We start from the raw sequence: 54,759 nt of genomic DNA on the forward strand, positions 1-54,759 counted from the left end.
TCCCACTCGTCCTTGCTCAGATCTCCCCGCCCCATGACCAGTACAACGAGCCGATCATGCGACGGTCACAAGATCCGCCGTACAGAACCTAGGCCCGCTCGTCACCCGCTCTCTCGACGGCCCGGCGGCCGGTGCGCCACACTCTCCCCGAACGGCCCACGCGCTCCCACCGCATCAGCCAGGACGTACCGATCCACGCCCTTACGGAGAGCCACACGGTGACCACTCGTCAACTGCCGGAGATCGCCTTCTCGTCCGGCCGGTCCGGTTCCGGGCCGGCCACCTGGGGCCAGCAGGCCATCTGGGACGCCGTCCGGCGCCTCGCCCCCGGCGACGCGCCGCGCTACACCATCACCACCGCCGCCCCGCTCGACCCCGGCCTGCCGCTGCCCGTCCTGCTCACCGCCCTCGACCGGCTGCTCCACCTCTACGACGCGCTGCACACCAGGCTCGTCCCGGACGAGGAGGGGCGGCTGCGCCAGCTCGTCGACCCCGACGGCCGACTCGCCGTGCACACCGAACACTGCCCCGACCCGGGCCGACTCGCCGCCACCGGTGCCAGGTTGCACGACGAGCTGGCGGCCCGCCCGTTCGACTGCGCCGGCGAGTGGCCGATCCGCGTCGGCGTGGTCGAGCACGGCGGCCTGGCCCGCCACGTCAGCCTGGTGCTCGCCCACACCGCCGTCGACGGCAACGGCATGACCCGCCTCGTCGCGGACCTCACCGCACTCTGCCTCGGCACCGCGCCCGCCGAGCTGGCCGCGCTCCGCGAGCCCGCCCAACAACCGCTGGAGGAAGCCGAGTTCCAGGCCTCCGAACGCGGCAGGCGGCGGGACGCGGGCGCCCGCAAGCAGTTCCTGCGCAAGCTGCGACTCGGCCCGGCCCGCCTGTTCCCCCAGCCGAACGGACCCGCCGCGACCCGCTTCCCCAACGCCGTGCTGCGCTCCCCCGCCCTGCCCGCCGCCGTCGAACTCGTCGCCGCCGCACACCGGGTGAGCTCCTCCTCCGTCCTCCTCGCCGCCACGGCCGCGATGACCGCCAAGCTCTCCGGCTCCTCCGAGGCCGTCCTGCACGTCGTCGTCAACAACCGCTTCCTGCCCGAACTGGCGAACGCCGTCAGCACCGTCGCCGGCGAGGGCCTGTTCCACCTCCCGGACGCCACCGGCGAGTTCGGCGGGATCGTGCGCCGCACGCACGCCGCCGCGATCGGCACCTACCGCCACGCCTACTACGACAAACTGCGCCTGGACGAGGAGATCGCCGCCCTCGCCGCCGGAGGCGTCCCGCTCGCCGACCGGTCCTGCGTCTTCAACGACACCCGTGAGCTGGCCCCGCCCGTCCCCGCCGAGGCAGTGGGCGGCGACGACCGCACCACTCTCACCTGGCCCGTCGACTTCGAGCCGCGCCCCGGCCTGACCTACGCCCTGGACGCCGTCCGGACGGCCGACGCGCTGAGCCTCGTCATGACCGCCGATCCCGCTGTGCTGCCACGCTCGGCCATGGAGGAATTCCTCTACGGGATCGAGGAGTTGGTCCTGGATGAGGCCGCGGCACCGGCCACCGCCTGAACCTGACACCGCTTGAACTTGACACCGGTGTCAGGTTCTACCGTGCGGGCATGACCACCACCGCCCTCACCGGCCCGCTCCTCACCCCCTACCGCCTCGGCGCGCTCGACCTGCCGAACCGCGTCGTCATGGCCCCCATGACGCGCTACCGGGCGACCGAGGACGGCACACCATTGCCCGTCGTCGCCGAGTACTACGCCCAGCGCGCGAGCGCCGGCCTGATCATCACCGAGGGCATCTGGCCCAGCCGGGCCGGCCAGTCCGGCTGGCGCCTGCCCGGCCTGGAGACGCCGGAGCACACCGCCGGCTGGCGGGCCGTCACCGAGGCCGTGCACGCGGCCGGCGGCCGGATCGTCGCCCAGCTGATGCACGGCGGCCGCCAGGGCCACCCGCTCAACCGCCTGCTCGGCGACGTCCCGGCCGGCCCGTCCGCCGTCCCGGCCCCGGGCCCGGTGCACGTCCGCGACGGCGCCAAGGCCGACGCCGTCACCCCGCGCGCGATGACCCGCGACGAGATCCGCCGGGCGGTCACCGACCACGTCGACGCCGCCCGCAACGCCCTCACGGCCGGCTTCGACCTCGTCGAGCTGCACGGCGCCAACTCCTACCTGATCCACCAGTTCCTCGCCGACAACACCAACCTCCGCACCGACGAGTACGGCCCGCGCACCCTCGCCGACCGCCTCCGCTTCCCGGTCGAGCTGGTCACCGCCGTCGCCGCGGCGATCGGTCCGGACCGGCTCGGCCTGCGGCTGTCCCCCGGAAACCCGCAGTTCGGCATGGCCGAGGCCGACCCGGCACCCGTCTACCGGGCGCTGCTCGACGAACTCGACAGCCTCGGCCTGGCCTACCTCCACCTCACCGACAACGACGACTACCCCGCCCTCGCCGACCTCCGCCCCCGCTGGCACGGCCCGCTGATCGCCAACGTCGGCGAGAACCGCGCCGCCACCGACCGCGCCCGCGGCGAGGCCGTCCTCGACTCCGGCCTCGCCGAACTGGTCTCCTACGGCCGCGCCTTCATCGCCAACCCCGACCTGCCCGCACGCCTCGCCGTCGACGCCCCGCTCACCGCCTTCGACCCGGCCCACCTCTACACCCACGGCGCCGCCGGCTTCACCGACTACCCGCGCCTGGCCGGCGCGCGCTGAAAACCGCTTGAACCGCCGAAGTAGGCTCGGCCGCATGCGAATTCTCCTCCTCGGCGGCACCTCCTTCATCGGCCGCACCATCGCCGACGAAGCCCTGCGCAGCGGGGCCGACGTCACCCTCTTCAACCGCGGCCGGACGAACCCCGGCCTGTTCCCCGCCGCGACCCGCCTCACCGGCGACCGCGACACCGGCGACTACTCGGCCCTCCGGCACGGCGGTTGGGACGCGGTGGTGGACCTGAGCGGCTTCTTCCCCCGCCAGGTCACCGGGGCGATGGACGTGCTCGGCGACACCGTCGGCCGCTACCTGTTCATCTCCAGCCACGCGGTCTACGAGCGCGCCGGGCTCGCCCCCGGCTCGGACGAGTCCACCCCGCGCCGGGCACCGCTGCGGGAGGCCGAGCAGCTGGACGAGGAGACGTACGGCCGGCTCAAGGTCGCCTGCGAGGACGAGGTCGTCGCCCGCTACGGCGAGCGGGCCACGATCGTGCGGCCCGGCAAGGTGGCCGGGCCGCACGACGACCAGCGCGGGCTCACCTACTGGGCGCGTCGGGCGGCGCGCGGCGGCCGGATCGCGCTCCCCGGGCGGCCCGAGCAGCCCGTCCAGCTGGTCGACTCGCGCGACCTCGCCCGCTTCGTGCTGCGGCTCGTCCAGGACGAGCGGCCGGGCGCGTTCCACGCCGTCGGCCCGGCCGAACCGGTCACGCTGGGCGGGGTGATCGCCACCTGCGCCGCGGTCGCCGGCACCGAGGTCGAGGTCGTCCCAGTGCCGCCGGAGACGGCGCCGCCACCGTTCTTCCCGCTGGTCCGCGAGGAGGGGCTCTGGCCCGGCCAGCAGCGCGACGCCTCCCGCGCCCGCGCGGCCGGCCTGCCCACCACCCCGCTCGCGGTCACCGCGGCCAACGTCCTCACCTGGGACCGCGACCGCGGCGCACCGCCCCTGGGCCACGGCTTCACCGCCGAGGACGAGGCCCGCGTCCTCTCCGCGCTCGACCAGGACGCCCGGTGAACATCACCGCGATGACCCCCGACCACGCCGAGGCCGTCCTCGCCGTCTACCAGGCAGGCATCGACACCGGCGACGCGACCTTCGAGACCGCCGCCCCCGACTGGCCCGCCTTCGACGCCTCCCGCCTGCCCGAGCACCGCCTGGTCGCCCTCGACGACGACGGCACCCTCCTCGGCTGGGCCGCCGTGTCCCGCGTCTCCGCCCGCAGCGCCTACGCGGGCGTCGTCGAGCACTCCGTCTACGTCGCCCCCGCCGCCCACGGGCGCGGCGTCGGGCGCGCTCTCCTGTCGGCCCTGCTCGCCTCCACCGACGCCGCCGGCATCTGGACCGTCCAGGCCGGGATCTTCCCGGAGAACGGCGCGAGCCTCGCCCTCCACCACCGCGCCGGCTTCCGCACCGTCGGCACCCGCGAACGCGTCGGCCGCCTGAACGGCCGCTGGCGCGACGTCGTCCTCGTCGAACGCCGGAGCCCCGCCGTGAACTGATCGATTGTCAGACCCCCGGGCTAGGGTCGGCCCCGAACGACCAGACGAACGGGGGCACCATGACCGCACACGACTCCACGCCGCGCACCACACCGCTCAACAAGCCGCTCACCGAGCCGCTCACCGCCGCCGGGCTCACCGAGGCCTGGCGCTCGATGGGCGTGCGCGAGGGCATGGCGCTCATGGTGCACTCGTCGCTCTCCAGCCTCGGCCGGGTCGAGGGCGGCGCCGACGCCGTCGTCGCGAGCCTGCGCGCGGCCGTCGGGCCCACCGGGACGGTCGTGGTGCCGGCCTTCACCGGGTCCGTCGTCCTCGATCCGCACCCGGAGCACACCGGCGTCCCGACGCCCGAGATCGCCGAACGCCGGGCCGCGGTCCCGCTGTTCCACCCCGCCATGCCGTCGCCGATGGGCGCCATAGCGGAGGCGCTGCGCGCGCTCCCGGAGAGCCTGCGCAGCCCGCACCCGCAGGCGTCGGTCGCGGCCGTCGGAGCCGAGGCCGCGCGGATCACCGCCCGGCAGTCACTCGGCGACGCGGTCGGCCGCGAGTCCCCGTTCGGTGCGCTGCACGACCTGGACGCGCACGTGCTGCTGCTCGGCGTCGGCCACAACCGGAACACCTTCCTGCACTACGCCGAGTCGCTGGCTCCTGCCCCGCGCCGCAAGCTGCGCCGCTTCCCGATGGCCGTCGCGGGCGAGCGCGTCTGGATCGAGACGATCGACGTGGGCAACGACAACGACACCCACTTCCCGGTCGTGGGCCGGGAGTTCGAGGAGCAGGCGGGCATCCGCCCGGCCCTGGTCGGCACCGCACCCTGCCGCCTGCTCCCGGTCCGGCGCCTCATACCCTTCGCCGTCCGCCGCCTCGGTGAACTGCTGGCGGCGGACGGCGCGGGGTCGGTTCGGCAGTGAGGTCAGCGCTCGCCGCCGCGTGCGTGGCTGTCCTGGATCTTCTGCCAGGACTTCGGCTCGACGACGGCCTGCGGCTCGTCGGCGGTGCCCACCGCGTCCGAGCGCGCGGCGAGCGAGGCCTGCGAGTCGACGCCGGCCTTCGGCGCCGGGCCGACGGCCGGCTTCGACGGGGTGAACAGCCAGGTGGTGAAGAGCTCCCCGAGGTCCTGCCCGGAGATCGTCTCCGCGTACGCCTGGAAGTCCTTGACGCTCGCGTTGCCGTAGCGGTGCTCGGTGGGCCAGCCCTTCAGGATCCGGAAGAAGGCGTCGTCCCCGACGGTGTTGCGCAGCGCCTGGATCGCCACCGCGCCCCGGTCGTAGACGGCGGAGTCGAACTGGTTGTCCGCGCCCGGGTCGCCCGGCTTGATGGTCCAGAACTTGTCGCCGGCCGGGTGCGAGGCGTAGACGTAGTCGGCGAGCTCCTGCGCGGTGCCCTCGCCCTCGTGCTCGGACCACAGGTACTGCGCGTACGACGCGAAGCCCTCGTTGAGCCAGATGTCGCTCCAGTGCGCGACGGAGACGCTGTCGCCGTACCACTGGTGGGCCAGCTCGTGCACGACCACCGAGGTGTTGGAGCCGCGGGCGAACTGCTTGGCGCCGTAGAACACCCGGGTCTGGTTCTCCAGCGCGTAGCCGGCCTTGGAGTTGGGCACGTAGCCGCCGACGGAGCTGAACGGGTACTCGCCGAAGTAGCCGCTGAGCCAGTCGACGAGCTCGCCGGTGCGCTCGACGCTGGCGCGCGCGGCGTCGCCGTTCTCGCCGAGGTCCTTGCTGTACGCGTTGTAGACGGGGATGCCGCTCGCCGTGGTGTCCTGGGTGACGTCGAACTTGCCGACCGCCAGGGTGGCCAGATATGTCGCCTGGGGCTTGTTCTCGCGCCAGGAGAAGCGGGTCCAGCCCGCCTGGGACCTCTTGCTCACGAGGACGCCGTTGCTGATCACCTCGTTGCCGTCGGGCACCTGGACGGAGACGTCGAAGGTGGCCTTGTCGCTGGGGTGGTCGTTGCTCGGGAACCACCACCACGCCGCCTCGGGCTCGCCGGCCGCGACCCCGCCGTCCGGGGTGCGCTGCCACGCGGTGAAGCCGTAGCGCTTCACGGTGGACGGCACGCCCTTGTAGCGCACGACCACGGTGACCTGGCTGTCCTTGGCGAGCGGCCGGGCGGGCGTGATCTCCAGCTCCTGCTCCCCGCTGGTGGCGAAGGTGGCCGCCCGCCCGTTGACCCGGACCTCCTGGACGTTCAGCGCGAAGTCCAGGTTGAACCGCGAGAGGTCCTGGGTGGTGGTGGCGAGGATGGTGGTGGTGCCCTCCAGCTCGTCGGTGGCGGGCTGGTACTTCAGCCGGATGTCGTAGTGGGAGACGTGATAGCCGCCGTTGCCGTAAGTCGGGTAGTAGGAGTCGCCGATGCCGGGGGCGCCCGGCTGGAAGTCGGCGGCCGACGCCGGGACGGCGAGGAACAGGGCCATGGCACTCGCGGCGGAGACGATCAGCCTCTTGCGCAACGGGTCCTCCAGGATCGCTGGGACGAAGGGTCGGATCGATCCTTGTCCCGGCAGCCCCGGATCCACTCCCGGATTATGAGATGTTCATGCAAAGAAACAAGCCGAAATGATGCAACCGGCCGAACGCCGGATTTCGGCGCCCTCACGCCCCGAGCGCCACCGGCGCCCGCACCAGCGAGCCGTACTCCGTCCAGGAGCCGTCGTAGTTCTTGACGTGCGGGTACCCCAGCAGTTCGGTCAGGGCGAACCACGTGTGCGCCGAGCGCTCACCGATCCGGCAGTAGGCGATCACCTCGCGCTCCGGCCCCACGCCCCGGCCCCCGTACAGCGCCCGCAGCTCCTCCGCCGAGCGGAACGACCCGTCGTCGTTGGCCGCCTGCGACCAGGGGATGTTCAGCGCGCCGGGGATGTGACCGGGCACCTGCGCCTGCTCCTGCGGCAGGTGCGGCGGCGCGATCAGCTCGCCCCGGAACTCGGCCGGCGAGCGGACGTCCACCAGCACCGCGTCCGTGCCCGGCTTCGCGAACACCTCGGCCTTGCCCAGCACTTCGTCCCGCAGCGCACGCAGCTCCGGCCGCTCGGGCCCGGTCAGCCGGTACGAGGTGTGCTGGTAGTCCATGACCTCGTGGGTGAGCTCGCGCCCCTCCAGCTCCCATTTCTTCCGCCCGCCGTCCAGCAGCCGCACCGGCCCGAACCCGCGCAGCCGCAGCAGCCAGTACGCGTACGCGGCGAACCAGTTGTTGTTGCCGCCGTACAGCACGACGGTCGTGTCGTCCTCCACCCCGGCCGCGCGCAGCAGGTACTGGACGCCCGCCCGGTCGACGTAGTCGCGGCCGACGCTGCTGTGCAGGTCGGTGGCCCAGTTCCAGCCGACCGCGCCGGGGATGTGGTCCCGCTCGTACGCGCTGGTGTCCTCGTCCACCTCGACGACCCTGACGGTGCCGTCGTCCAGGTGGTGGGCCAGCCAGTCGGTGCGGACCAGTGCCTCGGGGTGGGCGTAGCCGTTGCCGGTCATCCCAGGCCTCCTTCGTTCTGCCCAGGCTGCGGCGCCCGACCACGGGGCACGACGAGGCGCCGGCGACCGGGCCGGACAGTTCGACGCTACGCCGACCGCCCGGCCCCGGCCACCTCACCGTCGCCGCCGGTCAGGAGAAGACGACCGAGCGCAGCTTGAGGCGGTCGCCGAGCTTCTTGCCCGGGGTCATGACGTAGAAGACGTCCCCGTCGCAGTGGGCGTCGAGGAACACCGTGGCCGTCGAGCTCGTGAGGTTCTCCGGCGCGAAGGCCGGGCCGTTCCCGAGTTCCGGAAGGTCGATGCACACGCGGCTCTCCGGATCGGCCAGGCCGGTCAGCACCCCGGGGCCGACCTTGTAGAGGAAATCGCCGGTGGCGGCGCCGGCGGAGGTCGGAACGGCGAGAACGAGGGCGATGGCGCTGGCGGAGGCCAGTACGGCATTGCGGAGACGCATGATTGAGGGCCTTTCAGGTGGTACCCGGCGGTACCTGGTGAATTGGTGCGAGATCACCCTATGGGCCCAAAAAGCGCAGAAACGGTTCTTCCAATCCACCTTTTCGAGTGGTTTAAGCAAGCAAACCGCTACCCGCCGCACCGGCCACCGCCACCACCGCCCTCAGTTCGGCGGGGCCGTGAAGAAGTACCCCGAGTCGACCAGCACCGGCAGGTACGCCTTGATCGCCGCCACCGTCTGCGACCGGTCCCCGCCGCCGTCGTGGTTGAGCACGATCGAGCCGGGCCGGACGCCCTTGAGGATGGTGTCGATGATCGCCGACGTCCCCGGCCTGGCCCAGTCCCGCGGGTCCACCGACCAGGCCATGTTCCGCAGCCCCAGGTCGGCGGCGATCCGCAGCGAGGCGTCCGACCAGTCCCCGCCGGGCGCGCGGAACCAGGTCGGCTGCCGGCCGGTGGTCCGCAGGAGCAGGTCCGAGGTGCGCTCCAGCTCGTCCTTGACCTTCGAATCGGACATGTGCCGCAGGTCCGGGTGGGTCCAGGTGTGGTTGGCGATGTGGTGGCCGCGGTCCGCGATCTCCCGCACCAGGGCCGGGTGTTCGACGGCGTTCTCCCCGATCAGGAAGAACGTCGCCCGGATCCCGTACTTCTGGAGCAGGTCGAGGACGGCCGGCGTGTACCGCGGGTCCGGGCCGTCGTCGATGGTGAGCGCCACGACCTTCCGTGACGGGTCCAGCTCGTACACCGGCTTGCTCTCCGCCTGGGTGAGCACCTTGTGCACGGGCTGGACGGGCTGCGCGGCCTGCGCGGCCTGCGTGGCCTGCGCACTCGGCGAGCCCGTCGCAGTGGGCGAGGGAGCCCTCGACGGGGTCGCGGACGGCGGCGCGGTGGGCGAGGCGGTGGGCGAGGCCCACTGCGAGGGGGACCCGACCGGCGCCGCCCCGACCGCGCCCGCCTCGGCGGCGTCCGGCACAGGTGGCGCCGGGGGCGGATCCGCACCGTCGAAGGGGTTCTGACAGCCCGCCGCCCCGAGCAGCGACATTCCGGCCGCGACGAGCAGCAGCCGGCGGGACGGGCGGCCCGATCCGGACCCGGGGCCAGGGTTCGTAGTAATCCGAGAGGTAATCAGACGATCTGACAGCATGGTGGATGCTTCCCCCGCCCGGAACCCCGGCTCCCGGTCGGCACCCCCGACGGACCTGATCACCACTCCGACGGCCCAAGGGCACCGGCCTTCCCCCACCGGACGCACAGGTTCCACACAGGCCCGCTACGCTGGCCCCCTCCAGTGTGATGATCTGCCATCAGAGGACGTGGCCATGACGACAAGTCAGGACTTCCCGGACCGGGAGCAGCACGAGGACGAGCCCGCCGAGCTGAGCCAGTGGGAACGTTTCGGCGTCGACACCACCACTCCCCACTCGGCCCGCGTCTACGACCACTGGCTGGGCGGCAAGACCAACTTCCCGCCCGACCGCGCCATGGCCGAGGCCATCGAGCAGGCCGTGCCCAGCATCAAGGAGATGGCCAGGGCCAACCGCGCCTTCCAGGGCCGGGCCGTGCGCCACCTCGCCCGCGAGCACGGCATCCGCCAGTTCCTCGACCTCGGCACCGGCATCCCGACCTCGCCCAACACCCACGAGATCGCCGAGGAGGTCAGCCCCGGCACCCGCGTGGTGTACGTCGACAACGACCCGATCGTGCTCGCCCACGCCCGCGCCCTGATGGTCTCCACCCCGGCCAGCCGCACCACCTACATCCACGCCGACCTGCGCAAGCCCGGGGAACTGCTCTCCGACCCGGCGCTCACCGCGACCCTCGACCTGGACCGGCCGGTCGGCCTGCTGATGATCGCCGTGCTGATGCTGATCGCCGACGAGGACGACCCGTGGGGCCGGGTCGCCGCGCTGCGCGACGCCCTGCCCTCCGGCAGCTGCCTCGCGCTCACCACCCCCACCCAGGACTTCGACCCGGTGGCCGTCGGCCAGGTCACCGAGGCCGCCCGGGCCGGCGGGATGACCCTCGTGCCGCGCACCCGCGACGACGTCGTGCGCTTCTTCGACGGCTGGGACCTCGTCGAGCCGGGCGTCACCCCCGTCCTCGCCTGGCGCCCGGACGGCCCGCCGCCGGCCAACCCGTGGGCCGCGTACTACTGGGGCGGCGTCGCGATCAAGCGCTGAGCGAGCGCACCCGCCACCGCACCCGCGACCGCACCCGCATCCGCACCGACCCGCGTCCCGGCTGCCGCACCACTCACGTCAGCTCACTTCAGCAGCCGGGACAGCCGCCGGTCCGCCAGCGGCTTCCCGCCGGTCTGGCAGGTCGGGCAGTACTGCAGCGAGGAGTCCGCGAACGACACCTCGCGCACGGTGTCCCCGCACACCGGGCAGGGCTGCCCGGTGCGGCCGTGCACCCGCATCCCCAGCTTCTTCTCCGCCTTCAGCTCCCCCGCCGCGAGCCCGCGCGAGCGCTCCACCGCGTCGCGCAGCGTGTCGCCGAGCGCCGCGTACAGCCGCGCCGTCTCCTCGTCGGTCAGGCGCGACGCCAGCTTGAACGGCGACATCCGGGCCGCGTGCAGCACCTCGTCCGAATAGGCGTTGCCCACGCCCGCCAGCACGGTCTGGTCCCGCAGGACGCCCTTGAGCTGCCGCCGCTCGCCGCTCAGCAGCGCGGCGAAGGACTCCGGGGTGAAGCCCGGGTCCAGCGGGTCCGGGCCGAGCCGGGCCACCCCGGGCACCTCGGCCGGGTCGCGGACGACGTGGACGGCGAGCCCCTTCTTCGTCCCGGCCTCGGTGAGGTCGAAACCGTCCCCGGCCTCGCCGGCCAGGCGCACCCGCAGCGCGAGCGGGTTCTTCGGGCTCGGGTGCGGCGGTTCGGCGGGCAGGCCGTCCTTCCAGCGCAGCCACCCGGCGCGGGCCAGGTGGATGACGAGGTGCAGGCCGCCGGCCTCGATGTCCAGGAACTTCCCGTGCCGCGCGACCGACCCGACCGTCAGCCCCTCCAGGGCGGTGACCGGCGGGTCGTACGTCTTCAGCGCGCTGATCGCCACCGGCTGCACCCGGGCGACGACCCGCCCGGTCAGCCGTTCGCGCAGGAAGGCGCACAGCGCCTCGACCTCGGGCAGCTCCGGCATGCGCCCAGTCTCCCGCACGGCCCCGCACCCCGCGCCCCGGCGGGTGCGCCCCCGTGCGCCCTTTGCCCGCGGCCGCTCCGGAGCGCAGGCTGGAAACACTCCACGATCAACCGGCGGAGCGACCAACCGCAGGAGGTCCGGTCCAGTCATGACCATGCTGGAGGAGCAGATCGACATAGCCGCCCCCGTCCTCGCCGCCTGGGAGCAGCTGCACCGGGTGCACGACTACCCGCAGTTCGTCGACGGGGTGCGCAGCGCCTACCCGCACGGACGGAACCTCGCCCACCTCGGGGTGGCGATCGGGGGCTCCGAGCGGGACGTCGAGACCGAGATCACCGACCGCGGCCGGGGCCGGGTGATGGCCTGGCGGACGCTCGACGGGGTCCGGCTGCGCGGCGCGTTCGCCCTGCTGCCCATCGACGCGGGGCACACCCGCCTGCAGATCCGGGTGGAGTACGACCCGGACGCCGTCCACGAGGCCTTCGGCGGGCCGCGCGGCTTCGCCCAGGCCGGGGCGATCGAGCGGGCCGTGCGGGGCGACCTCGAACACTTCCGGGACCTGGTCGAGGCGCGGGTCGCCGCCGCCCGGTGATCGCCGCGAAGCGTCCCCCGCGATCGCGTAAGGACGGTATAAGCCCAGCTCAGCGGCCATGGTGAGGCTCCCCACAGGGGGCCGTCGGCCGGACCGTTCGGGTTTCAACCTGTGGCAGACTCGGGTGCGATGCACTACTCCGGCCCGGTCACCAGGACACTCCGCGCGGCGGTCTTCGCCGCGCTGGTCGTGCTGCTCGCCGGGCTCGGCCAGGTGCTCGTCACCGGCCGCCCGCTGCCCGCCGGCACGCTGGCCGTCGCCTCCGCCGCCGTCTTCGCGGTGGCCTTCGCGCTCGCCGGCCGCGAGCGCGGCTACCCGGCGGTCGCCGCGGTGTTCCTGCCGCTGGAGCTGGGCGTGAGCGCGCTGTTCGGCTACGCCCAGGCGAGCTGTCCGTCCCTGCCGCCCGGCGCCACCCGCGGCTTCGAGCCGCTGCTGTGCGGCGGCGGGTCCCTGGGCGGCCTCCTGCTCGGGCACGAAGTCTCCCCGCACACCGGGCTGGCGCTGCTCCTGCTGCTGCACACGGCGATCGGGCTGGCCGGCGCGTTCTGGCTGCGCCGCGCGGACGCCGCGCTGGCCGGCCTGGCCCACTCGGCGCGGATGACGGCCGAGTTCCTGCACCGCCACCTGCCGGCCGCCGCCCGTCTGCTGCCGCTGCTCTCGGCGCCCGTCCCGGCCCGTCCGGTGGTCCGGGTGCCCTTCCCGCGGGCCAGCCGGGTCCGCGTCCCGGCCGAGGACGTCGTGCTCGGCCCCGCCGTGCGGCGCGGTCCGCCGGTGTTCGCCCCGGCCGGCTGACCGACCCCTCCCACGGTCGCGGCCGGCCCTCTCACCGCGCGCCGGATCCCCGCGCGCCCGCCCTTCCGCACGCCCGCGCGCCCTCTTCCGCTGGCCCGCGAGCACCCGAGAGCACAGGACGACACCCCATGAGCAACTCCCGCAAGAGCAGCACCAGGACCTCCGCCACCGACCGCATGCGCGCCGCCCGCGAGCAGGCCGAGCGCGCGGACCGGGTCCGCCGCCGCGTCGTGGTCGGCGCCGCCTCCGTCGCCCTGCTCGCGATCGTGGGCGGCGTGGCCTTCGCCGTGAACGGCTCCTCCGGCTCCTCCGGCGGCTCCGCGAGCGGCCCGCTGGTCGTCCCGGCCAACGCCGGCGGCACCAACGGCACCGTGATCACCTACGGCAAGGCCGACGCCCCGCACACCCTGGAGATCTACGAGGACTTCCGCTGCCCGTTCTGCGAGCAGCTGGAGACCACCACCGGAACGGCGATCCAGCAGCTCGCCGACGCCGGCACGTACAAGATCGAGTACCACCTGGCGACGTTCCTGGACGACAACCTCGGTGGCAAGGGCTCGCGCACCGCGCTGGCCGCCGCCGGCGCCGCGCTCAACGAGGGCGTGGACAAGTTCAAGGCCTTCCACGACGTGCTCTACAAGAACCAGCCCGACGAGCGCACCGACGGCTTCGGCGACACCAACAAGATCCTCGACCTGGCCGGCCAGGTGCCGGGCCTGAAGACCGACGCCTTCGTCAAGGCCGTCCAGGACGGCACCTACGCGCCGTGGGCGGCCAAGGTGAACGAGGAGTTCAACAAGAGCGACGTCACCGGCACCCCGACCGTCAAGCTGGACGGCAAGAAGCTGGACGTCCTCACCGGCGGGAAGGCCGTCAGCCCCGAGCAGTTCACCGCCATGGTCAAGCAGGTGACCGGGTGACGGCCGCCCCCGCCGGGCGGACGTACGGCGCGGGCCGGCCGTTCGCCTGGCTGCTGCTGATCGGCGGCGCGGTCGGCCTGTTCGCCTCGGCGGTCCTCACGCTGGACAAGCTCCGGCTGCTGAAGGACCCGTCGTACGTCCCCAGTTGCAACATCAACCCGATCATCAGCTGCGGCTCGATCATGCGCAGCGAGCAGGCCGAGGCCTTCGGCTTCCCCAACTCGCTGCTCGGCCTGGCCGGTTTCGCCGTCGTGGCGGCGATCGGCGCGGGCCTGCTCGCGGGGGCGGCGTACCGGCGCTGGTTCTGGCTCGGCCTCCAGGCCGGGACGCTGTTCGGGATCGGCTTCGTGACCTGGCTGATGTACCAGGCGCTCTACCGGATCGGCGCGCTCTGCCCGTACTGCATGGTGGTGTGGGCCACGATGATCCCCCTGTTCTGGTACACGACGCTGCACAACCTGCGCTCGGGGATCATCCCGGTCGGGCGCGGGCTGCGGCCGGTGGTGCGGGAGGCGGCGCGCTACCACTGGGTGGTGCCGGTGCTCTGGTACGCGGTGATCGCGCTGCTGGTGCTCAACCGGTTCTGGTACTACTGGAGCACCCTGCTCTGACCTGCCGCGCCTCCGCCCCCTCGAACCCAAGCACTGCCCGGAGGGGGCGCAGGCGCGACCGGCCGTCAGAACTCGACCGGCGGGAAGGTGAACGCGGCCACCTCGGCCAGGAGTTCGGCCTTCCGGTCGTCGTCGATGAAGGACGCGCGGAAGGAGTTCGCGGCGAGCAGCCGCAGGGTCTCCGGCTCCAGCGCCAGGGCCTGCTGGACGGCCCGGAAGTTGTCGTCGACGTAGCCGCCGAAGTAGGCCGGGTCGTCGGAGTTGACGGTGACCAGCAGCCCGGCGTCCAGCATCTCCCGCAGCGGGTGGTCGGCGAGCGTGTCCACGCACCGCAGGCGGACGTTGGACAGCGGGCACAGGGTCAGCGGCACCTGCTCGCGGACCAGGCGGGCCACCAGCTCGCCGTCCTCCAGGCAGCGCAGCCCGTGGTCGATCCGCTCGACGCCCAGCACGTCCAGCGCCTCCGTGACGTACCCGGCCGGCCCCTCCTCCCCGGCGTGGGCGACGCGGCGCAGCCCGGCCTCGGCCGCGCGCCGGTACACCTCGCGGAACTTGGCCGGCGGGTTGCCGACCTCGGCCGAGTCGAGGCCGATCCCCGCGATCCGGTCGAAGCACGGGCGCGCGGCCTCGAAGGTCTCCAGCGCCGAGTCGGCGGACTCGTCCCGCAGGAAGCACATGATCAGCTGGGTGCTGATGCCGTACCGCTCCGCACTGCGTCCGAGCGCGCGGGTGAGCCCGTCCACGACGACGCCGATCGGCACGCCGCGCGCGGTGTGCGCCTGCGGGTCGAAGAAGATCTCCGCGTGCCGGACCCCCTGCTCCGCGGCGCGGGCGAGGTAGGCGTCGGCGAGGTCCGCGAAGTCCTCCTCCGTGCGCAGCACGGCCATCAGCGCGTAGTACAGGTCCAGGAAGGACTGCAGATCGCTGAACGAGTAGGCCTCGCGGAGCTCCTCGGTGTCGGCGTACGGCAGTGCGACGCCGTTGCGGTCCGCGAGGGCGAACGCGAGCTCGGGCTCCAGCGTGCCTTCGATGTGCAGGTGGAGTTCGGCCTTGGGAAGGGGCATGAGCGATCCGTCCGCGCGGTTTCTGTGGAAACGAAGGATTCATCCTACGTCTCATGTCGAGGCTCGATGATCACAGCCTGCCCGGACCCGCGGCGCGGCGCCCACCCCGAGATGCCGCCCGTCACCCGAACGCGTGTACTGGAGCGGGTAGCCGGGCACCGGGTACAAGGGGGGCATTCGCCGAGGAGGTACGGACATGCGGCACGCCACCGCCCCGCAGCTCAGGCCCGAGGGCGTCTCCCCGCACGCGCTGGGCAACGACATCCTGCTGCACGAGCTGGAACAGCTGCACCGCACACGCCACGAGACGTTCCTGTACGGCTCCGAGGAGGCGCTCAAGCGCCACACCCTGCGTACCGGCCAGTTGGAGGCCGAGTACCTGCACCGCTTCCCGAACCGCCTGGTGACGGCCGGCCGCACCCGGGCCGGGGCCCGTGCGCGCGAGGCCGCCGCCCGGGTCGAGTCGCTGCCCGAGTAGCCCGCGCCGGCCGTCCCCACGCACCGCCCGGCCGTCCCCGCCCACCGCCCGGCAGGACACGCCGGGCGGCGGTGGCGTGTCCGGGGACGGTCGGTCGGGCAGGTTTGGGCACAGGCCCTTCCCCGACACCCTGGGAGCCCCCCGCATGCCCATCGCAAGCGTCAACCCCGCGACCGGCGAGATCCTGCAGACCTTCGAACCCCTCGACGCGGCCGGCCTCGACCGGCGCCTGGCCCTCGCCGAGGCCGCCTTCCACAGCTACCGGACCACCGGTTTCGCCTCCCGCGCCGCGCTGCTGCGCCGGGCCGCCGACCTGCTCGACCAGGACCGGGAGGCGATCGCCCGCACGATGACCGAGGAGATGGGCAAGCCGCTCACCGCGGCCAGGGCCGAGGCCGCCAAGTGCGCGAAGGCGATGCGCTGGTACGCCGACAACGCCGAGGCGCTGCTCGCCGACGAGCACCCGGCCCCGGCCGACGTCGCCGACTCGGGCGCCGCCCGCGCCTACGTCCGCTACCGCCCGATCGGCGCCGTGCTGGCCGTCATGCCGTGGAACTTCCCGTTCTGGCAGGTGATCCGGTTCGCCGCGCCCGCGCTGATGGCCGGCAACGTCGGCCTGCTCAAGCACGCCTCCAACGTGCCCCGCACGGCCGTCGCGCTGGAGGAGCTGTTCCGCCGGGCCGGCTTCCCCGAGGGCTGCTTCCAGACCCTGCTGATCGGTTCCGGCGCGGTCGAGGGCGTGATCCGGGACCGCCGGGTGGCCGCGGTGACCCTCACCGGCAGCGAGCCGGCCGGGCGGGCGGTTGCCGCCACCGCGGCCGACGAGGTCAAGAAGGCCGTGCTGGAACTCGGCGGCAGCGACCCGTACGTGGTGATGCCGTCCGCCGACCTCGACGCGGCCGTCCGCACCGCCGTCCGGGCCCGGGCGCAGAACAACGGCCAGTCCTGCATCGCCGCGAAGCGCTTCATCGTCCACACCGACGTCTACGACGCCTTCACCGCCGGCTTCAGCGAGGCGATGCGCGCCCTGCGGGTCGGCGACCCGATGGACGAGGCCACCGACGTCGGCCCGCTCGCCAGCCGCCAGGGCCGGGACGACCTGGAGGAACTCGTCGAGGACGCGCGCTCCCACGGCGCCCGGGTCGAGTGCGGCGGCGGGCGCCCCGAGGGCTGGGACACCGGGTACTTCTACGAGCCGACGGTGCTCACCGGCATCACCCCGGCCATGCGGATCCACCTGGAGGAGACCTTCGGGCCGGTCGCCACCGTCTACCGCGTCGCCGACCTCGACGAGGCCGTCGCACTCGCCAACGACACGCCGTTCGGCCTGAGTTCCAACGTCTGGACGACGGACGCGGCGGAGCAGGAGCGCTTCGTGCGCGACATCCAGGCGGGCGGGGTGTTCTTCAACGGCATGACCGCCTCCCACCCGGCGCTGCCGTTCGGCGGCGTCAAGCGCTCCGGGTTCGGGCGGGAGCTGTCGGGGCACGGGATCCGGGAGTTCTGCAACGTCACCACGGTGTGGATCGGCTGAGCCCGCCCGGATCCCGCGCCTGCGCGGCCGGGGTCAGGCGGCCATCCGGTGCCTGCCCCGGCCGGGCGTCGTCATCCAGCGGGCGACCACGCCCACCAGCGCGATGAAGGTCAGGCCCCAGAAGATGGCCAGCACGGCGAGCACGACCTCCTGGGACACCTGCACCGCGACCATGCAGAAGCCGATCGAGAGCGCGACCATGATCGTCACGGCGGTCGGGCTGAGGCTCAGCAGCCAGTGCCAGGCCCGGTGGCCCCAGCTCGGGTCCGCCGGGGCGTCGGGGCCGGTGTCGAGTTCCTTGTAGGTCAGCAGGTCCATGGGGATCGCCTCCCGTCGTCGGTCGGGAAAGTCGGAAAGGGGGAAGTCGGGAAAGGGGGACTGCCTGGTCCGCGGACCTCCCCGCACGGCCTATGAGGCCTTGCGGGGGGCCGCGGTCTTGCGGGTGGCCGTCTTGCCGGTCGTCGTCTCGCCTGTCGTCGTCTTGCCGGTCGTCGTCTTGCGGGCGGTGGTCTTGCGGGCGGTGGTCTTCGTCGCGGCGGCCTCGGGTTGCGCGGACGCCGTCTTCTTCGCCGGGGCGGCCCGCTTGCGCGGCGGCGCGGGCCCCTCCCCCGCGGGCCCGTCGCCGCCGTGCGCGACCTTGGCCTGCTTGAGGCTGCTGCGCAGCGCCTCCATCAGGTCGATCACGTTGTCGGGCGCCTCGCCGGGCTCCTCCTCGTGCGGGATCTCGACGCCCTCCAGGCGGGCCTGGACGACCTGCTGCAGGGCCAGCTGGTAGTCGTCGTGGAGCTGGGAGAGGTCGAAGTCCTCGGAGAGCGTCTCCATCAGCGACCGGGCCATCTTCAGCTCCTGCGGCCGTACCTTGACGTCCTCCTCCGGCGCGATCCCGGCCGCCGGGCGCACCTCGTCGGGCCAGATGCAGGTCTGCAGCACGAGGGTGCCGTCGTGCACGCGCAGCACCGCGGGCGACTCCCGGGTGCGCAGCGCGATCTTGGTGACGGCGATCTGGCCGGACTCGACGAGCGCGTCGCGCAGCAGGGCGTACGGCTTGGCCGCGCCCTTGTCGGCGACGCCGACGTAGTAGGCCTTGGAGAACATCAGCGGGTCGATCTCGGTGGCGTCGACGAAGGCCAGCACGTCGATGATCTTCTTGCTGGGCAGCGGGAGGTCGGCCAGGTCCTCGTCGGTGAGGGTGACGGTCCGGCCGTCGGGCGACTCGTAGCCCTTGGCGATCTCCGCGTACGGGACCTCCTTCTCCTCCCGCTCGCAGTACCGCTTCATCCGCACCCGTCCGCCGTCCTTGGCGTGCACCTGGTGCAGTGCGACGTCGTGCTCCTGCGTCGCCGAGTACAGGTGAACGGGGATGCTGACCAGCCCGAAGCTGATCGTCCCCTTCCAGGTGGTCTGCATGGGCATGAGGGCCACCCCTTCCGGAGAATCCCACTCTGCCCGGATTTGCCCCGTTCGGCCACACCGGGTCGACAATGGCCCGGAGGAGGCGGGTGCCGATGACTGTCGACGGGCGGGAGCAGTGCACGCCACCGCCGGAGCGGACGACGTACCGGGTGGCGTACGCCGTCCACGGGGAGCCCGGGGTGCGACGGGCGGAGGTGGCCCTGCTCCCCGGCCACGCGCAGGAGAGCGACATCCCCCGGATCCTTGCGGCCCGCCTCACCGGACGGCCGGCGGACGCGCGCCGGATCGTCGTCCTGGACCTGCGAGAGGCATAGACCTCCCATCCCGGAACGCTCTCACGCGATCTGACGCTGCGTCAGATTTGAGGCTTCCACGTCACCTTTGCACCCCCTCTGACCTGCGCTTTCTCGTCCGCTTACCGAACAGTTATCGAGGCCTTGTTCCGATACTCGGGCGTAGAAGTTAGGTTGCACCGCAATGCGCGGGTCTGTCCCCACAAACCCTCCGGCGAGACGAGCCGAGGGTCACACCGCGCGGGAAAGGCAAAAGGGCACCCTTGATGAGTGCGGACACCACCAAGCCGGCGACGACGGCGAAGGTCCCCCACCAGGCGGGACCGGACGGGCACGGCGGGCACGGCGGCGACGGCCACCTGAAGGCCGGGCTCAAGAACCGCCACCTGTCGATGATCGCCATCGGCGGCGTGATCGGCGCCGGCCTGTTCGTCGGCTCCGGCGCGGGCATCGCGGCCACCGGCCCCGGCATCCTGCTCTCCTACGCGCTGGCCGGCCTGCTGGTCGTGCTGGTGATGCGGATGCTCGGCGAGATGGCCGCGGCCGACCCGCAGAGCGGCTCGTTCTCGGCGTACGCGGACCGCGCGCTCGGCCGCTGGGCCGGGTTCAGCATCGGCTGGCTGTACTGGTTCTTCTGGGTCGTGGTGCTCGCGGTCGAGGCGACCGCCGGCGCGAAGATCCTCAACCACTGGATGCCCGGCGTGCCGCAGTGGGCGTTCGCGCTGATCGTGATGGCGGTGCTCACCGCCACCAACCTCGCCTCGGTGTCGTCCTACGGCGAGTTCGAGTTCTGGTTCGCCGGGATCAAGGTCGTCGCGATCGCCGCGTTCCTGGTGATCGGCATCCTCGCCGTGTTCGGCCTGCTGCCCGGCACCCACTCGGTCGGCACCAGCAACCTCACCGGCCACGGCGGCTTCCTGCCGCACGGCGTCGGCGCGGTGTTCACCGGCATGCTCACCGTCGTGTTCGCGTTCATGGGCAGCGAGATCGTCACGCTCGCCGCCGGCGAGTCCGAGGACCCGGAGAAGGCCGTCACCAAGGCCACCAACAGCGTGATCTGGCGCATCGGCGTCTTCTACCTGGGCTCGATCCTGCTCGTCGTCACCCTGCTGCCGTGGGACTCCGCCGAGGTCAAGGCCAGCCCGTACGTCGCGGTGCTGAACCACGTGGGCATCCCGCACGCCGGCCAGGTGATGGACGTGATCGTGCTGACGGCCGTCCTGTCCTGCCTCAACTCCGGGATGTACACGGCCTCCCGGATGGCCTTCTCGCTCGGCCAGCGCGGCGACGCGCCCAAGGCGTTCGCGACCGTCACCAAGCGCGGCGTGCCGCGGGTCGCGATCCTGGCCTCGGTGGTGTTCGGCTTCATCGCCGTCTTCTTCAACTACACCTCCCCCGACACGGTGTTCGCGTTCCTGCTGAACTCCTCCGGCGCGGTCGCGCTCTTCGTGTGGCTGGTGATCTGCGGCACCCAGCTGCGGATGCGCAAGATCATCGAGCGCGAGATGCCCGAGCGGCTGACCGTGCGGATGTGGCTGTACCCGTACCTGACCTGGACCGCGATCGGCATGATCGGGTTCGTGATGGCATACATGTTCACCGACTCCGACGGGCGCAAGCAGATGTACCTGTCGCTGGTCGCCGCGGCGATCGTGCTCGCGGCCTCGGCCGTGGTGGGCCGTCGGCGGCGGGCCGCGGTGGCGGCGGATTCCTGAGCCGTCCGCCCCGCGCGTGAGGAACGCCGGGCCCGGGAGCCGTTGCGGAGGCTCCCGGGCCCGGTCCGCGTTCCAGGGGCTCCGCCCCGCGCTTGAGCGGCGGCTTGAGCGGCGGCCTTGAACGGCAGCTTGAACGGCGGCTTGAGCGACGGCTTGAACGGCGGCTTGAGCGACGGCTTGAACGGCGGCTTGAGCGACGGCTTGAACGGCGGCTTGAGCGGCGACTCGTTTGACGGGTCTACGTCAATGGGGATACCCCGGCATGGCGCTTCCCCCTCGGAGCGCACCCCCACCGTCACCGGGAGGCCCCGTGCCGCTCCCCCGCGTTCCCTCGCCCGCTCCCTCCCCCTCCCCTGTCCCCATCCCGGTCCCCATCCCCGCCCCCATCCCCGTCTCCGCCCGGCTGCACTTCGGCCACCGGCTGCGGCACTGGCGCGAGGTCCACCGCCTCAGCCAGGCCGAACTCGGCCGCCGGCTCGGCTACGACGACTCCCTCATCAGCCGGATCGAGAACGCCCGCCGCTGGCCGCCGCCCGGACTCGCCGTCCGCGCCGACGCACTGCTCGGCACCGGCGGCGAACTCACCGAGCTCTGGCAGCCCGTGCGGCAGGAACGCGAACACCTCGGCGCACTCGGCCCGCTCGGCGCGCCCGGGGCCGCCGGCGCCGTCCGGCCCGACGCGGCCGCCCTCGACGTCCAGAGCGGCCTGCTGGCCGTCTACCGCGCCGCCCTCGGCCACATCGGCGGCGAGGACCTCACCGCCGTCCTCGAACACCACGCCCGCATCCTGGCCGGCTGGCGACCGGACGCCCGCGTCCTCGCCCTCGCCGCCCGCTACGCCGAGCTCGCCGGCTGGGCCCACTTCGACGGCGACCGCCCCACCCGCGCCCTCGCCTGGTACGGCCGCGGGCTCGCCTGGGCCCGCGCCGCCGACGACCGGGCCGCCGTCGCCGACCTGCTCGCCCGGCAGAGCTCGGTGCACTGGTGGAACGGCGACCCCACGACCGCCCTGGCCCTCGCCGGCGCCGCCCGCTCCGCCGCACTCCTCCTGCCCGCCCGGCCCGGCGTCCAGGCCTGGGCCGCCCTCGCCGAGGCCCACGCGTACGGCCGCGCCGGTGCCGCCCCCGACGCCCTGCGCGCCCTCGCCGACGCCGAGCGGCTGACCGCGGCGGCCCTGCGCGCGGGCGAACCGAGCCCGTGGCTCGCGCGCGCCCACCTCGTCCTGACCGTCGCCCACGGCACGTGCCACCGCGACCTCGCCGCGAGCCTCGGCCGCCCGTCCCACGCCCGCAGCGCCGCGGCCCACCTGAGCACCGCGCTCACCCAGCTGCCGCCCTCCACCCACCCCCACGACCACGCCCTCGTCACGGCCCGCCTGGCCACCGCCCACGCCCACGCGGGCGAGCCGGAGGCCGCGACCGCCCTCCTCGCCCACCTGCCGCCCACCCCGACGGGCCGCACCGCCCACGAGGCCCGACAGGCCCGCAGCCTGCTGTCGCGCGTCCCGACCCCCTGAACCGGGGTGCCCGCCCTCGCCCCGCCCGGGGACCACCCACGCCAACGGGCCGCACCACACCAGACCCACGCCCTCACCGCCCCGGCAGACCGCCGGGCCCGCACCCCCTCTTGGCCCACTCCCTCCCCTTCTTCCGCGCGCGCCGGCGCCCGGGGGCCGAGGACCGGCTCCCGGGCGCCTCTCCGCATCCCCGGTCAGAGGGTGGCCGCGGCCGCCGCGATGTCGGCGGCGTAGGTGCTCACCTTGGTGTAGACGCCGGGGTAGCCCGGTCGGGCGCAGCCGTTGCCCCAGCTGACGATGCCGACCTGGACGGGCCGCCCGGCCGAGTCGGCCCGGAACATCGGGCCGCCGGAGTCGCCCTGGCAGGTGTCGACGCCGCCCTGGTCGACGTAGCCCGCGCACAGCGAGGCCGAGGTGACGAGGTTCGGGTAGGCGGTCGTGCAGGCCGCGTCGTCCACGTGCGGCACGGTGGCCTTCAGGAGGTACTGCTGCTGGTCGCCGCCCTCGGTGGCCGCGCCCCAGCCCACGATGGTGAAGGTGCCGTCGTCGTACGCGGTGGAGTCGGTGACCGGCAGCGTGGCGACCTGTGCGCCGCCGACCGGCGCGCTCAGCTTGATGAGTGCCCAGTCGTTGCCGTTCTCCGCGCCGCTGAAGGCGGGCGACTGGTACACGTACGCGGACTGCGCGGTGATGGCGTCGGGGCTGTTGAGGTCGACGACGCCGAGTGTGGCCGTGATGGTCGTGTCGGCGCCGGTGCCGTTCACGCAGTGCGCGGCGGTGAGGACGATCTGCGGGCTGTAGAGCGCGCCGCCGCAGCCCATCGAGAGCCGCACCATGAACGGGAACTCGCCCTGCACGGCCTGCGTGCCGCCGACGACCGTCTGGGACGGCGTCGGGGCGGCCGCGGCGGGCAGGGCCGTCATGCCCGCCGCGAACACGAATCCGGCCAACAGACCGACGATCCTTCCGAATTGACGCTTCATCGATACCTCCTGGACAGGTCGGGAGGATCGAGCGTGGCGCGCCGCGGCGGCGCGGCAGGAGGGGTCGGGCCCTGCCAGCCCGGCTTGGCAGGAACACAGCGAGGCGGGATTCCACCACATTCCGGTGACGATCCGACCACTCTCCGCCGAACTCCGCCCGCCAAACATGTGAGGCCGCCCACAGGGGTTTCCCCATCTACGACTCTCCGTAGCAGAAGCCCCGCACCGGGCGCCCGACCCGCTTGATCCCGGGCCCGCCCGGCGCCTCACCCCACCTGAAGAACGCAGGCCACCATGCCGTTCCCCCTCTGGATCACCGTCCGCAACCGGCCCGCAACCTCCAGCCGAACAACTCGGGCAATCCACTCAAAACGGGCGACCACCCCCCGCCGCACCCACTACCCGGCGTAGTAGCGAGCGCCTTTGCCACCCGTCCCCGGCCCTGCCAAGAATGGCTCGTCGCCAGGCAGCGCCGACGGTCCCACCGCCGCGCCGCCCGGCCCGCCCCGCCGGTTCCGCCGGGGCGCCGCGGCCGTCCGAGGACGGTCGTGTGATGCCACCCGACGGAAAAGGACCTTCCGCAGTCATGCCGCTCAGCCATGCCCGCCGCAATTCCCTGATCACCGGTGTCGCCACCCTCGTCGTGGCGAGTGCCGCCACCGCCGCGCTGGCGATCCCGCAGGCCGGCGACACGGCCGAGGCCGCCACCCCGGTCGCCGCCGTCTCGGTCGTCGACCAGGCCGCCCAGGCGCCGCAGACCCCGCAGGCCGACCCCGCCGCGCAGGCCCAGGCCGACGCCGCCGCGGCCGCCCAGGCGCAGGCCGAGGCCGACGCGAAGGCCCAGGCGGACGCCAAGGCGAAGGCCGACGCCGACGCCGCCGCGTCCCGCTCCCAGCAGCGCCAGACCCTCAGCGCCGCCCCCGCGGCCCCCACCGGCACCCCGCAGCAGATCGCCGCCCAGCTCGTGCCCGCCGGCCAGCTCCAGTGCTTCAGCAACATCGTCTCCCGCGAGAGCACCTGGAACCCCCTCGCCGTCAACGCCTCCTCCGGCGCCTACGGCCTCGTCCAGGCCCTCCCCGGCTCCAAGATGGCCTCCGCCGGCTCCGACTGGCGCACCAACCCCGCGACCCAGATCAAGTGGGGCCTGGACTACATGAACTCCCGCTACGGCAGCCCCTGCGGCGCGTGGTCCTTCTGGCAGACCCACCACTGGTACTGATCCGGCCGCCGACACCGAGCCGGCCCCTCCGGCACCCCCACGGGCCCGCGGCGCGCAGCGCGTCGCGGGCCCGTGCCGTTCGGATACGGCCAGGTTTCTGGCGTGGACGCGTCCGGAAGGCGGCGTGAAGATATCGCGCACGGTCGTGCGGTTTGCCAGGGATTGCCCGGAATTACGGGGCGTCAGGGCTTTGCCACGGTTCGCGCGCCCTCTTACGCTCCGGCGTCATGCCCTCACCCCTGATCAGTGTCGTGCTCCCCGCTTACGACCAGCACGAACAGCTGGCGGACTGTTTGGACTCGCTGCTCGGCCAGTCCTTCCGGGACGTCGAGGTGATCGTGGTCGCCGACCGCTCCGCCGAGACCCCGCGCGACCTCGTGGACGCGTTCGCGGCGAAGCACCCGCAGGTGTCGGTGCTGCACCTGGACGCCGCGGTCGGGGTGGGCGTGGCGCGCAACGCCGGAGCGGCGCGGGCGGCCGGCGAGTACCTGCTGTTCCTGGACGCCGACCACGTGCTGCCGCCGGACGGGCTCCAGGCGCTCGCGGACCGGCTGGCGGAGACCGGCCCGGTGGACGTCCTGCAGTTCGGGCACACCCGGCTGCACAACGGCCGCGAGTGGGCCGGCGGCGCGGCGCAGCGGCTGGCCGCGGCCGGGAGCGAGGTCGCCGGGCCGTTCGAGCGCCCGGAGCTGCTGGGCGCGCCGCCGCTGATCTGGGACCGCCTGGTGCGCCGCGGCCACTGGGCCGAGCTCAAGCTGGCCTTCCCCGACGGCCGGTACGAGGAGATCCCGGTCGTGTACGAGGCGATGCTCGGCGCGCAGCGGGTGGCCGTCCTGCCGCGCGAGTGCGTGCAGCTGCGGCGCCGGGAGACCGTCCACCCGACCGGTTCGCCCGGCGGCAGCGTCTTCGACCTCTTCGAGCAGTACGAGCGCGCCTTCGCGCTGCTGGAGGACCAGCCGCACCTGTACGCCGTCCGCGACGCGGTGTTCGTCCGGATGATCCGGCACTACCTGTTCGTGTTCGACCTCGCCGGGTGCGTGACGCGCGCCGAGCGGCCGCAGTTCTTCCACCGGGCCGCCGAGCACCACCGCCGTTTCCTGCCGCCCGGGCACAAGAAGCCGGGCGGGCGCGAGGGCGTCAAGTTCACGCTCCTGGCGGGCGGGGCGTACCCGGCGTTCGAGGTGGCGAAGCTGTCCCACATCGCGCGCGGCACGATCACGGGGGCCAACCGGCGCAAGCCCTGATCCCGGGATCGCGGGGCAGCGGCTACGGCGGCCACTCCGTCGGAGGAACGGGCGGGGTGGCCCACTGCCGCGCGGCACGTCGAGCTGTCATGATCGGCCGGAGCCGTCGCCGCACCGCCCCGGAGGTCCCCGGTGAGCCGTCCGTCCGCCGTCCCCGGAGCCGAGCTGGCCCGTGAGCTGGCCGCCGAGCTGCGCGGCGAGGTCCGCTTCGGCGCCGCCGAGCGCACGGTCTACGGCCACGACGCCTCCAACTACCGCCACCTGCCGCTCGGCGTGGTCAAGCCGGCCGACCGGGACGACGTGCGCACCGCGCTCGCGCTGTGCCGCCGGTACGCGGTGCCGGTGGTGGCCCGCGGGGCGGGCACGAGCATCAGCGGGCAGGCGATCGGGCCGGGCGCGGTGGTGCTGGACTTCCACCGCCACCTGGGCGCGGTGCTCGACGTCGACCCCGAGGCCCGCACGGCCCGGATCGAGCCCGGCGTCGTCCTGGACGACCTCCAGCGCGCCGCCCGCCCCCACGGGCTGCGGTTCGGCCCGGACCCGTCCACGCACAGCCGCTGCACGGTCGGCGGCATGATCGGCAACGACGCGTGCGGCTCGCACTCGCTCGCCTGGGGGCGCACCTCCGACAGCGTCGAGCGGCTGGAACTGCTCCTCGCGGACGGCACCGAGCTGACCGTCGGCGGCCCGCTGACCCCCGCCGAACGCGACACGCTGCGCGCCCTGCCCGGACGGGCCGGGCAACTCCACACGCTGCTCCAGGAGTTCACCGACCACAACCTCGCGACCATCCGCCAGGGCCTGCCCCGCCTGCCCCGCCGCGGCTCCGGCTACCCGCTGGACGCACTGCTCCCCGAGCACGGCCACGACCTGGCCCGCGCCCTCACCGGCACCGAGGGCACCTGCGCGCTGCTGCTCGGCGCCACCGTCCGGCTCGTCGAGGACCCGCCCGCCCGCGCACTCGTCGTGGCCGGCTACCCGGACGAGGGCGCCGCCGCCGACGCGGTCCCCGCCCTGCTGCCGCTGGGCCCGCTGACCGCCGAGGGCATGGCGGCCGACCTGATCGAGGCCCTCCTCGCCGCCGGCCCTCGCCCGCCCGCGCTCGACCGGCTGCCCGCCGGCGCCTGCTGGCTGTTCCTGGAGGTCGGCGGCGCCACCCGCACCGAGGCCTACCAGGCCGCCCGCCGGCTCGCCGACGCGGTGCGGCGCGAGCCGTCGGCCGCCGTCGCCCTCGTCACCGACCCGGTCGAGCAGCGGCAGCTGTGGGCCGTCCGGGAGGCGGGCGCCGGGACCGTCACCCGGCTGCCGGGAGGCGGTGAGGCCTGGCCGGGCTGGGAGGACTCCGCCGTCCCGCCCGAGCGGCTCGGCGACTACCTGCGCGACCTGCGCGCGCTGCTGCGCCGGCACAGCCTGCGCGGCGTGCCGTACGGGCACTTCGGCGAGGGCTGCGTGCACCTGCGAATCGACTTCCCGCTCGGCGAGCCCCAAGGGGTGCTGGTCTTCCGGGAGTTCCTGGAGCAGGCGGCCGATCTGGCCGTCTCGTACGGCGGTTCGCTTTCCGGCGAGCACGGCGACGGACAGGCCCGCGCCGAGCTGCTGCCGCGCATGTACCGGCCCGAAGTCCTGGCGCTCTTCCGCGAGTTCAAGCACATCTGGGATCCGGAGAACCTGCTCAACCCGGGCGCCCTCGTCGACCCGCGCCCGCTCGACGCCGACCTGCGCTTCGTCACCGCCCCGCGCCGCGCCCTGCCCCTCGCCCTCCCGTACGAGCAGGACGGCGGCAGCCTCACGAAGGCCGTGCACCGCTGCGTCGGCGTCGCCAAGTGCGTCGACACCAGCACCGGGGTGATGTGCCCGAGCTACATGGCCACGAGCGAGGAGCGGCACTCCACCCGGGGCCGGGCCAGGCTGCTCGCCGAGATGCTGCGCGGCGCGGGGACACCCTCCGGCCACCGCTCCGAGGCCGCGATCACCGACGGCTGGCGCTCGGAGGAGGTCCGGGAGGCGCTGGACCTCTGCCTGGGCTGCAAGGGCTGCGCGAGCGACTGCCCGGTGCACGTCGACATGGCGACGTACCGGACGGAGTTCCTGTACCAGCACTACCGGCGCCGCCTCCGCCCGCGCTCCCACTACTCGATGGGCCGGCTGCCGCTCTGGCTGCGCGCCGCCGCCCTCGCCCCCGGGGCCGCCAACACCCTCGCCCGCTCCCCGGCCGGCGCCCTGCTGAAGCGGCTCGGCGGGATCGACCGGCGGCGCGTCCTGCCCGTCCTCCCGCCGGAGACCTTCACCCGCTGGTACCGCCGGCACCGCGCCGCGCACCCGGCCCCGGAGGGCGCACCGCCCGTCCTGCTCTGGCCGGACACGTTCTCCGAGCACCTCCAGCCGAACGTGGCGCGCGCGGCCGTCGAGGTGCTGGAGCACCTGGGCTTCGACGTCCGCCTGCCCGCCGGCCCGGTCTGCTGCGGCCTCACGTGGTACTCCACCGGCCAACTCGACTCCGCCCGGCGGGTGTTGCGCCGCAGCCTGCGCGCGATCGACGCGGCCGGCCTGCCCACCGACACCCCCGTGGTGGGACTCGATCCGAGCTGCACCGCCAGCCTGCGCGAGGACCTCCCCCGCCTGCTCGGCCCGGACGGCCGCCCGCTCGCCCGACGCACGCTCACCTTCGCCGAGTTCCTCGACGAACACGCCCCCGACGCCCCGCTCCCCCGCATCCCGCGCGACGCCGTCACCCAGACCCACTGCCACCAGCACGCCGTCCTCGGCACCGCCGCCGACCGCCGCGTCGAAGCCCGACTGGGCCTGCACAACCGGGTCCTGGACTCCGGCTGCTGCGGCCTGGCCGGCAACTTCGGCTTCGAGCGGGGCCACTTCGAGATCTCCGAGGCGATCGCCGAACGCGTCCTCCTCCCCGAACTGCGCGCCACCACCCCCGGCACGGTGATCCTGGCCGACGGCTTCAGCTGCCGCACCCAGATCACCCAACTCACCGAAGGCCGCCGGGCGTTGCACCTCGCCGAGCTGATCGCCGGGGGATTGCGGGAGGAGGACTAGACCCGCCGCTCCGGGGCGAACGGCGTGCCGCTGGACAGGGCGCGGTGGCCGACGGCCAGGGCCTCGCCCAGGAAGCCGGTGCCGATGGAGAGCTGGACCGGTCGGGCGTCCGCGGCGAGGCCGAAGTGGGCGGCCAGCGCGGCGAATCCGGCCATGACGGCGAGGGAGATCCCGGCCACCAGGAACGTCCGCCAGGTGTAGCGCTGCCACAGCACGCCGTCGCGCTCGTAGACGCGGACGGTCACGCCGCGGGCCGCTCCGAGTGCGGTGCCGAGGACGGCGCCCGCGGTGATCCAGGCGTAGTCCGCCGCGTGCAGGCCCGCGTGCCGGGAGACCGTCCAGAGGCCGATCCCGGTCAGCACCACGGGCGGCGCGAACAGGTCCCGGGCGTTGAGCGGTTCGCCGTTCAGGCGCCGGACGACCACCACCGCCACCACGGCGGCGATCAGCCCCGCGTGCAGCCAGACGTTCATGTCGGTTCCCCCCACGTTTTTAGCTCGACTGTGCTAAATCAGCAATTTAGCCCACCCGTGCTATAACGACAACATGCCGAAGATCGTGGACCCCGCGGAACGCCGCCAGGCCGTCGCCGACGCCGTACTGCGGGTCGCCGCCCGGGACGGACTGGAACACGCCTCACTGCGCAACGTCGCCGAGGAGGCCGGGCTCGCCGTCGGGTCGGTCCGGCACTACTTCGCGGGCGGCCCGGAGCTGATGATCTTCGCGATGCAGGAGCTGGCCCGCCGCATCGACGCCCGGATCCGCGCCCACGCCGGCGCCCTGCTCGACCCGGCGACGGCCGCCGGCGACCGGCCCGCCCGCACCGAGGCGCTGCTCGCCGAGGTCCTCCCGCTGGACGCCCGGCGGCGCGAGGAGTCCGCGCTCTGGCTCGCCTTCGTCACCGCCGCCCGCACCCGCCCCGAACTCCGGCCCCGCGCCGCCGAGATGCAGGCGGGCCTGGACGACCTCGTCCGCCGCGTCCTCGAAGAGACCGCCCGCTCCGGCGCCCTCGCCCCCGGCCTCGACCTCGCCGTCGAGACCCGCCGCCTCTCCGCCCTCCTCGACGGCCTCACCCTCCAGGCCGTCCAGCACCCCGACCTGGTCGGCCCGGACGAGCTGCGCACGGTGCTGCGCCGTCACCTCGACAGCCTCACCGCACCCCGCTGACACGGGGCCACCAGCGGCGCCACAATGGCCGGATGACCCTCACCACCGCCGAGGCGGACAAGATCCTGGCCGACAACTTCGCCCCCTGGGTGCAGGCGCTCGGCCTGTCGGTGACCGAGACCGGCGAGCGGCACGCCGTGCTGCGCCTGCCGTGGTCCGGGCAACTGGCCCGGGAGGGCGGCGGGCTGTCGGGGCAGGCCCTGATGGCCGCCGCCGACACCGCGAGCGTGATCGCCGTGTCGGCGGCCCGCGGCGGCTTCGGTCCGATGACCACCGTCCAGCAGTCGACGACCTTCCAGCGCGCCGTCGCCGAGCGGGACGTCCTGGTGCACGCCCGGGTGACCAAGCTCGGCCGGCGGATCGCCTTCCTCGACATCACGCTCACCGCCGAGGGCGACGAGGAGCCGGCCGCGCACGCCACCACGGTCTACGCGCTCGCCTGACCGGACGCTCCCCCCGAAGGGCGGACGCGCGTCACGCGTCCGCCTTCGGCGCCTCCTCCGCGCACACCGCCGACACGAACTCCGCCACCCGCGCCTGCGGCATCCCGCGCGCGATGTCCGCTTCGCTGATCATCCCGACCAGCTTGTGCTCGGGGTGGTTGATCACCGGCAGCCGGCGCACCCGGTACTGCTCCATCACGCGCAGCACCTGCTCGGTGTCCTCGTCCGCCTCCACCGTCATCGGCCGGCCCTCGGCCAGCTCGCCCGCCGTCACCGCGGACGGGTCCCGGCCCTCCGCGATGCACTTGAGCACGATGTCACGGTCGGTGACGATGCCCAGCAGCTTCTCGTTCTCGCCGCAGATGGGCAGCGCCCCGACGTCCCGGTCCCGCATGATCCGGGCGGCGGTGGCGAGCGTCTCGTGCTCGCGGATGCACTCCGCGCCCGGGTGCATGATGTCGCTGGCTCTGGTCATGGTCCGCCTCCCTGACGTGCCTGCCGTCCCCGTTGTCCATCGTGGTCCGGGCGGCCGACGGTCGCCACCGGGGCAGCCCCGGGGAGCCTCACGGCCGCCTCCGGACCGCCCTCAGGCCGCCTTGCCGTGCTCGGCGCGCCGGTCCTCCGCCTCCGCGCCCTCCAGCGGCGGCGATGGCTTCAACAGCTCCTCCAGCGGCGGGAGTTCCAGCTGCTGCGCGCCGTCCTCGACGGCCGGCTGCGCGGTGTCGACGGCCGGCTGCGCGGTCTCGGCGACCGCGTTCCGCGCCGACCGCAGCTGGGCGTCCGTCGCCGAGTCCAGGAAGCGCAGCAGCTCCACCGGGAACGGCAGCACGAGCGTCGAGTTCTTCTCCGCCGCCACCTCCACCACGGTCTGCAGCAGCCGCAGTTGGAGCGCCGCCGGGGTCGCGCTCATCACCGCGGCGGCCTCCGACAGGCGGGCCGAGGCCTGGTACTCGCCGTCCGCCGTGATGATCCGCGCCCGGCGCTCGCGCTCGGCCTCCGCCTGCCGGGCGATCGAGCGCTTCATCGACTCCGGCAGGGCGACGTCCTTGATCTCCACCCGGTCGATCTGGATGCCCCAGCCCAGCGCCGGACTGTCGATCATCAACTCCAGGCCCTGGTTGATCGGTTCGCGGTTGGCCAGCAGGTCGTCCAGCTCGCTCTTGCCGATGATCGACCGCAGCGAGGTCTGCGCGACCTGGGAGATCGCGAAGTTGTAGTCCTGCACGTTGACGGTCGCCTTGACCGGGTCCTCCACCCGGAAGTAGACCACCGCGTCCACCCGCACGGTCACGTTGTCCCGGGTGATGCCCTCCTGCGCCGGGATCGGCATCGTCACGATCTGCACGTTGACCTTGCGCAGCTTGTCCGCGATCGGCATCAGCGCGACCAGCCCGGGCTCGCGCACCTCGTCCCGCACCCGCCCGAAGCGGAACACCACGCCCTTCTGGAACTGCTGGACCACCCTGATGCTCAGGCCCGCCCAGACCGCCCCCAGCCCCACCAGACCCCCGATCGCCCCCAGCACCGCATCGACGATCATCGCGGCCTCCTCGCGCGCGCCCACCCGTCCCGGCCGTGGCCGACCCGGGCCGACCGGGGGCCGCCGGAGCAGCTGGTTCCACGCTACGCCTGCCCGGGTGCGAGCCGGGAGAACGGAGCCCGGCCCTAGGATCGTCGCCATGCCGCTGTCCCCCGCCGACGACCCCGGCCACCCGCGCCACCCCGCCGAGGCCGCCGCCCGCGCCGCCGCAATGGCCGCCCTGGACCGCGTCGTCACCGGCTGCCGCGCCTGCCCGCGCCTGGTCGAGTGGCGCGAGGAGACCGCCCGCACCAAGCGCCGCGCCTACCAGGACTGGGACTACTGGGCCCGCCCGATCCCCGGCTTCGGCCCGCCCGACGCCCCGCTCGTCCTCGTCGGCCTCGCCCCCGCCGCCCACGGCGCCAACCGCACCGGCCGCATCTTCACCGGCGACCCCTCCGGCGACATCCTGTACGCGGCCCTGTACGAGCTCGGGCTCGCCAACCGCCCGGAGTCCGTCCGCCACGGCGACGGCCTGGAGCTGCGCGGCGTCCGCGTCACCGACCCGGTGCGCTGCGCCCCGCCCGACAACAAGCCGACCACCGCCGAGCGCGACACCTGCCGCCCCTGGATCACCCGGGAACTGGAGCTCCTGCGCCCCACCGTGCGGACGGTCGTCGCCCTCGGCGGGTTCGCCTGGCAGGCCCTGCTCCCGGCCGTGGCCGCCGCCGGCTGGGAGGTCCCGCGGCCACGCCCCGCGTTCGGCCACGCCGCCCACGCCACCCTGCCCGCCACCGACGGCGGCCCGCCGCTCCACCTCTACGGCTGCTACCACGTGAGCCCGCGCAACACGAACACCGGCCGCCTCACGACCGAGATGCTCCACGACCTCCTCCGCACCGCCGCCCGCACCGCCGGCCTCGACCCGAAGTAGCGGGGCGGGGTGCTCGGCCGAAGCGCCGCGCCGCCATGATCCCGCGGTCGACCGGGCACCCCCCTGAGGCCCCCGGCGCCGGTGCCGTGGCCCTGGTGCCGTGGCCGGATAGGTCCACCGCGTTGCGACGCCCGGCACGGCCCTACCCGAAGCGCACCAGCTTGTGCCGCGACGCCCGGGCCCACACCGCCGGGAGGCGGTCCCGGGCCGCCTCCGCCGCCGCCAGCTGTCCGCCGTACAGCACCCCGTACGCGAACGCCTCGCCGCTCGTCGCGGCCTGGCCGGCCAGGGCGGCGGCGGCCACGGCGGCGTCCTGGTGCTCGCCCAGCACCTCCTGCACGGCCTTCATCCGCTCGACGTACCGGTCCGCAGCCCCGCCCACCGCCGGCGCGGCGGTCTCACCGGCGTAGCGGGCGCGCTTGGCGGCCTTGCGGGCCTCGTGCAGGGCGCGGTCCCGGTCCTCGGGCCCGGCGGCCAGGGCGGCCCGCACCCGGCGGCCGGTGCGCCGCTGCTCCCTGGCGGCGATGCGCGACAGCTCGGGCACCGCCGGGCGCCGGGCCCGGCGGCGCAGCGGCGGGGCGGCCAGCAGCCCGGCCAGCCCGGCGGCGAGGGCACGGCGGCGGGAGCTGTCGAGGGCGGCCACCACTTCGGGCCGGATCCGGCGGTACTCGGCCCCGCCCCACCGTTCCAGTTCCGCGGCCACCCGTTCCGGGCCGCACTCGGCGGGCAGCGCCCGGGCGCGGGCCGCGAGCCGCTCGGCCAGGACCTCGCGGTCGCGCGCGCGGCCGAGGGCGGCGGCCAGCCACCTCAGCTCGGCCACGAGCTCGTCCGTGGCGCCGGCCGCGAAGAGGCGCCGGTACGTCCGCAGCGCGCTGCGCAGGCGCCGGCAGGCGACCCGCATCCGGTGGACCGCGTCCGGCTCGTCCGCGCGGACGGCGTCGTCGAGTCCGGCGAGCACGGCGGCCTGGGCCTCGATGCGGGCGAGCAGCACCTGTCCGACCGTGGCGTCGGGCCGGGCCATGGGCATTCACCCCCTCGTCGGGGTCGCCGCCCCATCCCGGGAGCGGCGAAACGCCTTCCAGGCTAGTCCTCCGACCCTCCTTGTCTACTGGGCGTCCATCTTCCGTCCACCACGGGCGACCGCGCGGCACGACCCGCCACCCCCTCCCGAGGGGCACCGTTCAGGCCCGCACCCTCGTGCCGGGTGTAAGGGTCGTGACATACTCCCGGACGTGATGACGTCCACCCGTGCGACCAGGGCCCTGCGGGCCGCGGTGTTCACCGCGCTCGCCGTGCCGCTGTCCGCGCTGGGCCAGGTGGTCATCACGGGTCGCCCGCTGCCGCTCACACTGGTGGCCGCCGCGACCGCCGTCGTCTTCCTGGTGTCGGCCGCGCTGGCCGGCGGGGAGCGGCGGCTGCTGCACATCTCCGCCGTGATGGTGCCGGTGGAGCTGCTGCTCAACACGACGTTCAACCTCGGCCAGACCGGCTGTGGCCCGATCCTGAGCGAGCACGTGCCTGCGCGCGGCATGAACCTGCTGGTGTGCGGCGGCGGTTCGGTGGACGGCTCGCTGCTGTCCGGGCCGCTCGGGCACGACGGACCGTTCGCGCCCGCCGCGACCCAGCTCCTCGTCCTGCTGGTGCACCTGATGATCGCGGTGGCCGCGTCCGCCTGGCTGCGGCTGGGCGATGCCGCCCTGACCGGGCTGGCCCGGGCGCTGCGCGCCCTGAGCCAGTCGGTGGCCGCGCCGCTGCGGGCACTGCTCCTGCTGCTGGTCCCGGCCCCGGTGCGCCCGGTGCTGCGGGTGCCGCTGCCGGTGTCCGACCACGAGCGTCCCCGCCGCGAGGACGTCGTCCTCAGCCCCGCGCCCCGGCGCGGCCCGCCGGCCTTCGCGCCGGCCTGCTGACACCGTTCCCACGGCCACGGGCCCGGCGCACGACTCCCGCGTTCACCCACCCCGCCCCTCGGCACGCCCCAGTGAGGCACGGCCCGACGAGGCACAGCCCAACGAGGCACGCCCCTCCGAGGCACGCCCGAGCGAGGCATCCCGCGCGCACCCGCGCGCCGCGTACAGGAGTTGACCCCCATGGCTCAGGCCAACAGCAAGCAGTCCCAGCGCATCAGCGCCCGCGAGCGGATCCAGGAGGCGCAGCGCCGTGAGCAGGCGGCCGCCAAGCGCCGCCAGCGCATCGTCATCGCCGTCGCGTCCGTCGTGGTCCTCGCCATCGCGGGCGCCGGGGCGATCGCCGTGAACTCGGCCAAGAAGGACAAGGAGACGGCCGCCGGGTCGGGCTCCTCGGCACCGCTGGTCGTGCCCGCGAACGCCTCCGGCCAGGACGGCACCGTGATCACCTACGGCAAGGCCGACGCCCCGCACACGATGGAGGTCTACGAGGACTTCCGCTGCCCGGTGTGCAAGCACTTCGAGGCGGCCAACGGCGAGACGGTCAAGCAGCTCACCGCGGACGGCCAGATCAAGGTCGAGTTCCACCTGGCCGCGTTCCTGGACAAGGCCCTCGGCGGCAAGGGCTCGCGCACCGCGCTGGCCGCCGCCGGCGCCGCGCTCAACGAGGGCGTGGACAAGTTCAAGGCCTTCCACGACGTGCTCTACAAGAACCAGCCCGACGAGCGCACCGACAGCTTCGGCGACACCAACAAGATCCTGGAACTGGCCGACCAGGTGCCGGGCCTGAAGACCGACGCCTTCGTCAAGGCCGTCCAGGACGGCACCTACGCGCCGTGGGCGGCGAAGGTCGCGAACGCGTTCAACGACAGCGGGGTGCAGGGCACGCCGACGGTGAAGGTCGACGGCAAGCCGGTCACACTGTTCTCGGGCCAGAACCCGGCCACTCCGGACCAGTTCACGGCGCAGGTCAAGCAGGCCGCCGGCCTGTAGCGAGCTCCACCGGCCCGGCCGAACCCCGGCCGGGCCGGCACCCTTCCCAGCCACCGGAGTGTGCTGCCATGACCGCCTCTACCTCCGTGCACGTGCCCCGCCCCGCCGCCGGCCCCGCCCCGGGGGGCGCCCCGATCGGCGCCGGCCGGGCGCTCTCGCTGCTCCTGCTCCTCGCCGGGCTGATCGGGCTGGCGGCCTCCGCCGTCCTGACCTTCGACAAGCTCCGCATCCTGGAGAACCCGTCGTACGTCCCGACCTGCAACATCAACCCGGTGATCAGCTGCGGTTCGGTGATGCGCACCGAGCAGGCGGGGGTGTTCGGCTTCCCCAACCCGCTGATCGGGCTGGCCGCCTTCGGCGCACTGGCGGCGATCGGCGCGGGACTGCTGGCCGGCGCCGCGTACCGCCGCTGGTTCTGGCTGGGCCTCCAGGCGGGGACGTTCCTGGGCGTGGTCTTCGTGCACTGGCTGATCGACCAGGCGCTGTACGAGATCGGCGCGTTGTGCCCGTACTGCATGGTGGTGTGGGCGACGGTCGTGGCGCTGTTCTGGTACACGACGCTGCACAACCTGCGCTCGGGCGTGATCCCGGCGGGCCCGCGGCTGCGGACGGTCGTGCGGGAGGCGGCGCGCTACCACTGGGCGCTGCCGGTGCTGTGGGCGGCGGTGATCGCGCTGCTGATCCTCAACCGGTTCTGGTACTACTGGAGCACTCTCGTCTGACGGTCGGCCGGGCGGAGTTCAGCCGAGGTAGCCCGTCGAGTGGAGCAGCGCGGTGAGCCCGGCGCGCCTGGCGTCCAGGGCCCGGGTGAGCCGCCGTGCCGCGTTCGGGTGGAGCAGCGCGGCCGCCCGGGCCGGGGTGAAGAAGCCGTACTCGGCGATCTCCTCGGCCTGGCAGCGGATTTCGGCGGCGGCGTCGAGCACCCCGCCGTCGAACATGAACTGGACGGCGGGGTGGGCGTGTTCGCGCTGTTTGGGGATCGGGTCGCGCCACTCGACGACGACCAGCCGTGGTTCGTCGTCGAGCACGAGCCCCGTCTCCTCGCGCAGTTCGCGAGCGGCGCACTCGGCCGGGCCCTCGCCGGGGTCCATGCCGCCGCCGGGGAAGAGCCAGTGGGCGCGGTAGATCGGCTTCAGGAGGAGAACGTTGCCCATGGCGTCGGTGAGCAGGACGCTGCAGCCGACGTACGCGCGCACCATGCGCGCCAGCCACTCCCCCTCCGAGAGCTGCCAGGTCTCCGTCATCGCGACTCCTCCGCCACCACCCGTCCGTCGTGGCCCACTCTGCCCCAGGTTCCGCACCGGGAGCGGTGGTTCGTGCGAGATCCACCCGATCGGGTGGCGCGGGGGCCCAACAGCACGGCGCTAGCCGAAGACGGCCCGCCGGAAGGCGTTGCGCAGGTCGGTGAGCGGCTGGACCTCGCGGTCGTAGTGGACCTTGTTGGTGAGCAGCAGCGCCCAGCGGCCGAGCCGGCGGGAGATCCAGATCCCGGTGCCGGTGAACCCGTAGTGGACGAAGGTGCCGTCGGCCGGGTCGGTGCCGGGGGCGACGAGCCAGGAGAGGCCGCGGGCGGGGGCGAGCCCGCCGGTCTGTTCGCGCAGGGACTCGGCGATCCACGGCTCGCCCCAGGAGAGTCCGGGCGGCGGGTCGAGCAGGGCGGCGAGGAAGCGGCCGAGGTCGCGGGCGGTCGAGAAGGCGCCCGCGTTGCCGGAGACACCGCCGAGGAGGCGGGCGGACGGGTCGTGGACGACGCCGCGCAGGTGGGCGCCGAGGGTCTCGTCGTACTCGGTGGGCGCGGCGTGGGCGGTGTCGCCGGGGCCGAGCGGCCCGTAGCGGGTGTCGGACATGCCCAGCGGCCGCCAGGCCCGGCGGGCGGCGAGCTCGTCGAGCGGGGCGCCGCCGAGGTGTTCGACGAGGTGGCCGAGGAGCACGGCGGCGCGGTCGGTGTACTCGACGGCGGTGCCGGGCGCGCGGTGCAGCGGGGCGGCGATGACGCCGGAGCGGATCGCCGCGAGGTCGCGCCCGTAGAGCCGCTCGAAGTTCGTCCGTGGCAGCAATCCGGCGGTGTGGGCGAGAAGTTGACGGGTCGTCACCTCGCCGGCCGGCTGCCCCGCGGCGTCCGGCCAGTAGTGCCCGAGGGGTTCGTCGAGCGGGAGGCGGCCGGCCTGCCACAGCGCCCCGGCGCACGGCCAGAGCGCGACGATCTTGGTGAGGCTCGCGAGGTCGTACCGGGTGTCCGGTCCGGGCGAGAGCCGCGCGTACGAGCCCTGCCCGAGCGGCCCGTGGGCGCCCCGCCCGACCGTCCCGCCGGCGTCGCCGACGGCCCAGACCGCCCCCGCCCCGACTCCTCGCGCGCCGGCGCGGACCAGCCGGTCCAGCGCCCCGCCGGGCGCGGCCAGGGCGGGGAGCCGGTCGGGCGCCGGCGGTTGGTGACTCATCCGTCCCCCTGAACGTGCCCCGGACCGGTCTCGCCCGGAGCCTACCCGGCGGACGGTCCGTCAGTCGGACGCGGAGGTGAACTCCTTGCCGAGGCAGATGCTCTGCGGGTGCTCGCGGTAGATCCCGAACTTCCGTATCGCCTCGTACCCCTCGGAGTGGTACAGCGCGACGGCCTCGGGCTGCTCGGTGCCGGTCTCCAGGACGAAGCGCGTGCGGCCGGCCTCGGCGGCGGTCTGCTCCAGCCGGCGCAGCACGCCCCTGGCGAGGCCGCGCCCGCGGGCGCCCGGGACGACGAACATCCGCTTCAGCTCGGCGTCACCGTCGCGCAGCCCGTGCGGGCCGGCCTGCTTGGCCCGCCACCCGCCGCAGGCGACCGGCCGGCCGTCCAGGTAGGCGATCAGGAACAGTCCGGCCGGCGCCTCGAAGTCGTCGGGGTGCAGCACGGTCTCGTCCGGGTCGCCGTAGCGGCGGACGTACTCCTGCTGCACCTCGGCCGACAGGGCCTGGGCGTCGGGGTGGCCGTAGCCGGTGACCCGGTACTCGACGGTGCCGGCGGCCCCGGCCGACGTGCTCTCTGTCGCGCTGCTCTCCATGGACGAAAAGCCTACGACCTGGGGCGCGGCCTGGACTCAGCGGCCCTCGAACCGGGCGAGGAGGTCCGCCTTGCCGAACATCGCGGCGGCGTCGACGGCGGACGGGAAGCCGGCCTTCGGGTCGGCGCCGGCGGCCAGCAGGGCGTCGACGACGTCCACCGCGCCCTTGAAGACGGCGCCCGCGAGCGGGGTCTGCCCCTTGTCGTTGGCGCGGTTCGGGTCGGCGCCGCGCTCGACCAGGGCGGCGACCGTACCGGCGTGGGCGTGGTAGGCGGCGAGCATGAGCAGCGTGTCGCCGCTGCCGTTGGTCAGGTTCGCGGAGACGCCCGCGTCGACGGCGGCGGTCAGGGCGGCGGTGTCCCCGGCCCGGGCGGCGTCGAAGAGCTTCCCGGCGAGCGCGATCACCTCGGCGTCGGGGGCGTCGGCGGGCTGCGGGCTGGCGGCGTCGGTCATGGCGGGCGGCCTCTCGTGGTCGATTCGCGGGCGGTTCGCGGTCGGTTCGCGGTCGGTTCGTGCTCGGTGGCGGTGCCGGCCGCGCGTACCGCACCGTAGCCGCCGGGCGGACGCCCGGGCCAGCACGCGTCCGGATGGCGGATGCGGGCTCCACCGGAAACGACACGCCGACGGATCGGTTGCGCAGCCGTTCGAGCGAACTTCCGGGACCCCCCGGAAACTTCCCGCCCACCCGCCGGGAATGCCTCGCCGCACCGCAACAGAGCGCCGCACGGCCCCGACCCGGGCCGGTTCGCATACCTCCGCCCGAGCCCCACGGCGGTATTGAACGGTGAAACCACCCATTTGCACCGTTCCATCATCTATTACTTTTTGTCACGATTAGGGCACTTTCAGTGACACTGTCCCTGTCCCCCTCCCCGAGGAGCAGAACGTGATCCTCTCGATTTCCGGCATCGTCCTGTTCGGCACCATCGCCTTTCTGTTCTTCCGCCGGGACGGACTAAAGGTCTCCCACGCGATCGTCTGCGCGCTCTTCGGCTTCTACGTCGCCGGCTCCTCGATCGCACCGAGCATCACCGCGGGCGGCGCGAGCCTCGCCAGCCTGCTCGGCGGCCTCAGGTTCTAGCGCCGCCACTCCCCCGTACGGGCCCGGGCGCGGATCCCACCGCCCCGGGCCCCGTCGTACGACGACAGTCCCAGCTCCATCCGCTTCACCCCCCACCCGTCCCGACCGCCCGGGGAGTCAAGGAATGTCGCTCCACCGCCACCTCGGCAAGGGCCGTGAGATCGCCCGGACCGCCGGGGACCACGCCTCCGACATGTTCGCCCCGCTCACCGTCATCGGCCGCGGCCTGCGTCACCACACCGGCTGGGCCAAGGACCGCTGGCAGGCCACCCCCAAGGAGCGCCGCGGCCCGACGCTGTTCCTGTCCGCCGCGATGCTCGTCGGCATCTACCTGCTGCCGCACGGCCTGCTGTTCGCCCTGATCGCGCTCATGGCCAGCGCCGCGTGGGCCGGACGGGCCCCCAAGGCGCCGCCCGCCCCGCCCGCGCCCGACGTCGCCGACGTCAAGCTCGCGGCGCTCTACTCCGCGCTGACGCCCTACCTCTGCGGCCCCGAGGACGCCAACCCGCTGTACCACTTCGAGGGGAGCTACAAGAGCGCCTTCGGCTCCTGGGAGTTCGACGGCGAGGGCCGGCTCTCCCGCCTGGAGCTCACCTATCCGGCGTACTTCACCGACACCGAGCCGGCCGCCCGGGCCCGGATCGAGCAGGTCGTCCAGGGCAAGGCCGGGCGGGCCCGCGAGTACCGCTTCGACTGGGACGAGGAGTCCAACAAGCTGCGGATCTCCGCGATGAGCCCGCTGCCCACCGACATCGTCGCCCAGCGCTTCGTCGCCGCCCCCGGCGAGATCGTGCTCGGCTTCACCGACGAGGACGGCACCGCCCGCACCATCCCGGTCGGCCAGGGCGGCGCCGTGACGCAGCAGCCGCCGGTGATCTGGCGCACCGGGCCGCGCTCGGGCGAACCCCACCTGCTCGCGCTCGGCGTCGCCGGGTACGGCACCTCCAGCCTGGTCCGCTCGATCGCGCTCCAGGCCCTCCCGTACGCCGACCTCGTGGTGATCGACGGCGCCGGCACCGGCGAGCACGCGTGCCTGGTCAACCGGCCCGGCGTGCACACCGTCGAGACCAGCCTGCACGGCGCGCTCGCCGCCCTGGAGTGGGCCGCCCAGGAGACCGACCGGCGGCTCGCCGCGCTCAACACCGCCCGGCACACCGGCAGCGCCCCGCCGGAGGACGTCACCCGGCCGCTGTGGCTGCTGCTCGACCACCCGACCGAGCTCAGCGAGCTCGCTCACGCCGAGGGCCGCCCCGACCCCCAAAACCTGCTGGAGCTCCCGCTGCGGCACGGCCGCGCCGCCCGCGTCACCGTCGTGATCGCCGACGACGTCGAGGCCAGGGACCGGCTCACCCCCACCGTCCGGACCACCACCAGGGCCCGCGTCCTGCTCGGCCCGGCCGGCCCCGAGGAGGGCCACCTCGCGCTCGGCGCCCCGCTCGACATCGTGCCCGCCGCGCACGCCCCGATCGGCCGCGGCTACGCCCGCATCGGCAACGGCGTCCCGGTCCGGCTCCAGGTGCCCGCCACCGTCGACCCGCTGGACGACGAGGCCCCGGCCGCCCTGCGGGACGCCGTGATCGCCCTGCTGCCGCACCGCGACACCCGCACCGAGGCCGCGGCCGACGCACCGCCGCGCCCCGAGCAGCCGCCGCTGGTCCGCCCCGCCGAGCCGGCGCCCGCCGTCCGGCCCGTGGACCTCGGCAAGGGCGAGCCGATGATCCGTTCCCGTCCGATCTCCTGACCGCACGGAACCGGGGGCGCCGACGGCTTCCGAATCCCGTCCCGGTACGCTCGTGACAGAAAGGCCGCACGATCACCAGATGTGAAATAGGTGACACCTGGGGTGATATCACCGGCCAGATGTGACAAATCGGGCGCCGGTGGGTACAAACAGGGGCGGCACGACAGACGACGCATGTCCCGGGACGGGAATCTTCGTCGGAAGCCGAGCGTTGACCGAACGACGAAGAACAGCGACCACTAGTCCTGTGGGCCATAAGCCCGGGAGGCACGATTCATGAGCGAGCGAGCTCTCCGCGGCACGCGACTCGGGGCCACTAGCTACGAGACCGACCGTGGTATCGATCTGGCTCCCCGCCAGACCGTCGAGTACGCATGTCAGAACGGACACCGTTTCGAGGTTCCTTTCTCGGTCGAGGCGGAGATCCCCCAGACCTGGGAATGCCGCTTCTGTGGCCAGGAGGCGACACTTCTCGACGGCGACGAGCCGGAGGAGAAGAAGACCAAGCCGACGCGCACCCATTGGGACATGCTGATGGAGCGCCGTACGCGCGAGGAGCTGGAGGAGGTGCTGGCCGAGCGGCTGGCGGTGCTCCGCTCCGGCGGGATGAACCTCGCGGTTCACCCGCGTGACACCCGCAAGAGCGCCTGACCCTCTCTCCCGCCCCGGCGGGAGGACGCGAAAAGGGACCCTGGGATCCAGGGTCCCTTTCGCGTGTCCGGACCCGGCCGGTCTGTCCGGACGGTCCGGGCAGGCAGAAGCCCCGGCCGGGCCCGTGAACGGGCCCGGCCGGGGCTTCGGGGGCGGTCAGCCGGTGATCGGCGGGCGGTAGGTGGTGTCCGGGCCCTGCGGGCCGCGCGGGCCCGCCTCGGGATCCACCACCTCGCCCTGGACGACCTTGCCGTCCGGGCGGTGGATCCGCATCTGCTCCTGCAGCCGCATCGCGTCCGCGAACGCGTCCGCGCCCACGGCGGAGGTGCTGCGCAGCGCCTTGTCCGCCAGCCGGCGGCCGGCCGCCCGCCAGAGCGCGCGCGTCGGCGGGAACAGCAGGGTGAGCGCGACGAGGTCCGACAGGAAGCCGGGGACGATCAGCAGCAGACCGGCCAGGACCGTCATGCTGGTGCCGGTCTGGGGCTGCTGCGACTTCGGGTCCTTGCTCTGCTCGATCGCCGCGGACAGCGCCTTCAGCCCGGCCCGCTTGATGAGCGAGCCGCCGATCACGGCGCCGGCGATGAGCAGCAGCAGGACGGTGAAGCCGCCCAGCCACGAACCCACCTGGACCAGCAGCCAGATCTCCAGCACCAGCCAGGCGGTGATCAGCAGCGGCAGCACACGGCGGAGCTTTCCGCGCGGGGCCGGACGGGCGGGGGTAGCTTGCTGGGTCACGGTACGGATCCACTCCAAGGCGGTGCTCTGCACGCCGCACGGGAGGTCCGGGCCGGCTACGGCACCACCTGGTCCAACGATTCCCCGGCGGCCGGTGTTCCGCCGGACCGACGCCGGCGCAGCGAGACCAGGAGGCCCGCGCCGCAGGCCAACAGGCCGCCGAGGGCGAGCGCCCACTCCGGAGCGGGGCCGATCCGGTCGGCGACCGTGGTGCCGTCGCGCAGCGGGACGGTGGCGGACAGCTCGGCCGGCGTCAGCTCCCGGGTGCGCTGCTCCACCGTGCCGTCCGGGGCGATCACCGCGCTGATGCCGCTGGTGGCGGCGATCAGTACGGCCCGGCCGTGCTCGACCGCGCGCAGCCGGGACATCGCGAGCTGCTGCTCGGGCTGGCCGGTCTTGGCGTAGGTGGCGTTGTTGGTCTGCACGACCAGGACGCGGGCGCCGCTGTCGACGGTGTCGCGGACGATCTCGTCGTAGGCGACCTCGAAGCAGATCACGTCGCCGATGCGGGCCGGGCCCAGCTGCATGACGCCGTTGTGGTCGCCGGGCCAGAAGTCGCGGGCGACCCGCTGCAGGCGGGTGATCACCTTCATCAGCTGGGCGCGGAACGGCACGTACTCGCCGAACGGGACGGGGTGCTGCTTGGTGTAGGAGGCGCCGGGGCCGGTCTTCGGGTCCCAGACGATGCCCTCGTTCTGGACGTGCTGGGCGTCCGGGCCGTCCACCAGGGTGCCGACCAGGGTGGGCACGCCGACGGTCTTCACGGCCCCGTCGATGCGCTCGTAGGCGAGCGGGTCGCTGAAGGGGTCGAGGTCGGAGGAGTTCTCCGGCCAGATCACCACGTCGGGGCGCTCGACCTTGCCGGCCTTGATGTCGGCGGCCAGTCGCTCGGTCGCCGAGGCGTGGTTGTTGAGGACCATCATCGGGCGGCCGAGGAAGTCCATGCCGGGGTTGGGCACGTTGCCCTGGACGATCGCGACCTTCACGGTGTCGTCGGCCTTGGTCGGCACCGGCACGAGGTAGCCGGCCAGCAGCGCCGCCACGGCGCCGAGTCCGGCCAGGGCGGCCGCGCGCGGGGCGCGGCGCGGGCCGCGCAGGCGCAGCGCCGCCCAGGCCAGCAGGGCGCCGGAGAGGGCGACCGCGAAGGTCACCAGCGGGGCGCCGCCGATCGCGGCCAGCGGGGTGTACGGGGTCGCCGTGTTGGCGAAGGCCAGCCGGCCCCAGGGGAAGCCGCCGAGCGGCAGCCGGTCGCGCGCCCACTCCTGGGTGACCCACAGGCACGCGGCCCACAGCGGCCAGGCGGGCAGGCGGGAGGTGAGGGCGAGGCCGGCGCCGAGCAGCAGCATGAACAGCGCCTCGACGACCGACAGGCCGACCGTCGCGTCCCAGCCGACCACGCGCAGCCAGCTGAGCAGCATCAGGAAGAACGGGAAGCCGAACGCGAAGCCGGTCCAGGCCGCCTGGCGGACCGTGCGGCCCCGGGTGAGCAGCGAGAGCGCCGCAACGCCGAGCAGCGACAGCGGCCACAGGTCGTACGGCGGGAAGGCGAGGGCCAGCAGCAGGCCGGCCAGGGCGGCGAGGCCGGTCCGGGGCAGGCCGGCGCGGACCTTGGCGACGGCTCGGGCGAGCCGGCCGGGCCGTGCTTCGGGGGCCGGCGGCTCGGGTGCGGCAGCGGACCGCTCCTGGGTGACGGACATGGTCACCGGCGCACCATCTCTCTGTGGCTTGTTGTTCGGACGCAGTGCGAAGAAGGTACCCCGGAACGGACGGTGACCGGGAGGCGAGGGGCGGGTGGGGACGGGCCCGCGGCCTGGTCAGCGGGGCGCGTAGCGGATCCCGCCGAACGGCCGGTCGGCGGCGAGCCGGATGGAGCCGCGCGGCGGAGGCGGGCTGCCCGACCAGGCGGCGAGATCGGATGCGTTGTGCTGCTCGCCCAGGGCTCCAGGCGGAAGTCCTGGGCGAGCAGCGCGCGCGGGACGGTGGAGCCGGCGGGGACCACCGGGCCGACCGTCGTCCGGCCGACCTGCGTGGCCCGGCGGCTCCGCCCGTCTACTCGGCGGCCGCGTGGACCGTGCGGCCCCGCACGACGGTGCGCAGGCAGGTCGGCAGCGGGTGGCCGGGGGTGAGGTCCGGCAGGCCGGGGGTGCCGGAGCGCGGGTCGGTGGACCAGCCGGCGACGCGGGAGTCGGGGGCCTGGACGACCAGGTCGCCGGCGGCCCAGATCGCGTAGCTGGCGACGGCGCCCGGGACGAGGACGCCGTCCTGGTCGCGGCCGATCGCGCGCCAGCCGCCGCGGGTGTGGGCGGTGAACGCGGCGCGGACGGAGATCCGGTGCTCCAGCGTCCGGTGGAAGGCCGCGGCGCGGACCGTCCCCCACGGGTCGAGCGGGGTCACCGGGGCGTCGGAGCCGAACGCGAGCGGGACGCCGGCGCGCAGCAGGGCGGCGAACGGGTTGAGCGCGGCGGCCCGTCCGGCACCGAGGCGCTGGACGTACATGCCCTCCGGGCCGCCCCACGCGGCGTCGAAGGCGGGCTGGACGGAGGCCGTGAGGCCGAGTTCGGCGAAGGCCGCGACGGACTCGTCGTCCAGCGCCTCGGCGTGCTCGACGCGGTGGCGCAGGGCCTTGACGCGCGCGGCGCCGACCCGCTCGCCGGCCGCCCGGACGCCGTCGACGACCGCGCCGACGGCGGCGTCGCCGATGGCGTGGAAGCCGGCCTGGAGCCCGGCCTCGGTGCACGCGGCGACGTGGTCGGCGACCTGGTCGGCGGTCAGGTAGGCGGTGCCGGTGTGGTCGGCGTCGGCGTAGGCGGCGTGCAGGCAGGCGGTGTGCGAGCCGAGTGCGCCGTCGACGAAGAGGTCTCCGCCGGCGCCGACCGCGCCGAGTCGGCGGGCCGTCTCGACGCCGCCCAACTCGCCCCAGTAGCCGAAGACTTCGGGGCCCTCGCCGTCGGCGGCCAGGGCCAGCAGGGCGGCCAGGTCCGCCTCGGAGGAGATCTCCGGGCCGGCGCACTCGTGCAGGGCGCCGATGCCCAGTTCGGCGGCGCGGGCGAGGGTCGCGCGCTGGGCGCGGCGGCGCTGCTCGGGGGTCAGGCGGGCGAGCGCGGTCTGCCGGACGGCGTGGTGGGCGTCCTTGGTGAGGGGGCCCTCGGCGCAGTGGCCGGGCCGGTCGGCGAGGCCCTCGGTGAGGGTGCGCAGCGCGGTGGTGGCGAGGGCGGAGTGGACGTCCGTGCGGGACAGGTAGACGGCGGCACCCCGTGCGGCGGCGTCGAGTTCGGCGAGCGTGGGCGGGCGGCCCTCGGGCCAGCCGGTCTCGTCCCAGCCGTGGCCGATGAGCACGCCGCCGGCCGTCTCCTGGGCGTCGACGAAGGCGGTGAGGGCCGCCAGGGCGTCGACGAGGGACGGACTGCCGGTGAGGTCGAGGCCGGTGAGCGCCAGTCCCGTGGAGGTCGCGTGCACGTGGGCGTCGACGAACGCCGGGGTGACCAGGGCGCCGTCGAGCTCGACGATCTCGTCGGCCACCCCCTCGTACGCCTCGGCGGCGCCGTCACTGCCGACCCAGGCGACGTGTTCGCCCTCCACGAGCATCGCGGTGGCGAAGGGGTCGGCGGGGCTGTAGACGGCGCCGCCGCGCAGCAGGACGGTCCGGTTGGTGCGTTCGGTCATGCGCCCAAGTCTGCACCCTCCCTCCTTGCCCGCCGACGGGCTGGGGGGCACCCCCAAGCCGCCGGGCTGGGGGAGAGGCGCCCACCGACCGGTGCTCAGATCTTCGGGGGTCGCGCCTCGTAGGGGGTGGACAGCACGACCGTCGTGCGGGTCGAGACGCCGGCCGCGCTGCGGATGCGGGCGAGCAGGTCCTCCAGGTCGCCGGGCGCGCCGACGCGGACCTTGAGGATGTAGTTCTCGTCGCCGGCGACGCTGTGGCAGGCCTCGATCTCGGGCAGGCCCGCCAGGCGGTCGGGGGTGTCGTCGGGCGCGCTGGGGTCGAAGGGCTTGACCGAGATGAACGCGGTCAGCGCCAGGTCGACGGCGTCGGGGTCGATGATCGCGGTGTAGCCGCGGATCACCCCGCGCTGTTCGAGGCGGCGCACGCGCTGGTGCACCGCCGAGGTGGACAGGCCGGTGGCCTTGCCCAGGTCCGTGTAGCTCATCCGGCCGTCCTCTAGGAGCAGCTGGACGATGCGTTGGTCGAGATCCTCCACAGTGCGCAAACCTACCCGCTCGGGGGCGCGCGGGGCGCCCCGATGGGCGCACACGGTGTCACCAGGGGCGGGCAGGGGTGTCAGGCGGGCACATGCCGGGCGAATGTGGCGAAGGACACACCCGGTGCATCATGGTGCGCCGGACCGCAGGATTATGTATCCGCGCGGGAGGGAAGTGCTGGTTGTGGCCCCGGGCGACCACGCCGGGCCCGATCCGAGGGGGATCCTCATGCCTGCTACCGACCAGCGTGCCCTGGGCTCCGACGAGACCGACGATACGGCCGGCCGCGACGACATCGCGGTCGGGCACCTCCCCACGCCGAGCGCCGACCCGGGCGACGGCGAGCCCTGGGACATCTTCCGGGTCCACTGCCCCGAGTGCCGGCGCCCGATCGCCCTCGTCGCGGACGAGGAGCGGCTGCCGCTGCACGCCCTGCTGCCGACCGCGTGGAACCCCTTCGCCCCCGCGATCTGCCCGGGCTCGGGCGCCCCGACCGACGACCTCGCCGAGGCGGAGGCCTCGGACGACGACGGCCCGGCCGGCTTCGAGGCGCTGTTCAAGCTGCCGAGCGGCCTGGACTGGCGCACCCAGCCGTTCTCGCACGCGGTGGCGCACCGCCCGGTGCGCGTCGCCGCCGTCACGCCGACCATCCCCGAGCAGCGGCGTCGGCTGATCAGCCGCTGACGCCGGCGAGTTGACGGGACGTCAAACCGCATTCGACGGGAAAGCGAAACCTCCGGCCGCCGCTCCGCACCCTGGAGCGACGGCCGGAGGCCGTGTCGGGGCCGTGTGCCGGCCGCGGGTGAGGGGCCCGTCAGCCCCGGGTGAGGTGGCGGCCGATCACGAGCCGCTGGATCTGGTTGGTGCCCTCGACGATCTGCAGCACCTTCGCCTCGCGCATGTACCGCTCGGCCGGGAAGTCCTGCGTATAGCCGTAGCCGCCGAGCACCTGGACGGCGTCCGTGGTCACCCGCATCACGGTGTCGGTGCAGAACAGCTTGGCCATCGCCGCCTCCTTGGAGAACGGACGGCCCGCGTCGCGCAGCCGCGCGGCGGACAGGTACAGCGCCCGGCCGGCCTCGATCTGGGTGGCCATGTCGGCGAGCATGAACGACAGGCCCTGGAACTCGGCGATCGGGCGGCCGAACTGGCGGCGGGTGCCGGCGTACTCGACCGCGAGGTCGAGCGCGGCCTGGGCGACGCCGATCGCGCACGCGGCGATGCCGAGGCGGCCGGAGTCGAGGGCGGCGAGGGCGATCTGGAAGCCCTGCCCCTCCTCGCCGACCAGCCGCTCGCGCGGGACGCGGGCACCGTCGAAGTGCACCTGCGCCGTCGGCGAGGAGCGCATGCCCATCTTGTGCTCCGGCGCGGCGAACGACAGGCCGGGCTGGTCGCCGGGGACGAGCAGGCAGCTGATGCCCTTCGGGCCGTCCACGCCGGTGCGCACGAGGGCGCTGTAGAAGTCCGCCCGCCCGCCGTGGGTGATCCACGCCTTGGTGCCGTTGACGACGTACTCGTCGCCGTCCAGCCCGGCGCGGGTGCGCAGCGCGGCGGCGTCCGAGCCGGACTGCGGCTCGGAGAGGCAGTAGGCGCCGAGCTGTTCGCCGGAGAGCATGCCGGGCAGCCAGGCGGCGCGCTGCTCCTCGGTGCCGAAGGTGGCGAGCGCGTGGCAGGAGAGCGTGTGCACGCTCACGCCGAGGCCGACGGCCAGCCAGCCGGCCGACAGCTCCTCCAGGACCTGGAGGTAGACCTCGTAGGGCTGCTCGCCGCCGCCGTACTTCTCGTCGTAGGGCAGGGACAGCAGGCCCGCCTCGCCGAGCGTGCGGAAGACGTCGCGCGGGAAGCGGTCGGCGGCCTCGTCCTCCGCCGCGCGCGGCTTGAGCTCGCGCTGGACCAGCTCCCGGGTGAGGCTCAGCAGCTCACGGGCCTCCTCGGTGGGCAGCTGGCGGTCCACGGGCTTCGCAGGGGAGGTGGTCATGGCGGCGGTCGCCTCCTCGATCGGGCGCCGGGTCCTGGTTCGGCAGGTCCGGCGCGGGTGTGGCAGGTCGGCCCGACCGGCACCGGGTTGCGGTGAACGGCCGTTCACAGGCGTGGCGAAGTGAGTATGCCCGAAAGCCGCGCCGACGTCACGACCTGCGCATATGAACTGTCCGGAGTGGCCGGGTACGGCACCGTAGGGTTGACGATGTGGCTGCTTCCGATACCCCGAACCCCCGTGCCGGTCTGATCACGCCGCCCGATCACGGCGCACCGGGCCGTCCGGACGGTCCTGGCACCCTCGGCGCACCGGGCCTTCCGGGCAGCCCCGACACCGTCGCCGCCCCCGGCAGCCCCGACACCGTCGCCGCCCTCGACACCCTCGCCGCCGAGCTGCGGGCGCTGCCGCCGTCCTGCGGGCCGGTGCGGCTGGTCGCGGTGGACGGGCACGCGGGCTCGGGCAAGACGACGTTCGCCGGGCGCCTGGCCGGGGCGCTGGGCGGGGCCCCGGTGATCCACCTCGACGATCTCGCCACCCACGCCGAGCCCTTCGGCTGGGCCGGGCGGCTGCGCGAGCAGGTGCTGGAGCCGCTGGCGGCGGGTCGGGACACCGCGTACGACGTGTACGACTGGACGCTGCGGCGGTTCGCCGGCACGGCCGCGGTGCCGGTGGCGCCGGTGGTGCTGGTGGAGGGCGTCGGGGCCGGGCGGCGGGAGGTGCGGCCGTGGCTGGCGCGGATCGTCTGGATGGACCTGGACGCCACCACCGCCCGGCGCCGCGGCGAGGAACGGGACGGGCCGGAACTGGCCGAATTCTGGGTGGGCTGGGCACGCGCCGAATCGGCGCATTTCGCCGCCGACCCGAGCCGGCCGCACGCCGGCACCCGCGTCGACGGAGTGACCGGACGGATCTCGCCGGGCACCGTGGGTGAACCTTCAACAAGCTCTTGACCTGCGCAGTCACCGCGTCCTAAGTTCTCCCCAGACGCCGGAACGAAAGCTTCCGGCCACCGTGGACCCGGCATCCCCGGCTTGTTCCCCCGTGAGCCGGGGGTGCCGTCCGCGCCCGTCGCGAAATGCGCTCCCCCACCGCCCGACGTGCCCAACAACCGCGCGCACGATCGCATTTGAACCGGTGCGGCACCCTTCCGGATCAGCGTGGCCCCGGTACGATTTGCACCAGGCGCATCTGCGCCCCGGGGGCTTGCGAGCACCGGCCGGCTCCGCGCACGCGGCCCGCGGGCCGAGCCCCGGGCCACACCGCGGGGGGCGTGAGTGACGACGGTCGACAGTTCCGACAGCAACGCGGGCGGCCCGGACCGGCTCGCCGACCGGGCCTGGCTGCGCGCCATGGACGCCTACACGGCGGGCGCGTACGCGCGCGCCGAGGAGGAGTTCCGCGCGGCGGTACGGCTCGACCCCGGCATGGCCGACGCGTGGCTCGGCCTGCACGCCCTGCGCAGCGACACCCCGGCCGCCCTGCTCGCGATGTACCGCCACCAGAAGCGCTTCGGCGAGCAGCGCCGGATCCACCGCCGGCCGCTCAGTTCCTGGTACTGGCTGGGCTGGTGGGTGCAGCCGGTCCTGGAGGACGCCCGCGACCTCGCGCTCGCGCACGCCTCGCACTGGCTGGACGGCCGACACCTGGCCGAGCTCGACCGCGCGCTGGAGCAGTGCCCGGCGCCCAGCGAGGACCCGTCCGCCCAGTTCCTGTACGCCTGCCGCTCCTACCTGCTCAAGGACTGGGAACAGCTGATCCGCGACACCGACCGGCTGCTCGACGACCCGATGCTCGGCATCGAGGCCGGGCTGTTCGCCGGCATGGCGCGGGTCCGGCTGGACATGTGCGCCCAGGCCCAGGCCCCGCTGGCCGCCTCGCTGGCCCGCTGCCGCTCCGAGCAGCCGCAGCGCAAGGAGCTGCGGTACTGGCTGGGGCGGGCGTACGAGGGGGCCGGGCGCAGCGCGGCGGCGCTGCCGCTGTACCGGGCGGTGCACCGGGCCGATCCGGCGTTCATGGACACCGCGGCCCGGCTGGCCGCGATCTCGGCGGAGGACGCGCTCGCGGACGGGCTGCTGGAGGGCGGGCGCCCGGGCGGGGTGGAGGAGCCGTACCTGGACGACGTCCCGCCGGAGGAGATGACGCCGGAGGGCTTCCTGCCCGGTGTGCAGTCGACGGGGGTGTTCGCGCCGGACGAGCTCTCTCCCAACGGGCTCCCCTCGAACGGGCTTCCGTCGAACGGGCTCGCTCCGAGCGGCCTCTCCCCCGACGGCTTCTCCCCCAACGGCCTTTCTCCGGACGCCCTTTCTCCGGACGCCCTTTCTCCCGAGGACGTCGAGTACCAGGACGCGTACGGCCAGGGGCCCGGCTACCCGAGCGGCGGCGGGTACGCCGAGGAGGCCGCACCTACGGACGCCCCGCCGCAGGCCGCCGGCGAGCGCTCCGGATCGGCCGGGCCGACCGGACCGGCCGGGCCCGCCACGCCCGTCGCGCCCATCGTGCCCGTCGTGCCGCTCCCGCTCCGTGGCGAGGCGCTGCCCCGGATCGCCCCGTCCGCCGGATCCCAGCAGGCGGGCGGCGAGCGCGAGTTGGACGCCGCCCTGTCCGAACTCGCCATGATGGTGGGCCTGGAGCCGGTCAAGCGCCAAGTGCGGGCGCTGTCGGCGCAGTTGCGGATGGCAGGGCTCCGCGCCGAGCAGGGTCTGCCGGTCCAGCCACCCAAGAGGCACTTCGTCTTCTCCGGCCCCTCGGGCACCGGCAAGACCACCGTCGCCCGGATCCTCGGGCGAGTCTTCCACGCCCTCGGCCTGCTCTCCGGCGACCACCTGGTCGAGGCGCAACGGGCCGACCTGGTCGGCGAGTTCCTCGGCCAGACCGCCGTCAAGGCGAACGAGCTGATCGACTCCGCGCTGGACGGCGTGCTCTTCATCGACGAGGCGTACAGCCTCTCCAACTCCGGCTACACCAAGGGCGACGCGTACGGCGACGAGGCGCTCCAGGTGCTCCTCAAGCGCGCCGAGGACAACCGCGACCGGCTGGTGGTGATCCTGGCCGGCTACCCCGAGGGCATGAACCGGCTGCTCGCCACCAACCCCGGCCTCAACTCCCGCTTCACCACCCGGGTCGACTTCCCCAGCTACCGCCCCGGCGAGCTGACCGCGATCGGCGCGGCGCTGGCCGGCCGGGACGGCGACGGCTGGGACGAGGACGCGGCCGAGGAGCTGGCCAGCATCTGCACCCACGTGGTGCGCGAGGGCTGGATCGACGAACTGGGCAACGGCCGCTTCATCCGCACCCTGTACGAGAAGTCCTGCGCCTACCGGGACCTGCGGCTCTCGCTGCTGCGCGAGCCGCCGGGCCGGGAGGACCTGGCGACGCTGCGGCTGCCGGACCTCGTCCAGGCGTACGGGGAGCTGATCGACGGCCGGAACTGACCGCCCGCGGGTCAGCTCCCGAGGCTCCCGGAGCCCCCCGAGCCCTCGAAGCCCCCGAAGCCCCCGAAGCCCCCGAAGCTCCTGAGCAGCTCGGCCTCGCGCTCGGCGTCGAGCCACACGAAGGGCCGGTCGCTGCGCTGCGGCGCGCTGCCGCCGATCGATTCCAGCCACGCCCAGGTGTCCCGGACGGTCTCGGCCACCGGCCGGCAGCGCAGGCCGGTGGCCACCGCGCGGTCGACGTTCGCGTCGTGCAGGTAGTCGTGCAGGTCGCCCGGCGGCACCCAGATCGGCAGTTCCGTCCACGGCTCGACCCCGGCCGCCACGATCCGCTCCGGGTCCGTCCAGCGCAGGCCGGCGTCCGAGCCGGTGGCGCGGACGCACTCCTCCAGGACCGCCCCGATGGTCGCGTGCCCGGGCGGGCTCACCAGGTTGTACGCGCCGCCGAGCCGCGCCGCGGTGGCGTCCAGCATCCAGGCGGCGAGGTCGCGGGCGTCGATGTACTGCAGCGGCAGCCCGCGCGGGCCGGGGGCGAGCACCGGGCCGCCCCTGGCGATCCGGTTGAGCCAGTACGGCAGCCGGCCGATGTTCTCGTACGGGCCGAGGATCAGCCCGGCGCGGGCGTACACCGCGCTCCCGCCGAACTCCTCCTCCAGGGCGAGCTCCGCGCCGCGCTTGGCCTCGGCGTACGGCACCTCGCCCGCAGCGTCCGGCGTGGCCTCGACGACCGCGGCGGACTCGTCGGCGGCGGCGGGCTTCGGGTAGTCGTACACCGAGCAGCTGGACACGTACGCGTAGTGCCCGACCCTGTCCTTGAGCAGCCGGGCGCTCGCCCGGACCGCCGCCGGGGCCCAGGACCAGGTGTCCACCACCGAGTCCCACTCCCCCGCCGCCAGGGCGTCGAGCCCGCCCTCGGCGGTGCGGTCGCCCCGCAGCACCGTCACGCCCTCGGGCGCGGGCTGCGTGCCGCGGTTGAGGGCCGTCACCTCCCAGCCCCGTGCCACCGCCTCCTCGGCGATGGCGCGTCCGACGAACTTCGTTCCACCCAGCAAGAGAAGCCTCATGCCGACCACCCTGTCCTGCGGGTGGCCGGCATGGGAACGGCTGCCTGCTGTCGGCAGAATCGCCGAGAGCGGAAACGCCGGTGGAGCGGGTGACGAAGCGGCCGCCGTCGGCGGCGGAACGCGGCTGAGGGTGGCGGAACGTACCCGAGTGTGGCCGAGTGTGGCCGAGCGTGGCCGAACGCGGCGAAAAAACGTTACGCCACGGAGCGGTGGTCGGGGTCGTGCATCTCGCCGACCAGCTCCTCCAGGACGTCCTCCAGCATGACCACGCCGAGCGTGCGCCCGTCCTGGTCGAGGACGGCCGCCAGGTGGCAGGCCGCCCGGCGCATCGCGCCGAGCGCGTCGTCCAGCGGGAGGCCGCCGCGCAGCACCGTGATGGGCCGCCACAGGCGGGCCGGGACGGGCAGCGACGGGTCCTCGACGTCGAGGATGTCCTTGAGGTGCAGGTAGCCCAGGTAGCCGTGGCCGGCCGGGTCCCCGTCGGTCACCGGGAAGCGCGAGAAACCGGTGCGCAGCGCCAGCTCCTCGACCTCCGCGGCCGTCACCTTGGTGTCCACGGTGACCAGCTGCTCGGGCCTGAGCAGGACGTCGGTGACCGGCCGGTGGCCCATCTCCAGCGCGTCCTCCAGGCGCTCCTGGCGCTCCTCGTCTAGGAGCCCCGCGTCCCGGGAGTCGACCAGCAGGTACATCAGCTGCTCGGTGGTGAACACCGACTCGACCTCGTCCTTGGGCTCGACCCGGAACAGCTTCAGCACGCCGTTGGCGAAGGCGTTCAGGAAGCCGATCACCGGGGCCAGCCAGCGGGCCAGGCGGTCCAGCGGCGGGCCGAGCCACAGCGCGGCCTTCTCCGGCCCGGCCAGGGCGATGTTCTTCGGCACCATCTCGCCCATCACCATGTGCAGGAAGACCACGACGGCCAGCGAGATCCCGTACGACAGCGGGTGCATCAGGCCGGACGGGATCCCGATCGCGTGGAACGGGCCCTCCAGCAGGCTCGCGATGGTCGGCTCGGCGAGCGCGCCGAGGCCCAGCGAGCAGACGGTGATGCCCAGTTGGGCGGCGGCGAGCATCGCGGAGACGTTCGACAGCGCGTGCAGCACGGTGCGGGCGCGCTTGTGGCCCGCCTCGGCGAGCGGTTCGATCTGGCTGCGGCGCACCGAGATCACCGCGAACTCGGCTCCGACGAAGAACGCGT

54 protein-coding genes (1 of these 54 only partly in view) are annotated in these 54,759 nt (G+C 74.1%); 30 read left to right on the top strand and 24 right to left on the bottom strand.

Features of this window, described 5'->3' with window-relative positions; translation table 11 throughout:
• The first annotated feature begins 218 nt into the window (after positions 1-218).
• From ACFVSN_RS42125 to ACFVSN_RS42145, 5 genes are read left to right on the top strand one after another with little or no spacing between them, the layout of a single operon-like run.
• Complete coding sequence (locus tag ACFVSN_RS42125; protein WP_387958787.1) at positions 219-1,568, top strand: condensation domain-containing protein; 1,350 nt, start codon at positions 219-221, stop codon at positions 1,566-1,568.
• Between the two features lie 50 nt (positions 1,569-1,618).
• Positions 1,619-2,719 (top strand): alkene reductase, encoded by a 1,101-nt coding sequence (locus ACFVSN_RS42130; protein WP_387958789.1) that lies wholly within the window; start codon positions 1,619-1,621, stop codon positions 2,717-2,719.
• A 34-nt stretch (positions 2,720-2,753) separates the two neighbouring features.
• Complete coding sequence (locus tag ACFVSN_RS42135; RefSeq protein WP_387958791.1) at positions 2,754-3,728, top strand: NAD-dependent epimerase/dehydratase family protein; 975 nt, start codon at positions 2,754-2,756, stop codon at positions 3,726-3,728.
• Positions 3,729-3,739: 11 nt separating this feature from the next.
• On the top strand, positions 3,740-4,213 hold the full coding sequence (locus tag ACFVSN_RS42140; RefSeq protein WP_380506852.1) for a GNAT family N-acetyltransferase: 474 nt from the start codon (positions 3,740-3,742) through the stop codon (positions 4,211-4,213).
• Positions 4,214-4,272: 59 nt separating this feature from the next.
• Positions 4,273-5,124 (top strand): aminoglycoside N(3)-acetyltransferase, encoded by an 852-nt coding sequence (locus ACFVSN_RS42145; RefSeq protein ID WP_387958793.1) that lies wholly within the window; start codon positions 4,273-4,275, stop codon positions 5,122-5,124.
• Between the two features lie 2 nt (positions 5,125-5,126).
• On the opposite strand, the gene ACFVSN_RS42150 is transcribed toward ACFVSN_RS42145, so the two are convergent.
• The 4 genes from ACFVSN_RS42150 to ACFVSN_RS42165 all read right to left on the bottom strand — a co-directional run bounded on the left by ACFVSN_RS42150 (position 5,127) and on the right by ACFVSN_RS42165 (position 9,106).
• Complete coding sequence (locus ACFVSN_RS42150) at positions 5,127-6,665, bottom strand: M1 family metallopeptidase (RefSeq protein WP_387958795.1); 1,539 nt, start codon at positions 6,663-6,665, stop codon at positions 5,127-5,129.
• Between the two features lie 142 nt (positions 6,666-6,807).
• The gene (locus ACFVSN_RS42155; protein ID WP_380443227.1) at positions 6,808-7,680 is read right to left on the bottom strand and encodes a sulfurtransferase; all 873 of its coding nucleotides are present in this window, start codon (positions 7,678-7,680) and stop codon (positions 6,808-6,810) included.
• Positions 7,681-7,810: 130 nt separating this feature from the next.
• Positions 7,811-8,134 carry a hypothetical protein gene (locus ACFVSN_RS42160; RefSeq protein ID WP_387958797.1) on the bottom strand — a complete coding sequence of 108 codons (324 nt, stop codon included), beginning with the start codon at positions 8,132-8,134 and terminating at the stop codon, positions 7,811-7,813.
• Positions 8,135-8,296: 162 nt separating this feature from the next.
• Positions 8,297-9,106, bottom strand: coding sequence for a polysaccharide deacetylase family protein (locus ACFVSN_RS42165; protein WP_387958799.1), 810 nt, complete (start codon positions 9,104-9,106; stop codon positions 8,297-8,299).
• Positions 9,107-9,452: 346 nt separating this feature from the next.
• On the opposite strand from ACFVSN_RS42165, the gene ACFVSN_RS42170 reads away from it, so the two are divergent.
• A complete protein-coding gene (locus ACFVSN_RS42170; RefSeq protein ID WP_380443221.1) occupies positions 9,453-10,313 on the top strand; it encodes an SAM-dependent methyltransferase in 861 nt (286 codons plus the stop codon).
• Between the two features lie 83 nt (positions 10,314-10,396).
• On the opposite strand, the gene ACFVSN_RS42175 is transcribed toward ACFVSN_RS42170, so the two are convergent.
• A complete protein-coding gene (locus ACFVSN_RS42175) occupies positions 10,397-11,266 on the bottom strand; it encodes an Fpg/Nei family DNA glycosylase (RefSeq protein ID WP_387958801.1) in 870 nt (289 codons plus the stop codon).
• A gap of 148 nt (positions 11,267-11,414) precedes the next feature.
• On the opposite strand from ACFVSN_RS42175, the gene ACFVSN_RS42180 reads away from it, so the two are divergent.
• From ACFVSN_RS42180 to ACFVSN_RS42195, 4 genes are all read left to right on the top strand, one after another.
• Entirely contained in the window at positions 11,415-11,858 is a 444-nt protein-coding gene (locus ACFVSN_RS42180; protein ID WP_380443217.1) for an SRPBCC family protein, read from the top strand.
• A 129-nt stretch (positions 11,859-11,987) separates the two neighbouring features.
• Complete coding sequence (locus tag ACFVSN_RS42185; protein WP_387958803.1) at positions 11,988-12,650, top strand: hypothetical protein; 663 nt, start codon at positions 11,988-11,990, stop codon at positions 12,648-12,650.
• Positions 12,651-12,778: 128 nt separating this feature from the next.
• The gene (locus ACFVSN_RS42190) at positions 12,779-13,570 is read left to right on the top strand and encodes a DsbA family protein (RefSeq protein ID WP_380497315.1); all 792 of its coding nucleotides are present in this window, start codon (positions 12,779-12,781) and stop codon (positions 13,568-13,570) included.
• Entirely contained in the window at positions 13,567-14,181 is a 615-nt protein-coding gene (locus ACFVSN_RS42195; RefSeq protein WP_380443211.1) for a vitamin K epoxide reductase family protein, read from the top strand. Before ACFVSN_RS42190 ends, ACFVSN_RS42195 begins: the two co-directional genes overlap by 4 nt.
• 65 nt (positions 14,182-14,246) lie before the next feature.
• Here ACFVSN_RS42195 and ACFVSN_RS42200 read toward each other — a convergent pair whose 3' ends face one another.
• Positions 14,247-15,245, bottom strand: a complete 999-nt coding sequence (locus ACFVSN_RS42200; RefSeq protein WP_387958804.1) for an adenosine deaminase — start codon at positions 15,243-15,245, stop codon at positions 14,247-14,249.
• Between the two features lie 196 nt (positions 15,246-15,441).
• Here ACFVSN_RS42200 and ACFVSN_RS42205 point away from each other — a divergent pair, with 196 nt between their 5' ends.
• Positions 15,442-15,723 carry a DUF6158 family protein gene (locus ACFVSN_RS42205; protein WP_380443207.1) on the top strand — a complete coding sequence of 94 codons (282 nt, stop codon included), beginning with the start codon at positions 15,442-15,444 and terminating at the stop codon, positions 15,721-15,723.
• A gap of 145 nt (positions 15,724-15,868) precedes the next feature.
• Positions 15,869-17,257: an NADP-dependent succinic semialdehyde dehydrogenase gene (locus ACFVSN_RS42210; RefSeq protein WP_387958806.1), complete on the top strand. Its 1,389-nt coding sequence runs from the start codon at positions 15,869-15,871 to the stop codon at positions 17,255-17,257.
• A 33-nt stretch (positions 17,258-17,290) separates the two neighbouring features.
• Here ACFVSN_RS42210 and ACFVSN_RS42215 read toward each other — a convergent pair whose 3' ends face one another.
• Together ACFVSN_RS42215 and ACFVSN_RS42220 are read right to left on the bottom strand one after the other, a co-directional pair.
• Positions 17,291-17,575, bottom strand: coding sequence for a hypothetical protein (locus ACFVSN_RS42215; protein ID WP_380506811.1), 285 nt, complete (start codon positions 17,573-17,575; stop codon positions 17,291-17,293).
• Between the two features lie 90 nt (positions 17,576-17,665).
• On the bottom strand, positions 17,666-18,664 hold the full coding sequence (locus ACFVSN_RS42220) for a Ku protein (protein WP_380506854.1): 999 nt from the start codon (positions 18,662-18,664) through the stop codon (positions 17,666-17,668).
• Between the two features lie 98 nt (positions 18,665-18,762).
• On the opposite strand from ACFVSN_RS42220, the gene ACFVSN_RS42225 reads away from it, so the two are divergent.
• The 3 genes from ACFVSN_RS42225 (at position 18,763) to ACFVSN_RS42235 (ending at position 22,194) form a co-directional block, all read left to right on the top strand.
• Positions 18,763-18,984 (top strand): hypothetical protein, encoded by a 222-nt coding sequence (locus tag ACFVSN_RS42225; protein WP_387958807.1) that lies wholly within the window; start codon positions 18,763-18,765, stop codon positions 18,982-18,984.
• Between the two features lie 245 nt (positions 18,985-19,229).
• On the top strand, positions 19,230-20,678 hold the full coding sequence (locus ACFVSN_RS42230) for an amino acid permease (protein ID WP_380443199.1): 1,449 nt from the start codon (positions 19,230-19,232) through the stop codon (positions 20,676-20,678).
• Between the two features lie 310 nt (positions 20,679-20,988).
• Positions 20,989-22,194 carry a helix-turn-helix domain-containing protein gene (locus tag ACFVSN_RS42235; protein WP_387958808.1) on the top strand — a complete coding sequence of 402 codons (1,206 nt, stop codon included), beginning with the start codon at positions 20,989-20,991 and terminating at the stop codon, positions 22,192-22,194.
• Positions 22,195-22,388: 194 nt separating this feature from the next.
• Here ACFVSN_RS42235 and ACFVSN_RS42240 read toward each other — a convergent pair whose 3' ends face one another.
• A complete protein-coding gene (locus ACFVSN_RS42240) occupies positions 22,389-23,177 on the bottom strand; it encodes a serine protease (protein ID WP_387958810.1) in 789 nt (262 codons plus the stop codon).
• A 586-nt stretch (positions 23,178-23,763) separates the two neighbouring features.
• Here ACFVSN_RS42240 and ACFVSN_RS42245 point away from each other — a divergent pair.
• The 3 genes from ACFVSN_RS42245 (at position 23,764) to ACFVSN_RS42255 (ending at position 28,694) form a co-directional block, all read left to right on the top strand.
• On the top strand, positions 23,764-24,396 hold the full coding sequence (locus ACFVSN_RS42245) for a transglycosylase SLT domain-containing protein (protein ID WP_387958812.1): 633 nt from the start codon (positions 23,764-23,766) through the stop codon (positions 24,394-24,396).
• Between the two features lie 227 nt (positions 24,397-24,623).
• Entirely contained in the window at positions 24,624-25,640 is a 1,017-nt protein-coding gene (locus tag ACFVSN_RS42250; RefSeq protein WP_387958814.1) for a glycosyltransferase family 2 protein, read from the top strand.
• Positions 25,641-25,772: 132 nt separating this feature from the next.
• On the top strand, positions 25,773-28,694 hold the full coding sequence (locus tag ACFVSN_RS42255) for an FAD-binding and (Fe-S)-binding domain-containing protein (RefSeq protein WP_387958816.1): 2,922 nt from the start codon (positions 25,773-25,775) through the stop codon (positions 28,692-28,694).
• Here ACFVSN_RS42255 and ACFVSN_RS42260 read toward each other — a convergent pair.
• A complete protein-coding gene (locus ACFVSN_RS42260; RefSeq protein ID WP_387958818.1) occupies positions 28,691-29,167 on the bottom strand; it encodes a DUF1453 domain-containing protein in 477 nt (158 codons plus the stop codon). The genes ACFVSN_RS42255 and ACFVSN_RS42260 overlap by 4 nt on opposite strands.
• 73 nt (positions 29,168-29,240) lie before the next feature.
• Here ACFVSN_RS42260 and ACFVSN_RS42265 point away from each other — a divergent pair, with 73 nt between their 5' ends.
• Together ACFVSN_RS42265 and ACFVSN_RS42270 are read left to right on the top strand one after the other, a co-directional pair.
• Positions 29,241-29,861 (top strand): TetR/AcrR family transcriptional regulator, encoded by a 621-nt coding sequence (locus ACFVSN_RS42265; protein WP_387593570.1) that lies wholly within the window; start codon positions 29,241-29,243, stop codon positions 29,859-29,861.
• Positions 29,862-29,893: 32 nt separating this feature from the next.
• Positions 29,894-30,304 carry a PaaI family thioesterase gene (locus tag ACFVSN_RS42270; protein WP_380443182.1) on the top strand — a complete coding sequence of 137 codons (411 nt, stop codon included), beginning with the start codon at positions 29,894-29,896 and terminating at the stop codon, positions 30,302-30,304.
• 31 nt (positions 30,305-30,335) lie between these two features.
• Here the strand turns inward: ACFVSN_RS42270 and ACFVSN_RS42275 are convergent, their stop codons facing one another.
• Together ACFVSN_RS42275 and ACFVSN_RS42280 are read right to left on the bottom strand one after the other, a co-directional pair.
• The gene (locus ACFVSN_RS42275; RefSeq protein ID WP_380443180.1) at positions 30,336-30,779 is read right to left on the bottom strand and encodes a CBS domain-containing protein; all 444 of its coding nucleotides are present in this window, start codon (positions 30,777-30,779) and stop codon (positions 30,336-30,338) included.
• A gap of 111 nt (positions 30,780-30,890) precedes the next feature.
• Entirely contained in the window at positions 30,891-31,844 is a 954-nt protein-coding gene (locus ACFVSN_RS42280) for an SPFH domain-containing protein (protein WP_387958820.1), read from the bottom strand.
• A 211-nt stretch (positions 31,845-32,055) separates the two neighbouring features.
• On the opposite strand from ACFVSN_RS42280, the gene ACFVSN_RS42285 reads away from it, so the two are divergent.
• A complete protein-coding gene (locus tag ACFVSN_RS42285) occupies positions 32,056-32,757 on the top strand; it encodes a uracil-DNA glycosylase (RefSeq protein ID WP_380506857.1) in 702 nt (233 codons plus the stop codon).
• Positions 32,758-32,899: 142 nt separating this feature from the next.
• On the opposite strand, the gene ACFVSN_RS42290 is transcribed toward ACFVSN_RS42285, so the two are convergent.
• Positions 32,900-33,778 (bottom strand): CHAD domain-containing protein, encoded by an 879-nt coding sequence (locus ACFVSN_RS42290; protein WP_387958822.1) that lies wholly within the window; start codon positions 33,776-33,778, stop codon positions 32,900-32,902.
• Between the two features lie 214 nt (positions 33,779-33,992).
• Here ACFVSN_RS42290 and ACFVSN_RS42295 point away from each other — a divergent pair, with 214 nt between their 5' ends.
• From ACFVSN_RS42295 to ACFVSN_RS42305, 3 genes are all read left to right on the top strand, one after another.
• Positions 33,993-34,664 (top strand): hypothetical protein, encoded by a 672-nt coding sequence (locus tag ACFVSN_RS42295; RefSeq protein WP_387958824.1) that lies wholly within the window; start codon positions 33,993-33,995, stop codon positions 34,662-34,664.
• 180 nt (positions 34,665-34,844) lie between these two features.
• Positions 34,845-35,654 carry a thioredoxin domain-containing protein gene (locus tag ACFVSN_RS42300; protein ID WP_380443171.1) on the top strand — a complete coding sequence of 270 codons (810 nt, stop codon included), beginning with the start codon at positions 34,845-34,847 and terminating at the stop codon, positions 35,652-35,654.
• Between the two features lie 68 nt (positions 35,655-35,722).
• The gene (locus tag ACFVSN_RS42305) at positions 35,723-36,376 is read left to right on the top strand and encodes a vitamin K epoxide reductase family protein (RefSeq protein ID WP_380443169.1); all 654 of its coding nucleotides are present in this window, start codon (positions 35,723-35,725) and stop codon (positions 36,374-36,376) included.
• Between the two features lie 18 nt (positions 36,377-36,394).
• On the opposite strand, the gene ACFVSN_RS42310 is transcribed toward ACFVSN_RS42305, so the two are convergent.
• From ACFVSN_RS42310 to ACFVSN_RS42325, 4 genes are all read right to left on the bottom strand, one after another.
• On the bottom strand, positions 36,395-36,898 hold the full coding sequence (locus tag ACFVSN_RS42310; RefSeq protein ID WP_380443167.1) for an NUDIX domain-containing protein: 504 nt from the start codon (positions 36,896-36,898) through the stop codon (positions 36,395-36,397).
• A gap of 120 nt (positions 36,899-37,018) precedes the next feature.
• The gene (locus ACFVSN_RS42315; RefSeq protein ID WP_387593575.1) at positions 37,019-38,092 is read right to left on the bottom strand and encodes a serine hydrolase domain-containing protein; all 1,074 of its coding nucleotides are present in this window, start codon (positions 38,090-38,092) and stop codon (positions 37,019-37,021) included.
• Between the two features lie 60 nt (positions 38,093-38,152).
• Positions 38,153-38,686, bottom strand: coding sequence for a GNAT family N-acetyltransferase (locus ACFVSN_RS42320; RefSeq protein WP_380443163.1), 534 nt, complete (start codon positions 38,684-38,686; stop codon positions 38,153-38,155).
• 36 nt (positions 38,687-38,722) lie between these two features.
• A complete protein-coding gene (locus tag ACFVSN_RS42325) occupies positions 38,723-39,139 on the bottom strand; it encodes an ankyrin repeat domain-containing protein (protein ID WP_380443161.1) in 417 nt (138 codons plus the stop codon).
• 433 nt (positions 39,140-39,572) lie between these two features.
• Between ACFVSN_RS42325 and ACFVSN_RS42330 the strand changes: the two genes are divergently transcribed.
• The 3 genes from ACFVSN_RS42330 to ACFVSN_RS42340 all read left to right on the top strand — a co-directional run bounded on the left by ACFVSN_RS42330 (position 39,573) and on the right by ACFVSN_RS42340 (position 42,159).
• A complete protein-coding gene (locus tag ACFVSN_RS42330; RefSeq protein ID WP_188305060.1) occupies positions 39,573-39,767 on the top strand; it encodes a hypothetical protein in 195 nt (64 codons plus the stop codon).
• 124 nt (positions 39,768-39,891) lie between these two features.
• The gene (locus ACFVSN_RS42335; RefSeq protein ID WP_387958827.1) at positions 39,892-41,508 is read left to right on the top strand and encodes a hypothetical protein; all 1,617 of its coding nucleotides are present in this window, start codon (positions 39,892-39,894) and stop codon (positions 41,506-41,508) included.
• 276 nt (positions 41,509-41,784) lie between these two features.
• The gene (locus ACFVSN_RS42340; RefSeq protein ID WP_329929550.1) at positions 41,785-42,159 is read left to right on the top strand and encodes an RNA polymerase-binding protein RbpA; all 375 of its coding nucleotides are present in this window, start codon (positions 41,785-41,787) and stop codon (positions 42,157-42,159) included.
• 156 nt (positions 42,160-42,315) lie between these two features.
• Here ACFVSN_RS42340 and fxsA read toward each other — a convergent pair whose 3' ends face one another.
• The 4 genes from fxsA to ACFVSN_RS42360 form a co-directional block, all read right to left on the bottom strand.
• Entirely contained in the window at positions 42,316-42,894 is a 579-nt protein-coding gene (fxsA, locus tag ACFVSN_RS42345; RefSeq protein WP_380438943.1) for an FxsA family membrane protein, read from the bottom strand.
• Between the two features lie 56 nt (positions 42,895-42,950).
• Positions 42,951-44,591 (bottom strand): apolipoprotein N-acyltransferase, encoded by a 1,641-nt coding sequence (gene lnt / locus ACFVSN_RS42350; protein WP_380497337.1) that lies wholly within the window; start codon positions 44,589-44,591, stop codon positions 42,951-42,953.
• Between the two features lie 352 nt (positions 44,592-44,943).
• Positions 44,944-46,557, bottom strand: coding sequence for an amidohydrolase (locus ACFVSN_RS42355; protein WP_387958829.1), 1,614 nt, complete (start codon positions 46,555-46,557; stop codon positions 44,944-44,946).
• Between the two features lie 95 nt (positions 46,558-46,652).
• Positions 46,653-47,093, bottom strand: coding sequence for an Lrp/AsnC family transcriptional regulator (locus ACFVSN_RS42360; RefSeq protein ID WP_380438939.1), 441 nt, complete (start codon positions 47,091-47,093; stop codon positions 46,653-46,655).
• Positions 47,094-47,322: 229 nt separating this feature from the next.
• On the opposite strand from ACFVSN_RS42360, the gene ACFVSN_RS42365 reads away from it, so the two are divergent.
• Positions 47,323-47,778, top strand: coding sequence for a hypothetical protein (locus ACFVSN_RS42365; RefSeq protein WP_387958831.1), 456 nt, complete (start codon positions 47,323-47,325; stop codon positions 47,776-47,778).
• Between the two features lie 130 nt (positions 47,779-47,908).
• Here the strand turns inward: ACFVSN_RS42365 and ACFVSN_RS42370 are convergent, their stop codons facing one another.
• Positions 47,909-49,072, bottom strand: a complete 1,164-nt coding sequence (locus ACFVSN_RS42370; RefSeq protein WP_380438935.1) for an acyl-CoA dehydrogenase family protein — start codon at positions 49,070-49,072, stop codon at positions 47,909-47,911.
• A gap of 392 nt (positions 49,073-49,464) precedes the next feature.
• Here ACFVSN_RS42370 and ACFVSN_RS42375 point away from each other — a divergent pair, with 392 nt between their 5' ends.
• Positions 49,465-50,022 (top strand): uridine kinase, encoded by a 558-nt coding sequence (locus ACFVSN_RS42375; RefSeq protein ID WP_380497336.1) that lies wholly within the window; start codon positions 49,465-49,467, stop codon positions 50,020-50,022.
• Between the two features lie 399 nt (positions 50,023-50,421).
• Positions 50,422-52,503, top strand: coding sequence for an AAA family ATPase (locus ACFVSN_RS42380; protein ID WP_380438952.1), 2,082 nt, complete (start codon positions 50,422-50,424; stop codon positions 52,501-52,503).
• Positions 52,504-52,514: 11 nt separating this feature from the next.
• Here ACFVSN_RS42380 and ACFVSN_RS42385 read toward each other — a convergent pair whose 3' ends face one another.
• Both ACFVSN_RS42385 and ACFVSN_RS42390 read right to left on the bottom strand, forming a co-directional pair.
• Positions 52,515-53,564: an NAD-dependent epimerase/dehydratase family protein gene (locus ACFVSN_RS42385; RefSeq protein WP_387958833.1), complete on the bottom strand. Its 1,050-nt coding sequence runs from the start codon at positions 53,562-53,564 to the stop codon at positions 52,515-52,517.
• A 194-nt stretch (positions 53,565-53,758) separates the two neighbouring features.
• Positions 53,759-54,759: the 3' portion of a hemolysin family protein gene (locus tag ACFVSN_RS42390; protein ID WP_380497289.1), read on the bottom strand. The gene runs 46 nt beyond the window's last position; only the last 1,001 of its 1,047 coding nucleotides appear in the window; its start codon lies beyond the right edge, outside the window; it ends in the stop codon at positions 53,759-53,761.

It is taken from the genome of Kitasatospora sp. NPDC057904 (assembly GCF_042887925.1).
Classification (GTDB): Bacteria; Actinomycetota; Actinomycetes; order Streptomycetales; family Streptomycetaceae; genus Kitasatospora.

Coding starts and splice junctions, on each gene's coding strand:
- ACFVSN_RS42280 (WP_387958820.1), bottom strand. CDS start 31,844: ATGATCGTCGATGCGGTGCTGGGGGCGATCGGGGGTCTGGTGGGGCTG.
- ACFVSN_RS42245 (WP_387958812.1), top strand. CDS start 23,764: ATGCCGCTCAGCCATGCCCGCCGCAATTCCCTGATCACCGGTGTCGCC.
- ACFVSN_RS42290 (WP_387958822.1), bottom strand. CDS start 33,778: ATGGCCCGGCCCGACGCCACGGTCGGACAGGTGCTGCTCGCCCGCATC.
- ACFVSN_RS42155 (WP_380443227.1), bottom strand. CDS start 7,680: ATGACCGGCAACGGCTACGCCCACCCCGAGGCACTGGTCCGCACCGAC.
- ACFVSN_RS42285 (WP_380506857.1), top strand. CDS start 32,056: ATGGCCGCCCTGGACCGCGTCGTCACCGGCTGCCGCGCCTGCCCGCGC.
- lnt (WP_380497337.1), bottom strand. CDS start 44,591: ATGTCCGTCACCCAGGAGCGGTCCGCTGCCGCACCCGAGCCGCCGGCC.
- ACFVSN_RS42265 (WP_387593570.1), top strand. CDS start 29,241: ATGCCGAAGATCGTGGACCCCGCGGAACGCCGCCAGGCCGTCGCCGAC.
- ACFVSN_RS42160 (WP_387958797.1), bottom strand. CDS start 8,134: ATGCGTCTCCGCAATGCCGTACTGGCCTCCGCCAGCGCCATCGCCCTC.
- ACFVSN_RS42385 (WP_387958833.1), bottom strand. CDS start 53,564: ATGAGGCTTCTCTTGCTGGGTGGAACGAAGTTCGTCGGACGCGCCATC.
- ACFVSN_RS42305 (WP_380443169.1), top strand. CDS start 35,723: ATGACCGCCTCTACCTCCGTGCACGTGCCCCGCCCCGCCGCCGGCCCC.
- ACFVSN_RS42185 (WP_387958803.1), top strand. CDS start 11,988: ATGCACTACTCCGGCCCGGTCACCAGGACACTCCGCGCGGCGGTCTTC.
- ACFVSN_RS42210 (WP_387958806.1), top strand. CDS start 15,869: ATGCCCATCGCAAGCGTCAACCCCGCGACCGGCGAGATCCTGCAGACC.
- ACFVSN_RS42295 (WP_387958824.1), top strand. CDS start 33,993: ATGACGTCCACCCGTGCGACCAGGGCCCTGCGGGCCGCGGTGTTCACC.
- ACFVSN_RS42315 (WP_387593575.1), bottom strand. CDS start 38,092: ATGAGTCACCAACCGCCGGCGCCCGACCGGCTCCCCGCCCTGGCCGCG.
- ACFVSN_RS42205 (WP_380443207.1), top strand. CDS start 15,442: ATGCGGCACGCCACCGCCCCGCAGCTCAGGCCCGAGGGCGTCTCCCCG.
- ACFVSN_RS42310 (WP_380443167.1), bottom strand. CDS start 36,898: ATGACGGAGACCTGGCAGCTCTCGGAGGGGGAGTGGCTGGCGCGCATG.
- ACFVSN_RS42200 (WP_387958804.1), bottom strand. CDS start 15,245: ATGCCCCTTCCCAAGGCCGAACTCCACCTGCACATCGAAGGCACGCTG.
- ACFVSN_RS42215 (WP_380506811.1), bottom strand. CDS start 17,575: ATGGACCTGCTGACCTACAAGGAACTCGACACCGGCCCCGACGCCCCG.
- ACFVSN_RS42225 (WP_387958807.1), top strand. CDS start 18,763: ATGACTGTCGACGGGCGGGAGCAGTGCACGCCACCGCCGGAGCGGACG.
- ACFVSN_RS42320 (WP_380443163.1), bottom strand. CDS start 38,686: ATGGAGAGCAGCGCGACAGAGAGCACGTCGGCCGGGGCCGCCGGCACC.
- ACFVSN_RS42300 (WP_380443171.1), top strand. CDS start 34,845: ATGGCTCAGGCCAACAGCAAGCAGTCCCAGCGCATCAGCGCCCGCGAG.
- ACFVSN_RS42335 (WP_387958827.1), top strand. CDS start 39,892: ATGTCGCTCCACCGCCACCTCGGCAAGGGCCGTGAGATCGCCCGGACC.
- ACFVSN_RS42250 (WP_387958814.1), top strand. CDS start 24,624: ATGCCCTCACCCCTGATCAGTGTCGTGCTCCCCGCTTACGACCAGCAC.
- ACFVSN_RS42130 (WP_387958789.1), top strand. CDS start 1,619: ATGACCACCACCGCCCTCACCGGCCCGCTCCTCACCCCCTACCGCCTC.
- ACFVSN_RS42175 (WP_387958801.1), bottom strand. CDS start 11,266: ATGCCGGAGCTGCCCGAGGTCGAGGCGCTGTGCGCCTTCCTGCGCGAA.
- ACFVSN_RS42325 (WP_380443161.1), bottom strand. CDS start 39,139: ATGACCGACGCCGCCAGCCCGCAGCCCGCCGACGCCCCCGACGCCGAG.
- ACFVSN_RS42230 (WP_380443199.1), top strand. CDS start 19,230: ATGAGTGCGGACACCACCAAGCCGGCGACGACGGCGAAGGTCCCCCAC.
- ACFVSN_RS42260 (WP_387958818.1), bottom strand. CDS start 29,167: ATGAACGTCTGGCTGCACGCGGGGCTGATCGCCGCCGTGGTGGCGGTG.
- ACFVSN_RS42220 (WP_380506854.1), bottom strand. CDS start 18,664: ATGCAGACCACCTGGAAGGGGACGATCAGCTTCGGGCTGGTCAGCATC.
- ACFVSN_RS42270 (WP_380443182.1), top strand. CDS start 29,894: ATGACCCTCACCACCGCCGAGGCGGACAAGATCCTGGCCGACAACTTC.
- ACFVSN_RS42145 (WP_387958793.1), top strand. CDS start 4,273: ATGACCGCACACGACTCCACGCCGCGCACCACACCGCTCAACAAGCCG.
- ACFVSN_RS42355 (WP_387958829.1), bottom strand. CDS start 46,557: ATGACCGAACGCACCAACCGGACCGTCCTGCTGCGCGGCGGCGCCGTC.
- ACFVSN_RS42190 (WP_380497315.1), top strand. CDS start 12,779: ATGAGCAACTCCCGCAAGAGCAGCACCAGGACCTCCGCCACCGACCGC.
- ACFVSN_RS42370 (WP_380438935.1), bottom strand. CDS start 49,072: ATGACCACCTCCCCTGCGAAGCCCGTGGACCGCCAGCTGCCCACCGAG.
- ACFVSN_RS42135 (WP_387958791.1), top strand. CDS start 2,754: ATGCGAATTCTCCTCCTCGGCGGCACCTCCTTCATCGGCCGCACCATC.
- ACFVSN_RS42180 (WP_380443217.1), top strand. CDS start 11,415: ATGACCATGCTGGAGGAGCAGATCGACATAGCCGCCCCCGTCCTCGCC.
- ACFVSN_RS42140 (WP_380506852.1), top strand. CDS start 3,740: ATGACCCCCGACCACGCCGAGGCCGTCCTCGCCGTCTACCAGGCAGGC.
- ACFVSN_RS42240 (WP_387958810.1), bottom strand. CDS start 23,177: ATGAAGCGTCAATTCGGAAGGATCGTCGGTCTGTTGGCCGGATTCGTG.
- ACFVSN_RS42170 (WP_380443221.1), top strand. CDS start 9,453: ATGACGACAAGTCAGGACTTCCCGGACCGGGAGCAGCACGAGGACGAG.
- ACFVSN_RS42380 (WP_380438952.1), top strand. CDS start 50,422: ATGGACGCCTACACGGCGGGCGCGTACGCGCGCGCCGAGGAGGAGTTC.
- ACFVSN_RS42340 (WP_329929550.1), top strand. CDS start 41,785: ATGAGCGAGCGAGCTCTCCGCGGCACGCGACTCGGGGCCACTAGCTAC.
- ACFVSN_RS42275 (WP_380443180.1), bottom strand. CDS start 30,779: ATGACCAGAGCCAGCGACATCATGCACCCGGGCGCGGAGTGCATCCGC.
- ACFVSN_RS42365 (WP_387958831.1), top strand. CDS start 47,323: ATGCCTGCTACCGACCAGCGTGCCCTGGGCTCCGACGAGACCGACGAT.